34 protein-coding genes and 1 pseudogene (1 of these 35 running past the window's edge) are annotated in these 57,671 nt (G+C 71.7%); 10 read left to right on the top strand and 25 right to left on the bottom strand.

The window, feature by feature from the left end; translation table 11 throughout:
- Together MXD95_RS18105 and MXD95_RS28580 are read right to left on the bottom strand one after the other, a co-directional pair.
- On the bottom strand, positions 1 to 560 hold the 5' portion of the coding sequence (locus MXD95_RS18105) for an electron transfer flavoprotein subunit alpha/FixB family protein (RefSeq protein WP_250641834.1). It extends 403 nt beyond the left edge of the window; 560 of the gene's 963 nt are visible here — the first part of the coding sequence; its start codon is at positions 558 to 560; its stop codon lies beyond the left edge, outside the window.
- A 12-nt stretch (positions 561 to 572) separates the two neighbouring features.
- Complete coding sequence (locus MXD95_RS28580) at positions 573 to 1,358, bottom strand: electron transfer flavoprotein subunit beta/FixA family protein (protein WP_250641833.1); 786 nt, start codon at positions 1,356 to 1,358, stop codon at positions 573 to 575.
- 602 nt (positions 1,359 to 1,960) lie between these two features.
- Between MXD95_RS28580 and MXD95_RS18095 the strand changes: the two genes are divergently transcribed.
- Positions 1,961 to 3,361, top strand: a complete 1,401-nt coding sequence (locus tag MXD95_RS18095; RefSeq protein ID WP_250641832.1) for an NsdA family TPR-like regulatory protein — start codon at positions 1,961 to 1,963, stop codon at positions 3,359 to 3,361.
- Between the two features lie 174 nt (positions 3,362 to 3,535).
- A complete protein-coding gene (locus MXD95_RS18090; RefSeq protein WP_250641831.1) occupies positions 3,536 to 4,615 on the top strand; it encodes an endonuclease/exonuclease/phosphatase family protein in 1,080 nt (359 codons plus the stop codon).
- 3 nt (positions 4,616 to 4,618) lie between these two features.
- Here the strand turns inward: MXD95_RS18090 and MXD95_RS18085 are convergent, their stop codons facing one another.
- Positions 4,619 to 5,395, bottom strand: coding sequence for an enoyl-CoA hydratase/isomerase family protein (locus tag MXD95_RS18085; protein ID WP_250641830.1), 777 nt, complete (start codon positions 5,393 to 5,395; stop codon positions 4,619 to 4,621).
- A gap of 221 nt (positions 5,396 to 5,616) precedes the next feature.
- Between MXD95_RS18085 and glgX the strand changes: the two genes are divergently transcribed.
- Positions 5,617 to 8,055, top strand: a complete 2,439-nt coding sequence (gene glgX, locus MXD95_RS18080; protein ID WP_250641829.1) for a glycogen debranching protein GlgX — start codon at positions 5,617 to 5,619, stop codon at positions 8,053 to 8,055.
- Positions 8,056 to 8,221: 166 nt separating this feature from the next.
- Here the strand turns inward: glgX and glgP are convergent, their stop codons facing one another.
- From glgP to MXD95_RS18015, 13 genes and pseudogenes are all read right to left on the bottom strand, one after another.
- Positions 8,222 to 10,780, bottom strand: coding sequence for an alpha-glucan family phosphorylase (gene glgP, locus MXD95_RS18075; RefSeq protein WP_250641828.1), 2,559 nt, complete (start codon positions 10,778 to 10,780; stop codon positions 8,222 to 8,224).
- A 229-nt stretch (positions 10,781 to 11,009) separates the two neighbouring features.
- Positions 11,010 to 13,043, bottom strand: a complete 2,034-nt coding sequence (locus tag MXD95_RS18070) for an acetate--CoA ligase (protein ID WP_250641843.1) — start codon at positions 13,041 to 13,043, stop codon at positions 11,010 to 11,012.
- Between the two features lie 192 nt (positions 13,044 to 13,235).
- Positions 13,236 to 14,069: an HAD family hydrolase gene (locus MXD95_RS18065; RefSeq protein WP_250641842.1), complete on the bottom strand. Its 834-nt coding sequence runs from the start codon at positions 14,067 to 14,069 to the stop codon at positions 13,236 to 13,238.
- Positions 14,070 to 14,146: 77 nt separating this feature from the next.
- On the bottom strand, positions 14,147 to 15,289 hold the full coding sequence (locus MXD95_RS29710; protein ID WP_250641841.1) for a cysteine protease StiP family protein: 1,143 nt from the start codon (positions 15,287 to 15,289) through the stop codon (positions 14,147 to 14,149).
- Between the two features lie 66 nt (positions 15,290 to 15,355).
- Positions 15,356 to 16,714, bottom strand: a pseudogene (locus MXD95_RS29705) (phosphoribosyltransferase family protein); the annotation flags it as partial.
- A gap of 5 nt (positions 16,715 to 16,719) precedes the next feature.
- On the bottom strand, positions 16,720 to 18,042 hold the full coding sequence (locus MXD95_RS18050) for an HpcH/HpaI aldolase/citrate lyase family protein (protein ID WP_250641827.1): 1,323 nt from the start codon (positions 18,040 to 18,042) through the stop codon (positions 16,720 to 16,722).
- 369 nt (positions 18,043 to 18,411) lie between these two features.
- Complete coding sequence (locus MXD95_RS18045; protein ID WP_308301520.1) at positions 18,412 to 20,073, bottom strand: glycoside hydrolase family 26 protein; 1,662 nt, start codon at positions 20,071 to 20,073, stop codon at positions 18,412 to 18,414.
- 1,375 nt (positions 20,074 to 21,448) lie between these two features.
- Positions 21,449 to 26,011, bottom strand: coding sequence for a zinc ribbon domain-containing protein (locus tag MXD95_RS18040; protein ID WP_250641825.1), 4,563 nt, complete (start codon positions 26,009 to 26,011; stop codon positions 21,449 to 21,451).
- A gap of 384 nt (positions 26,012 to 26,395) precedes the next feature.
- Positions 26,396 to 28,069, bottom strand: coding sequence for an Hsp70 family protein (locus MXD95_RS18035; protein ID WP_250641824.1), 1,674 nt, complete (start codon positions 28,067 to 28,069; stop codon positions 26,396 to 26,398).
- Positions 28,070 to 28,203: 134 nt separating this feature from the next.
- Entirely contained in the window at positions 28,204 to 31,107 is a 2,904-nt protein-coding gene (locus tag MXD95_RS18030; protein ID WP_250641823.1) for a hypothetical protein, read from the bottom strand.
- A gap of 397 nt (positions 31,108 to 31,504) precedes the next feature.
- Positions 31,505 to 32,182, bottom strand: coding sequence for a TerD family protein (locus MXD95_RS18025; RefSeq protein WP_250641822.1), 678 nt, complete (start codon positions 32,180 to 32,182; stop codon positions 31,505 to 31,507).
- A gap of 242 nt (positions 32,183 to 32,424) precedes the next feature.
- On the bottom strand, positions 32,425 to 33,624 hold the full coding sequence (locus MXD95_RS18020; RefSeq protein ID WP_250641821.1) for a DUF475 domain-containing protein: 1,200 nt from the start codon (positions 33,622 to 33,624) through the stop codon (positions 32,425 to 32,427).
- Positions 33,625 to 33,943: 319 nt separating this feature from the next.
- Positions 33,944 to 34,519 (bottom strand): TerD family protein, encoded by a 576-nt coding sequence (locus MXD95_RS18015; protein WP_250641820.1) that lies wholly within the window; start codon positions 34,517 to 34,519, stop codon positions 33,944 to 33,946.
- A 774-nt stretch (positions 34,520 to 35,293) separates the two neighbouring features.
- Between MXD95_RS18015 and MXD95_RS18010 the strand changes: the two genes are divergently transcribed.
- From MXD95_RS18010 to glgB, 4 genes are all read left to right on the top strand, one after another.
- Positions 35,294 to 37,444: an alpha-1,4-glucan--maltose-1-phosphate maltosyltransferase gene (locus tag MXD95_RS18010; protein ID WP_250641840.1), complete on the top strand. Its 2,151-nt coding sequence runs from the start codon at positions 35,294 to 35,296 to the stop codon at positions 37,442 to 37,444.
- Positions 37,441 to 39,219 carry a maltose alpha-D-glucosyltransferase gene (treS, locus tag MXD95_RS18005; RefSeq protein WP_250641819.1) on the top strand — a complete coding sequence of 593 codons (1,779 nt, stop codon included), beginning with the start codon at positions 37,441 to 37,443 and terminating at the stop codon, positions 39,217 to 39,219. Before MXD95_RS18010 ends, treS begins: the two co-directional genes overlap by 4 nt.
- A gap of 199 nt (positions 39,220 to 39,418) precedes the next feature.
- Positions 39,419 to 40,843: a maltokinase N-terminal cap-like domain-containing protein gene (locus MXD95_RS18000; RefSeq protein ID WP_250641818.1), complete on the top strand. Its 1,425-nt coding sequence runs from the start codon at positions 39,419 to 39,421 to the stop codon at positions 40,841 to 40,843.
- Between the two features lie 104 nt (positions 40,844 to 40,947).
- Positions 40,948 to 43,542: a 1,4-alpha-glucan branching protein GlgB gene (glgB, locus tag MXD95_RS17995; RefSeq protein ID WP_250641817.1), complete on the top strand. Its 2,595-nt coding sequence runs from the start codon at positions 40,948 to 40,950 to the stop codon at positions 43,540 to 43,542.
- 117 nt (positions 43,543 to 43,659) lie between these two features.
- Here the strand turns inward: glgB and MXD95_RS17990 are convergent, their stop codons facing one another.
- Both MXD95_RS17990 and MXD95_RS17985 read right to left on the bottom strand, forming a co-directional pair.
- Complete coding sequence (locus tag MXD95_RS17990) at positions 43,660 to 44,682, bottom strand: tetratricopeptide repeat protein (RefSeq protein WP_250641816.1); 1,023 nt, start codon at positions 44,680 to 44,682, stop codon at positions 43,660 to 43,662.
- Between the two features lie 133 nt (positions 44,683 to 44,815).
- Entirely contained in the window at positions 44,816 to 45,142 is a 327-nt protein-coding gene (locus MXD95_RS17985; protein ID WP_250641815.1) for an MTH1187 family thiamine-binding protein, read from the bottom strand.
- A gap of 278 nt (positions 45,143 to 45,420) precedes the next feature.
- Between MXD95_RS17985 and MXD95_RS17980 the strand changes: the two genes are divergently transcribed.
- Positions 45,421 to 47,256, top strand: a complete 1,836-nt coding sequence (locus tag MXD95_RS17980; RefSeq protein ID WP_250641814.1) for a hybrid sensor histidine kinase/response regulator — start codon at positions 45,421 to 45,423, stop codon at positions 47,254 to 47,256.
- 342 nt (positions 47,257 to 47,598) lie between these two features.
- On the opposite strand, the gene meaB is transcribed toward MXD95_RS17980, so the two are convergent.
- The 4 genes from meaB to MXD95_RS17960 form a co-directional block, all read right to left on the bottom strand.
- A complete protein-coding gene (meaB, locus tag MXD95_RS17975) occupies positions 47,599 to 48,666 on the bottom strand; it encodes a methylmalonyl Co-A mutase-associated GTPase MeaB (protein ID WP_250641813.1) in 1,068 nt (355 codons plus the stop codon).
- A gap of 68 nt (positions 48,667 to 48,734) precedes the next feature.
- Complete coding sequence (locus tag MXD95_RS17970; protein WP_250641812.1) at positions 48,735 to 49,931, bottom strand: acetyl-CoA C-acetyltransferase; 1,197 nt, start codon at positions 49,929 to 49,931, stop codon at positions 48,735 to 48,737.
- A 215-nt stretch (positions 49,932 to 50,146) separates the two neighbouring features.
- Positions 50,147 to 51,154 carry an FG-GAP repeat domain-containing protein gene (locus MXD95_RS17965; RefSeq protein WP_250641811.1) on the bottom strand — a complete coding sequence of 336 codons (1,008 nt, stop codon included), beginning with the start codon at positions 51,152 to 51,154 and terminating at the stop codon, positions 50,147 to 50,149.
- A complete protein-coding gene (locus MXD95_RS17960) occupies positions 51,151 to 51,708 on the bottom strand; it encodes a SigE family RNA polymerase sigma factor (protein WP_251078570.1) in 558 nt (185 codons plus the stop codon). The genes MXD95_RS17965 and MXD95_RS17960 overlap by 4 nt, the downstream gene beginning before the upstream one ends.
- A gap of 244 nt (positions 51,709 to 51,952) precedes the next feature.
- On the opposite strand from MXD95_RS17960, the gene ccrA reads away from it, so the two are divergent.
- Positions 51,953 to 53,302, top strand: a complete 1,350-nt coding sequence (gene ccrA / locus MXD95_RS17955; RefSeq protein WP_250641809.1) for a crotonyl-CoA carboxylase/reductase — start codon at positions 51,953 to 51,955, stop codon at positions 53,300 to 53,302.
- A 74-nt stretch (positions 53,303 to 53,376) separates the two neighbouring features.
- A complete protein-coding gene (locus tag MXD95_RS17950) occupies positions 53,377 to 54,099 on the top strand; it encodes a sugar-binding protein (RefSeq protein WP_250641808.1) in 723 nt (240 codons plus the stop codon).
- Between the two features lie 35 nt (positions 54,100 to 54,134).
- Here the strand turns inward: MXD95_RS17950 and MXD95_RS29350 are convergent, their stop codons facing one another.
- The 3 genes from MXD95_RS29350 to MXD95_RS17935 all read right to left on the bottom strand — a co-directional run bounded on the left by MXD95_RS29350 (position 54,135) and on the right by MXD95_RS17935 (position 57,238).
- Positions 54,135 to 54,299, bottom strand: coding sequence for an Rv1322 family protein (locus MXD95_RS29350; protein ID WP_518455867.1), 165 nt, complete (start codon positions 54,297 to 54,299; stop codon positions 54,135 to 54,137).
- A gap of 260 nt (positions 54,300 to 54,559) precedes the next feature.
- On the bottom strand, positions 54,560 to 55,183 hold the full coding sequence (locus MXD95_RS17940) for a YkvA family protein (RefSeq protein WP_250641838.1): 624 nt from the start codon (positions 55,181 to 55,183) through the stop codon (positions 54,560 to 54,562).
- Between the two features lie 225 nt (positions 55,184 to 55,408).
- Complete coding sequence (locus tag MXD95_RS17935) at positions 55,409 to 57,238, bottom strand: 3-hydroxyacyl-CoA dehydrogenase NAD-binding domain-containing protein (protein WP_250641837.1); 1,830 nt, start codon at positions 57,236 to 57,238, stop codon at positions 55,409 to 55,411.
- Positions 57,239 to 57,671: the final 433 nt, after the last annotated feature.

Genomic DNA, 57,671 nt, shown 5'->3' with positions numbered 1-57,671 from the left:
ACCACCCGGTCGACGACCTTCGCGCCCTTGGCGGCGTCGGAGATCGCGACGTCCAGGACCTGCTCCGCCGGGGTGGACGGAGCGGCCTCGGGCGCCGTGGCGTTCGGCCGCACGACGACGACCGGCACGCCCTTGGTGACCTTGGAGGTGACGATCGTCGAACCACCGAAGATGCCCTGGGTGGCGACCAGGTCGGGGCTGAGCGCGGTGGCGTCCCAGATGAGGCCGGAGTCGAGCTTGGCGGCGACGCGGGCGGCGACCTCACGGGAGTCCGCCGTGGCGGCCACCAGGACGGCGACGGGCGAGGCGTCCCCGGCGACCTTCGCGAGCAGCTCGGCGGCCGGGCCGCCGATGTAGCCGGCGATGTCGTCGGACTCCGCGACATACACCTTGGCGGCGCCGTACTGGGCCAGGTAGTCCTTCGCCTTCGCGTAGGTTCCGGGCGCGCCGAGAAACACCGCGGCGGGCTCGCCGAACGTGCGGGCGAGGGTCAGCAGCTCGGCGGTGACCTTCTTCGGCTCTCCGTCGGCGTGCTCGACGAGTACGAGTACTTCAGCCATCGAACAAACCTCTCAGATGAGCTTCTGCGCGGCGAGGAACCCGGCGACCTTTGTCCCGCCGTCGCCCTCGTCCTTGACGATCGTGCCGCTGGAACGCGGCGGCGCGGACTCGGAGGTGACGACCTGCGAGGCGGCACCGGCGAGGCCGACGGAGGCGGCGTCCAGGCCCGTGTCCGCGACGGAAAGCGTGGTCAGCGGCTTCTTCTTGGCCGCCATGATCCCCTTGAACGAGGGGTAGCGCGGCTGGTTGATCTTCTCGACCACGCCGACGACGACGGGCAGGCTCGCCTCGACCAGCGCGTAGCCGTTGTCGGCGAGACGCTCGACCGTGACGGTGCTCGCGCCGGGATCGACCGTGACCTTGCGGGCCTGGGTGAGCTGCGGCAGGCCGAGCCGCTCCGCCAGCAGGGCACCGATGACACCGCCACGGGCGTCGGACGCCTCGGACGAGGTGATGACGATGTCGGGTGACAGGGTCGAGATCACCTTGGCGAGCGCGGCGGAAGTTGACAGCGCGTCGGAGCCGTGCAGCGAGTCGTCCGTGAGATGCACAGCCTTGTCGGCACCCATCGAGAGGGCCTTGCGGATCGTCTCGACCGCCTTGGCTGGCCCCATGGTGACGACGGTGACCTCGCCACCGTGCGCTTCCTTGATCTTCAGGGCCTCTTCGACCCCGTACTCGTCCATCTCGTTCATGACGTTGTCGACGCTCTGGCGGTCAACCGTCTTGTCCGCCGCGTCGAGCTTCTTCTCCGCCCAGGTATCGGGAACCTGCTTGACGGTAACGACGATGTTCACGCCTTGGGGCCTCCGTAGCCAACTTCCGATGTCAGTGCTCTTGACATCGTCGCATCTGGGGCGCTCCCGCGCTCGATGATCGGTTGCAGGGTGCGGGCCACACCAAGCCCCTGACCTGGACGGCCGCCCCGCGAACCGATCACGGCTACACGCCGTCACCGAGGTTAGTCCGTGCACCCCGACGGGGCCATCCCTAGTGACGGGACTATCACGGCGCCGCGGCGCCGGTGACCGAATGCCACTACGTCGATCCATTACAGCTACAGGCACCCATCGGCGCAACCACAGCCGCCGGACACCCGTCCCAGTGCCGCCCAGTGCCGGCCACCATCACACATCGGCGACCTCGCGATGACACACCGGTACCACGCGGAGGCCACGACCAGCCCATCTCAGGCGCACGACCTGCGGATCCCGCCGGAACAGGCAGCCGAGCGTGGCGTGTTCGCCAGAGGCTTCCGTCCTGAAACGGCGTGCATTTCGGCCATCTTCTGCACACCCCCTTCCCCAGCACGTGAACGATCAACTACTTTCTGCCCCGTGGGATGCGCGCAGCGCAACCGACTTGGACGACGGTCGCCCACAACATCGACGGGGGAACAATGTCGAAAACACCATCAGACGATTCGACGGATACCTCGGCTTTCGCCCGCCTGCTGCGCGAGGCCGGGGTATCCGACACCAGGTTCGCCGCCCAGGTCAACGCCCGCGCCCGGCAGCAGCGGCAGATCGATCTGGGGTTGGCCCGCACCACGGTCGGTCACTGGCGGCGTGGCATGCGCCCGCGGGACCCGATGGTCGCCGAGCTCGCCGCGGCCGAGCTCTCGGCCGGGCTCGGCTATCCCGTCCTGCCCAACGACCTGGGCTGGCGGGGCGAGTCCTACCGCCGCGACGACCTCGGCCTGACCGGCGCGGGTGCTCCCGTGGAGACCCTGCGCACGCTTGCTGGACTTTCGGGACGTGACATGCATCGACGCGAGCTGCTGCAGGAAAGCACAGCCTTCATAGCCTCCGCCTTCGCCGATCCGGTCCTGTCCAGCCTCACCGGCGTGATCGACCGCATCACCGACGCCCACCGACCGAGCGCGGGCGGCGGCGCCCTCATCCGCGACGTGACCGAGACCTTCCGCCGACTCGATGCCAAGTTCGGCAGCGGCGAGATCCGCCCCCAGGTCATCAGCTTCCTGCACGACCAGACCCGGGCTGCCCGCGACCGACGGCCCGACCCCGACCTGTTCAGCGCCCTGGCCGAACTCACCCAGTTCACCGGCTGGCTCGCTCAGGACAGCCAACGCCACGGTCTGGCCCAGCGCTACTACATCCAGGCCCTGAGCCTCGCCGAACACGCCGACGACGCCATGCTCGCCGGGCGCGTGCTGTCCGGAATGAGCGACCAGGCCGCGCAGCTCAGCCACATGCGGCAGAGCCTGGCCCTGGCCCGGGCCGCGCTGAACCGCTCGGCCGACTACTCGACGCCGACCGTCCGCGCGATGCTGTTCGACAAGCACGCCTGGGCGCTGGCCCGCAACGGCGACGAGAACGGCTGCCGGGACGCCCTGGACAAGATGGACCACGCGATCTCCCAGGCGGATAGCGAGGAGTCGCCGCCGTGGGCCGGCCACTACAACGGCGGAGACGCGTTGGAATGCCGCGGGCACTGCCTGCTGCTGCTCAACCGGGCGAAGGAAGCCGAACGGATGCTGCTGCAGGCCCGCGAGCTGCAGGGTGCCGCCCGCGCCCGCACCCGCAGCTACGCCGAGGCGGATCTGGCGCTGACCCGCCTGCGGCGCAGCTCGCCGGACCTGGAGGGCGCACTCGAAGCCGGCGGACGGGCCCTCGACGTTGCCGGCCAGGTCACCTCACTGCGCATCACCACCAAGCTCTCCGAGCTCAACCAGGCCCTCGACACCCACGCCACTGTGGCCGTGCGGGAATGGCAGGCACGAGCCCGGCCGCTGCTGCGGCACGGTCGCCACGCCAGCGGCGGTCCCTGCGCCGCCTGACGCTCCTCACCTGTTACTCCCACCGCCTGCCTCCAGCGCGCTTCCCCTCCACCGCCACACCGGGCTCTGGCCCGCCGCGCGTCGCCTCAGGCTCGCGCCCGGCCGCAGGGTAGCGGCGCCCTTGCCGGGTACCCTGCGCGCTGCCGGGCGAGCCGGGCGGGCACTCTAGGAATCGTGAGTTCCACCCAGGAATCCGGGCCGACCCCGCCGGACACACCACCCCCGCCCCCGCCCTCCTCGCCCGGCGACATACCGGTCGCCGCCCCGGAGCCCAGAACCTGGACGGTCCCGGGCGTACCCGAGCAGATCACCATCGTGGCCTGGGTGGTGACGGTGGTTCTCGCGTTGCTCGCGCTCGGCCGCCTGGTGCGTCTCGATGATGCGATCGACTGGCCGTACACCGTCGTCAACGCGCTCACGCCGCTGCTCTATCTGCCGGCCTACGCCAGCGTCGCGGTGGCCTTCGCCCGGCGGCGCAACCTCCTGCTGATCCTCTCGGTGGCTCTCGTCGCCGTCCACGCGTTCTGGACCGTGCCCGAACTGCTGCCCGGGCACGCCGAAAACGCCGCATCCGGCTCGGCCCGGCTGCGGGTGATGTCGGCCAACCTGCGCTACGACAACGTGCACGCCGACCGGCTGGGCGCGCAGATCCGTTCCGCCAATCCCGACGTGCTCGTCCTCGTCGAGCTGACGCCGCTGACGCTGTCCCGGGTGAGCTCCACCGGCGCGCTGCGGCCCTATGCCTACCACGAGGTCCATCCGCACCTGGGCGCGTCCGGCGCGGCGATCTACTCGAGGTTTCCGCTGCGGGACGCGTCCGCGCCGGTCATCGGCGGGTCGACGTCGCTGCGGGCCACCGTCGAGGTCGACGAGAACCGGCGCTTCGTGCTGTACGCCGTGCACACCATCTCGCCGACGTCCAGCGCCTTCACCAGCCGCTGGCGCACCCAGCTCACCGACCTGCGCCACGAGGCGGGGGCAGCCACCCTCCCGGTGGTCATGGCCGGTGACTTCAACGCCACCCGGGACCACCGCCCGTTCCGCCAGCTCGTCGACGCCGGTGTCCGCGACGCCCACGACGTCGTCGGCGGCGGATGGGAGCCGACGTGGAGCGCCACCGCGGTGATCGTGCCGCCGGTGCTGCGCATCGACCACGTGCTGGCCTCACCCGCGTTCGCCGTCACCGGCTTCCAGGTCGGCCGCGAGTTCGGCAGCGACCATCTCCCGATCATCGCCGATCTGGCCATGCGGTAGCGGTCAGCGGCCGGAGAACTTCGCCTTGCCGGGGCCGTCGGCGACGAACGACTCCATGCCGATCCGCCGGTCCTCGCTGCCCCAGAGGCCCACGAACAGCGCCGTCTCCAGCCGCAACGCCTCCGACAGGGCCAGCTCCCCGCCCTCGTCGATGGCCTGCTTCGCCGCCGCCAGCGCCAGCGCCGGACCATGCACGTACCGTTCGGCGATCTCGCGGGCCTGGTCGAAAACCTCCGCGGCGGGCACGACGACGTCGGCCAGGCCGATCCGCGCGGCCTCGTCCGCGCGCACCTGTCGGCCGCTGAAGATCAGGTCCTTCGCCCGGGCCGGCCCGATCAGCCGGGGCAGCCGCTGCGTACCGCCCGCGCCGGGGATGACGCCGAGCAGGATCTCCGGCACGCCCACCTTCGCGTTCTCGGCGAACACCCGGAAGTCCGCGCACAGCGCCAGCTCCAGTCCCCCGCCAAGCGCGTAGCCGGTGATCGCGGCGACCACCGGCTTCGGGATCCGGGCGATCTGCTCGAACGTGGTGGACAGGTCACGATCCCAGGCGGACGCCTCGGCGAAGTCCATCGACACCATCTTCTTGATGTCGGCTCCCGCGGCGAACACCTTCTCCCCGCCGTAGAGAACGACCGCGCGGATCGCCGGGTCCCGGGTGACCTCGAGGGCGATCTCCCGTAGCTGCGCGGCCACCTCGGCGTCCAGGGCGTTCATCGGCGGCCGATCGAGCCGGATCGTGCCGATTCCCCCGTCGACCTCAAGCCGCACGATACTCATCTGCGTGGTCCTTCCACCGTGGGTCAATCCGCCGCAGGCCACGATAGGACGACCGACGCTGATCTTCATCGCTCTCGCGAGCGGGGCGGCGTGCGCGCGACCCCTACCGAAAGGTCCCACCGGTTGCGCTGCGTGGGACGAACCGTGCTCGGCGTCGCTTACTGTGACGTATGTGGTTGTTCGGCCGGCAGCAAGGTCCGACGTCGGCTAGCGTCAGCCGAATGTCCGACGTCCGAGGTATCACTGTTGCCCCGGGCGCGCCGGAGCCGCTCGGGGTGACGTTCGACGGGGCCGGGGTGAACATCGCCGTCGTCGCCCCGGGGGCTGACACGGTCGAATACTGCCGGTTCGACGCGTCCGGGGCCGAGACCCGGCACCGACTGCCCGAGCGGGATGGCGGGGTCTGGCACGGCTACCTGCCCGGGGTCCAGCCCGGGGAGCACTACGGGCTGCGGGCCCACGGGCCGTATGACCCGGACCGCGGCCAGCGGTACAACCCGGCGAAACTCCTGGTCGACCCGTATGCCCGGCTGCTGTCCGGCGCCCTGCGCACCGATCCGGCGATCTACGGCTTCGGCGGCGGTGATCCCTACGGACGTGACCCGGACCAGCGCGATTCGGCGCCGTATGTCCCTCGCTGCGTCGTCACCGGCGCGGGTGGACGGCTCGGCCCCGCCGTCAGACCGCTCCGGCCGGCCCGGCGGCGCAGGGCGGACACCGGCCGGTTCGGTCCGGCCGAACCCCAGGGCTCGGTCTGGACGGGTCCGTTCTCTCATCCGGCCGAGAACCGTCCCGCCACCCCCTGGTCACGTACGGTCGTGTATGAGGCGCATGTGCGTGGCCTGACCCGGCGGCATCCCGGGCTGCCGGCGCAGCTGCGGGGCACCTACGCGGGCCTGGGTCATCCGGTGGTCGTGGACCGCCTGGCGCGGCTCGGGATCACCGCCGTCGAGCTGCTGCCGGTGCACGCCTCGGTCACCGAACCGTTCCTGCTCGAGGCCTCGAAGACCAACTACTGGGGGTACAACACCCTGGCGTTCTTCGCGCCGCACGCCGCCTACGCCGCCACCGAGGACCCGGCGCACGAGTTCCAGACGATGGTGTCCGCGCTGCACGCCGCCGGCATCGAGGTCCTGCTCGACGTCGTCTACAACCACAGCGCCGAGGGCAGCGAGCGGGGGCCGACGCTGTCGCTGCGCGGCCTGGACAACACGACCTACTACCGGGTCGAGCCCGCTGACTCCCGTCGCTACCGGGACGTCACCGGCTGCGGCAACACGCTCAACGTGACGAATCCGCACGTGGTGCGGCTGATCTGCGACTCGCTGCGGTACTGGGTCACCGAGATGGGCGTGGACGGGTTCCGCTTCGACCTGGCCACGGCGCTCGCGCGCAACCCGGACGGCTTCGACCCGGCGGCGCCGCTGCTCACCGCGATCCACGCCGATCCGTTGCTCTCGTCGGTCAAACTGATCGCCGAACCCTGGGACGTGGGCTCCGACGGCTACCAGGTCGGGGCGTTCCCCGCGCCGTGGGCCGAGTGGAACGGTCGTTACCGGGACACGGTGCGCGATGTCTGGAACGGGCGCACCAGCAGCGTCGCCGACCTCGGCTACCGGCTCACCGGCTCCTCCGACCTGTTCGAGCATGGCGGACGCCGGCCATGGGCGTCGGTCAACTTCGTGACCGCGCACGACGGGTTCCCGCTGGCCGACCTCGTCTCGTATGCCGGCAAGCACAACGAGGCCAACGGTGAGGGCAACCGGGACGGCGAGTCGGACAACCGCTCGGCGAACTACGGCGCCGAGGGCCCGACCGACGATCCGGGCATTCTCGCCACCCGCCGCCGGGTACGCCGGGGGCTGCTCACCACGCTGCTGCTGTCCGCCGGGGTCCCGATGCTGCTCGCCGGGGACGAGCTCGGCCGCACCCAGAGCGGCAACAACAACGCTTACTGCCAGGACAACGAGACATCCTGGCTGGCCTGGCCCGAGCCGGAGGCGGGCGTTCCCGCGAGGCCCGACGGTCGCGCTCGCGGTCGCGGTCGCGCCGGGGCAGCCGCGGGAACGGGAGAGCCCGGGCAGGCTGATGCCGCCGTCGGGGCCGATGATCCCGCGGGGCCCGATCCCCTGCTGGCGTCGCTGGTCGCGGGCCTGCTGTCCATGCGGGGTGAGCTGGCGTCGCTGCACCGGGACCGGTTCTTCCACGGCGGCGAGTCGGAGCCGGGACGGCTGGCCGACATCACCTGGCTGCGCGAGGACGGAAAGGTGATGTCCCAGGCGGACTGGTGGGCCGCCCACCTGGTCACTCTCGTCGCCCACATCGCCGGCGCCGCGGACGGACCGGATGGCGAGCGGGTGGGCGAACTCGGCGGCTCCGGAGTCGACGGCGCGGCGCGGGCCGGGGGCCTGGGCACGTCGACGGTCGGTGACCAGACGGGGCTGCTGTGCATCCTGCATCCGGACGGCACCGACACCAGCGTCACGCTGCCCGGCGCGCCCTGGGCCGAACGACTCGACCTGCTGCTGGACACCGCCGAGGAGGATCTCGGCGGCTTTCCGGCGACGCGGTCGGCGCCCCGACGGGTGCTGGCGGCGGGGGCGGAGCTGGCGGTGGCCGCCCGCAGCGTCGTCCTGCTGCGGACGCATCCACCGGCCTGAGCCACCAGCGCTCTCCCCCGGGCCGCCACACTCCCCAGGGCCGCCAGACTCCCCAGGGCTGCCAGACTTCCCGGGGGTGCGAAGCTCCCCAACTGCCAAGGCCCGGTACGCGGATGTCGTCGTACCGGGCCATGGTGCGGGAGTCGCGTCGAAGGGGACCGGAGACCTACGGGTTCGCGACCAGGCCGAGCTCGGCGACGCTAGCGGCCAGCGGGTGGCGCGGCAGGACCCGCACGGTGTACCCGAACGGCCCGGTGCGACCGAGCTCGATGACACCCTCGTAGCGATGGGAGCCGTCGCCGTCCTCAACGTGACTCAGTGAGAGGGCGCCCGGTGCGGCGATCCGGTCGGCGAGGTCCACCCGGCCATAGGAGGCGATGACGTCGACGTCGTCCGGGCCGAGGCCGCCGAGATCGATCGTCGCCCGCACCACCAGCGACTGGCCCACCTGGGGGGTGTCGCCGAGACCGGCGGAATCGACGTTGAGCACCCGCACCCCCGGCCAGGCGGCGCGCACCCGCGCCTTCCACGCCGACAGGTCGCGGGCACCGGCGAGGCCGTCCGCGGCCACCGTGCGGGCCGAGACCCCAGCCGGGACGTAGTACCGCTCGACGTACTCCTGCACCATCCGGCTGGCCAGCACCTGCGGGCCGAGGGTGGACAGGGTGTGCTTGACCATCGCCGTCCAGCGCCGCGGCGGGGAGCCGGCGGTCTCCCGGTCGTAGAACCGGGTGGCGACGGTGTTCTCCAGCAGGTCGTAGAGCGCGACGGACTCGATGTCGTCGCGGCGGTCAGGGTCCTCGACGCCGTCGGCGGTGGGGATCGCCCAGCCGTTCTGGCCGTCGTACAGCTCGTCCCACCAGCCGTCCCGGATGGACAGGTTGAGGCAGCCGTTGAGCGCCGCCTTCATCCCGGACGTGCCACAGGCCTCCAGCGGGCGCAGCGGGTTGTTCAGCCAGACATCGGAGCCGGAGTAGAGAAACCGGGCCATGCCGATGTCGTAGTCGGGCAGGAACACGATCCGGGCACGGACGGCCGGGTCGTCGGCGAACTGCACGATCTGTTGGACAAGCTGCTTGCCACCGTCGTCGGCGGGATGGGCCTTGCCGGCGATGACCATCTGCACCGGCCGCTCGGGGTGCAGCAGCAGGCGGCGCAGCCGGTCGCGGTCACGCAGCATCAGCGTGAGGCGCTTGTAGGACGGCACCCGGCGGGCGAAGCCGATGGTCAGGACGTCCGGATCGAACACCGACTCGATCCAGTCGAGCTCGCCGGGGGCGGCGCCCCGCTCCAGCCAGGACGCCCGCAACCGGCGGCGGACCTCGGCGACGAGCCGTTCCCGCAGCGCCCGGCGCGCGGTCCAGATGACCTCGTCGTCCAGCGTGGCGAACGCGCCGAAGCCGGCCGCGTCGTCGGCGAGCAGGCCGGGGCCGAGCTCGCGGTCGGCGAGTTCCAGCACGGTACGCGAGACCCAGGTCGGGGCATGCACACCGTTGGTGACCGAGCCGATCGGCACCTCGGCGGCGTCGAACCCGGGCCACAGGCCCGCGAACATCTCCCGGCTGACGATGCCGTGCAGCTTGCTGACGCCGTTGGAACGCTGGGCCAGCCGCAGCCCCATGTGGGCCATGTTGAACACGTTCGGGTCGGCCTCGACGCCGAGATCGAGGATCCGCTCGACCGGCACGCCCGGCCAGGAGTTGTCCCCGCCGAAGTGACGGGCGACGAGGTCGCGGGGGAAGCGGTCGATGCCGGCGGGCACCGGGGTGTGCGTGGTGAACAGGGTTCCTGCGCGCGCGGCCTCCAGCGCCTCGTCGAAGCTCAGGCCGGTCTCGGTGAGTTCCCGGATGCGCTCCAGGCCGAGGAAGCCCGCATGCCCCTCGTTGGTGTGGTAGACCTCGGGCGCGGGCGTTCCGGTGACCGTCGCGTAGGCGCGCAGAGCTCGCACCCCGCCGATGCCGAGCAGCATCTCCTGCAGCAGCCGGTGGTCGGTGCCGCCGCCGTAGAGCCGGTCGGTGACCCCGCGCTCGGCCGGCTGGTTGTCCTCGACGTCCGAGTCGAGCAGCAGCAGCGGCACCCGGCCGACCTGCGCCTTCCAGATCTGCGCGTGCAGGGTGCGACCCTCGGGCAGGCCGACGGCGACCTTCACCGGACGGCCGCCCGCGTCGGTGAGCTGGGTCAGCGGCAGGCCGTGCGGGTCGATGCCCGGGTAGCGCTCCTGCTGCCAGCCGTCACGGGACAGCGACTGGACGAAGTATCCCGCCCGGTACAGCAGACCCACGCCGACGATCGGCACGCCGAGGTCACTCGCGGTCTTCAGGTGGTCTCCGGCGAGGATGCCGAGGCCGCCGGAGTACTGCGGCAGCACCTCGGTGATGCCGAACTCGGGTGAGAAGTACGCGATCGCCGCGGGCGTGTCCGCCAGGTTCTGCCGCTGGTACCACAGATCCGTGCTCAGATAGTCCTGCAGGTCATCGTTGATGTCGGTCAGCCGGCGCACGAACCGGCGGTCGGCGGCGAGCGCGACGAGCCGGTCGTGGTCGACCTCGCCGAGCAGCCGGACCGGATCTCCCTTCGTGGCCCGCCACAGCTCCGGATCGACCGACTCGAACAGATCGAGGGTCTCCGGGTGCCAGGACCAGCGGAGATTCAGGACTAGTTCCCCCAGCGGAGCGAGCTGCTCCGGGAGCTGGGCACGGACGGTGAACCGTCGTAGGGCTCTCACGAAGTGGTGAGCCTAGACAGTCCTGGTGGCGTCGGCGCACGCGGGTTCGACCTGCGGGTTACGTTCCCCGAACAACTCGCCGACGGGCAGGGCGATCAGTGGCGTTCCTCCACCATTCGCCCGCCCGGACCCCCACTCCTCGCCCGCATCCCCTTCTCGCCCGCACCCCACACCCCACCCCACCCCACCGCTGCCCGCTGCCCGCTGCCCGCTGCCCGCTGCCCGCGATCTACTCCTCGTCGTCGCGGGCGGTGCGGACCCGGTCGGTGATGACGGCCATCACGGCCGGGTCGCGCAGGGTCGTGACATCGCCGAGTTCCCGACCGGCGGCGACGTCCCGCAGCAGCCGGCGCATGATCTTGCCGGAACGGGTCTTGGGCAGGTCGTCCGCCCAGATGATCCGGCGCGGCCGGGCCAGCTTGCCGATGCGGTGCGCCACGTGCTCGCGCAGCCGCGCCTCCATCGCGGCATCGCCGGTCTGCTCGCCGGCCAGCGTCACGAACGCCACGATGGCCTGCCCGGTCTGCTCGTCGGGCTCGGCGACGACCGCGGCCTCGGCCACCGCCTCGTGGGCGACGATCGCCGACTCGACCTCCGCGGTGGACAGCCGGTGCCCCGACACGTTGATCACGTCGTCGATCCGGCCGATGATCCAGTAGTAGCCGTCCGCGTCGAGCCTCGCCGCGTCGCCGACCACGTACGTCGTCGGGCCGAACCGGGAGAAGTAGGTCTCGACGAAGCGCTTGTCATCCTTGTAGAGGGTGCGCAGCATGGACGGCCACGGCTTCGTGATCACCAGGACGCCGGTGCCCTCGGTGACCGGCTCGCCATCCTCGCTGCGCAGCGCCGGGCTGATGCCGGGCAGCGGCTGGGTCGCCGAGCCGGGCTTGGTCGAGGTCACCCCGGCCAGCGGCGAGATCAGCACCGAGCCGGTCTCGGTCTGCCACCAGGTGTCGACGATCGGGCAACGACCGCCGCCGATGACCAGGTGGTACCAGAGCCAGGCCTTCGGGTTGATCGGTTCACCAACGGTGCCGAGCACCCGCAGCGAGGACAGGTCATGCCGGCCGGGATACTCCGGGCCCCACTTGATGCAGGTCCGGATCGCCGTGGGCGCCGTGTAGAACACGGTGACCTGGAATTCCTCGATGATCTGCCACCAGATGTCCCGGTCCGGATAGTCCGGGGCACCCTCGTACATGACGGACGTCGCGCCGTTCGAGAGCGGGCCGTACACGATGTAGGAATGCCCGGTGATCCAGCCGACGTCGGCCGAGCACCAGTAGACGTCGGTGTCCGGGTTGATGTCGAACACCATGCGGTGGGTGTACGTCGCGCCGAGCAGGTAGCCGGCGGTGGTGTGCAGAATGCCCTTCGGCTTCGCCGTCGACCCGGAGCTGTACAGGATGAACAGCGGATGCTCGGCGGGCAGCGGGATCGCCGGGCAGTCCGGGTCGGCCCCGGCGAGCAGCGCGTCGTACCAGACATCCCGCCCCGGCGTCATCGGCGCCTCGCTGGCGCCCGTCCCCACTCCCGCGGCCAGCCCCGTCCCGCTCGCCGCCGGCTCCTTTCCGCTCCCGCTCGCAGCCGGCTCCGATGCGCCACCGTCGCCGCCCGTCCTCGGGCCGCGCACGACCACGATGTGCTCGAGGGCCGGCAGATCACCGAGCTCGGCGTCGACGGCGGCCTTCACCTCGGCGCGCCTGCCCTTGCGGCGCGCCCCGTCGACGGTAATGAGCACCTTCGCCGCGGAGACCTCCATCCGCTCCCGGACAGCGGACGGCGCGAAACCACCGAACACCACGTTGTGCACGGCGCCGATCCGGGCACAGGCCAGCATCGCGACGGCCACCTCGGGGATCATCGGCAGGAAGATGCCGACGACGTCTCCCGCGGCCACTCCCAGCGAGCGCAGGCCGTTCGCCAGGCGCTGGGTGTCGGCGAGCAACTGCGCGTAGGTGACGTCGCGCCGTTCCCCCTCCTCGCCGCGCCAGTGGAAGGCGACCCGCTCGCCCCGGCCGGCGGACACATGGCGGTCCAGACAGTTCGCCGAGAGGTTCAGCTCCCCGTCGGCGAACCAGGTGTAGAAGGGCGGGTTCGTGTCGTCGAGCACCTGGGTAAACGGCTTGTCCCAGGTCAGCAGGTCGCGGGCGGCGTCAGCCCAGAACCGCTCGGCGTCGAGGTCCGCCGCAGCCCGATCGGCCTCGACCGGTCGCCGACGGGTGAACCCGGCCGGCGGGTCGAACCGCTCCACCGCCAGCATGTCCTCGAGCGTGGCCTCGAGCTCGGTCACGGTTCCTCCCACATCAGGGTGTCTGGGACCGGTACGCCCGGGACCCGATGCGCCCAGGACCGGATCACCGGTTTACCACGAACGGACACGGCTGAGCAGTATGCGGCGAAACCTCGCCTCGACAGCACCCGCCCGGCAGGCATCATGATCCGATCCTGACGATCAGGGGGTTCGAGGGCGCCCGCCGCGGATGAGGGTCAGGATGGTGGTGAGTAGCTGCTCGCCGGCCAGGCCGCCGGCATCCGCGGTGACGGTGACCTGCGGGGCCGTCCAGCCGAGTTCGTGCAGCTCGCCGTGGGCCGGGCGCACGGCGGCGTCGGCTGCGAGCAGCATCGGCATGTCCAGCACAGAATCACCGGCGGCGAGCTGGATGGAGGTGCCGGTGCGGCGGCGCACCTCGTCGACAGCTCGCTGCTTGGTCAGCGCCGTGGGCACCAGGTAGACCTTGCGTCCCTGCTGGGACACCGCCCAGCCGCCCGCCACGGCGTCCGCCGCGAGCTCGGTGAGGTCCGGGATGTCGGCCCGGGCGTGCGCGACGACATAGACGAACAGGTCGTCGGCCGAGCGCACGGTCCGCGCCCAGCCGGCGGCGAACCGTTTGGCGCGGGCGAGCATCTCCGCGAGCGGCTCGCAGGCGGCGAGGTCCGCGGCGACGGTCTCGGCCCAGGCCGGATCGGGCTCACCGCCGACGAGCAGGTGCCCGCCGTTCGCGGCGACCGCGTACGGCGGCCGGATGCGCAGGTCCACCCGGCGGTACTGGGCCAACGTCCGAGTCGTCACGGGGACGACGACGGCGACGCGCGCCAGTTCGGCGAGCAGCTCGAGTTCCCGCGCGGTCGCGTACGACAGCGGCGCGCCATCCAGCCGCTCCACCTCCACCACGGACGGGTTGGAGGGGATGGGCAGCAGCAACGAGCGGGCCGAGAAGATCAGCGTCTTGTCCAGGTCGAGCGCGGCGAGATACGTGTGGCTCCCGCCGTTCGTCGACGCGCTGATATCAGCCGAGCAGGTGGCGCCGACGGATGCCGCGCCGGCTGACCTCCCGGCGGCGGACGTCACGCGACCGGCGGACGTCACGGGACCTGGGGGCGCCAGCGGGCGCCGGGGGTGTGGAAGGTCGGCGCGTCGCCGAGCGGACGGACCAGACCGACGCAGGAGAACGGCAGGTCGGCCCGCTGTTCGACCACAACCCCGCGGTCAGCGGCCAGCGCGAGCACGTGGGCGAGTTCGGTCAGGCGGTCGGGGGCGACGAGGATGCGCCACGGCACCCGGCGCAGCAGCACCCGGGTCGTCTCCCCCACGCCGGGCTTGACCATGACGACGTCGGGGATCTCGTAGTCCGCGGCGATGCGCTCGACCGCCGCCCATCCCTCCCAGGTCGGGGCGCGATCGGCTGCCCACAGCGCCGGCCAGGCGGCGTCGATCTCGTCCGCGACCGCATCGAACTGGGCCACGATCGTCTCGATGAAGTGGCGGGACAGGTCGTGCGGCGCGAGCTCGCGGTAGAACTTCGCGCCGTGGAAGTCGTCCGGGCCGATGTGCTCGGCGTTGAGCACCGTACGGCTCACCAGGCCGCTGACCGTGGAGTTCAGGCAGGCGCTGGGGATGAGGAAGTCATCGCGGGTGCCGTACAGCGGCACACAGCGGGCGGGGTCGGCGAGCACGGCGAGGGTGTCGTCGAGACCGAGTCCGGCCAGCGCCTCGGCGAGCACCCGGGTCATCACGCCCTTGCCGGTCCAGCCGTCAACGAACTGGATCGCCGCCCGGTCGAACCGGTCGGTCAGATGGCGCACGGCGTTCATGTCCACCCCGCGATCCTTGATCACCGAGATGGCGTGGTGCGGGACGTCCAGACCGTGCCGGAAGCCGTACCAGCGGCGCATCAGAATGCCGATCGGGGTACCGGCGCGGGCGATGGAGACGAGCACCGGATGCGGCTTGGTGACCCGCACGAGCTCGGCGACGACGCCCGTGGCCAGCGCCACGCGGCGAGCCGAGCGTTCCAGCGCCTGATGGTAGAGGCGCAGGTAGCTGTCATCGGGTTGGTATTCGACCGGCAGATCCTCGGAGTAGTGCCGCCCGGACTGCATCGCCTCCTCCCGGTCCTCGGTGGGGCGCTCCAGGTCGACTCCGGACAGGTCGGTGAGCAGGAACGTGACGTCCGCCGGGTCGTAGGACCCCGAGCCGATCGTGCGCGCCGCCGCGGGTGTGCTCATGGGTGCGGCCTGTCCTCTCGGGTCGTCCTGTGCGGGGTCGGCAGGGCTGCTCGCGCGGCTGCTCGTGCCGCCGTCGGCCGAGCGGGAAGCTGGGCGGTAGGACGGCACGGACAGGACGGTGACGGGGGCGCAGGCACACAACCGCGTGACGAGGCCACCCGGGTCGGCCGAGGGGGTCGGCGAGGCGCTGTCCACACCCGAGTCGACGATCACGACGATGTCGTCGTAACGGCCGGGACCGACGTTGTAGACGTGGCTGGCCCGGCTCGGGTCGTCCGGGGCGGGGAAGGTCAGCGCACTGCGGATCGCGCAACCGTCGACGTCGAGGGGATGGACCGGGGAGCGGGTCGTCGACTGATAACGGACCTCTCCCTGGCCGCCGCGGGCGAGTGCGGCGGCGATCCGCATCGGGACGTACATGAACTCCTCGGTGCCGAGCACCAGGGTCCGCCCACGGGGTGCGGTCAGCGCCGCGCGCACGGTCGCGGCGAGCGGGTCGAGCAGCGCGTCGAGCCGGCGGGCGTCATCCGGCGACCAGCCGAACCGCCCGCCCTCGGGCAGCTCCTTCGGCCAGGACGCGCTCAGCCACCGCACCGGGACGACCGGCGGCCCGGCCGCGCTGGCGGTCGGCAGGTCGTTCGCACCGGCCGGCAGACCGTTACCGGGTGGGTCGAAACGGGCGCGAATGTCCGCCGCCCGCTCGGCGATGTCCGCCGGGACGGTGACGGTCGCGGCCACCAGTGAGACGACGTCGATGCGCACCCCGAGCTCGTCCGCGAGCTCCGCGAACGCCACCCTGGCAGGTGCCGGCCGGGCGTCCACCAGGGCGGCCACGACGTAGTGGGCGCGCGGAGCGTGGGCGTGCAGGATCCGGATAGTGCCCAGTGCGGTGCGCCCGGTGGACAGCTCGTCGTCGACAAGCACGATCGGGCGGCTCTCGCGCAGGATCGCCGGGTCGCGCGGGACCAGCCAGTGGAACGAGGCGTGGGAGTGCGACTCGGTGAACTCCAACACCGGCGGCACGCCCGGGGTGTCGCGGCGGGTGGTGTGCAGGTAATGGCTGCCGGGCAGGCCGTCGGCGACCGTATGGCCGAGCGCCGTCGCCGTCTCGCAGTAGCCGATGACCAGGGCTCCCCCACGAGCCGGGAGGCCCCGACCCTCGGGGGCGCCCTCGACGCCGAGACCGGGCAGCTGGCGGATCTGGGCGGCGAGCCGGGCTCCGGCGGCCAGCGCCACGGTCGGTTCGACCGGCAGATGCTTGCCGAGCACCCGGCTGACCAGCAGGTGCGCGCGACGGGGGTTACGCCGCAGGGCGAGGCCGACCAGGTCGTCCAGATCACCACCGCCCGCCTGCGCGGTCACGTCGGCCACAAGCCCGAGCTCCGACCAGAGCCAGCCCGCGCCCGTCGCCGGCGGATCCGCCATGGTGGTCATCGGCCGGTTCCCACGGGTGCCGTCGCGGTGGGAGTGGCGACCATGGGCGCCGCCGCGGCGGGCACGATGACGGTGGGTGCCGTTGGGGCCGGCGCGAGGGTGGCGGGCGCGGCGGCGGGTTCGGCCGCGCCGGCGGCGGCGAGGACCTCGACGAACGTCTCGCCCTCCCGCAGCACGCCGAACGCCCGGGCCCGGCGCAGCACCGCCTCAGCCCAGGCCCGGTGCGGGCCGAGCTCGTTCATCTTGTTCGCGTAGCTCGAGCGGCGCACCCCGCCGGCGTTCCCGGACGCGGCGTTGCCGGTGAGGATCGACTCGGCGTCGGCGTACTCCTCCTGACTGACGACATGCAGGGCGTGCACGGCCAGGATATGGCTGGGGTGGATGACCGTCTTGCCGCACAGGCCGTTCGCCCGGTCCAGGACGACCTCCCGAATGAGCCGGTCGAGGTCAGCGGAGACCAGGGCGCTGCGCATCCGGACGGCCTGCTCGCCGTCGACCCGCTCGGCCTGCGCGAACGGAGTGACCCGCAGCGAGCTCACGAACAGCCGCTCGGGCGCGGCGAAGTACTCCCACACCGGTCCGGTGACGACATGGTCACCGCCGCGGGCGCAGATGTTCACGATGTCGGCGATGCAGTCGCGCACCACGGCGATGTCGTAGATCGTGAGATCCCGGTCGCGGCGCAGGCCGAACAGGCCGCACAGGTCGGTGGCACCGAGCCGGATGGCCAGCACCTGCTCCACGTGCTTGTCCACCAGGCGGCGCACGGCGCCGAGTGCCTCCACCCGGGTCTCCCGGTAGATCACCGGCGGACTCTCCAGCACCGGCATCGCCCACAGCGGCCGGCCGATCGAGTCGGAGGCCCGCAGCACCGCCTCGAGCGCCATCTGTCCGCCGTCCTCGGCGAACTTCGGCAGGACGAACCCGGCCAGGCAGCGCGCGCCGCCCACGCCCAGGCGGCCGACGAGGTCGGGGATCTGGCTCACCGCGCGGACCCGGACGAACAGCAGTGGCATCCCGTCGCCGGAACGGGGCGGGTCGTCGGCCAGCTCCCGCAGCGCGGCGACGACGTTGGCCTCGGCGTCGGCGACCTCAGTGTCGGCGATCGCGTCCTCCAGGCAGAGCACCATGGACGTCACGCCGGACGCCGTCTGGCGGCGCACGTCATCGGCGAGCCGTGATCGGGTGCCAGGCGCGTAGAGGGTGGCGCCGAGCGCCGTGGCAAGCAGCCGGCGGTCGCCGTCGACCGGAATCTCCTCCGGCGGCCGGTGGAACAGCGCCTCGACCACCAAAGGGTCGAGGAAGGCGAAGTGGCGCACCCGGCGATCTCCTCGTCTCCCGCGGCAACGTCGCTCGACCCCGGTCCCGACGGGCCCGACGGTCATCCCGCCGGCGCCCGGTGTCCCATAGCCGGGCGTCGGCCAAAGCCGACAAGATCGCCAGACGTCACCTGTCGGGCTGACCGTACCCGGCCGGGGATGTCTTGCGACAGACCATGACAGGCGTCAGGCTGACGACACTACGTAGTCACCTCCCGGTCATTTTCAGGCTGCCGACCAGCGCCTCGAGCCCGCCCCGAGCCCGCGGCGCCCTGCGGCCCGGCGCTCCTGGAAACGACGCGGCGTGCCACCCCCCAGCCGGGAACGTGGCACGCCGTCGGGATGCGCGGCCCGTGGGCCGCGGACGGATCAGGTTCCGCCGGTGCCGAAGTACTTCTTGTACTCGGCGGAGGCCTTCGGGTTCTGACCACCGTTCATGATCGTCGAACAGACGTTGCCAGGGGCCGCGTCGGCGAAGTAGGCGTCGTAGCCCATCGTCGCCCCGGCCGACTTGAACGTCTGGTACATCTTCTGGATGTAGAACGCGTTGTCGCCGCCGCCGTCTCCGGAACAGGAGGCGACACCCCACTCGCCGACGCCGACCTTCTTACCGTGCTGCTGCGCGAACCGGATCACGTAGCACAGGCCGTTGACGTCCTCGCACTGCTTGTTCCACGTCGCCTCGTCCTTGGACGGCGGGAAGTGGTCATACGAGTCGATGCCGACGTAGTCGACGTACTGGTCGCCAGGGTAGGCGCCCCACGGGCTGTTGCCCGAGGGCACTGGCGAGGCGTGCGCGTTGAACGTCCAGTCGATCTTGACCTGCGGGTCGGTGGAGCGAATCGCCGTGGCGATCTTCTGGAAGCAGGTCCTGAAGTTCGTCGGGTCGGAGTCGGTGTGCCAGTACATGAACGTGCCGTTGAACTCCCAGCCGATCCGGATGATCGAGTCGGCCCGGTTGTGCGCGACCAGGAAGGTACCGAGCTTCTTCCACTGGCCGTCATAGGAGCCCTTGGCGCACTCGGCGTTGCTGCCCTGGCCCTGCGGGTAGGTCGGCTCGCTGATGAGCAGCTTGCCACCGAATCCCTTGAACGTGTCGACCGGCCAGCTGGGCTCGACCAGACCGCCCCACCCGGAGGTGCGGTCGGTGTAGACGTGCACGAGATCATCGGAGCGGCCCCGCCAGTTGGCGAACGCGGTGAGCGTCGACATCTCGTGCGTCTGATATCCAGACATCCAGGGCAGGCCGGACAGAGTGCCACCCGCGACCGCGGCCGCGGCGCCACCCTGGGCCGGGCTGGCCGGCGACACCGCCGGTGCCGTGGCCGGCGGCACGGCCGGGCTGGCGGCCGGGACCGCCGGGGTGACGGTCGGCGGGCCTGCCTGCGTCGAGGGATGGGGCCTCGAACCGGGCCTGGCCGTTGGAGTGGGCGCCAACGTCACCGATGGGGTGGCGGCGGTCGGGCGCGGGACGTCCGCCGTGCTCCCGTCCGCGCTCGGCGACACCGCTGGGGAGGCGGTGGGACTCGGGGTGCTGCTGGTGCCGGTATCGGCGCCAGCTGTGGTGCCGGAGCTACCGACCGGGAGGTCAGGCAGGGCCGGCGCGGCGGTGAACTCCTTGGCGGCGGCCTCCGGACCCGTCACGTCGAGGGAGCCCTCGGCGCTCGAGCCGCTCTGGGTCGCCTTGACGTTGACGGCGCCCTTGAAGTCAGCCGGGACACGGAAGCCCAGGATGAACCGCCCGTCGGTGTCCGCCCGGATCAGGGCGCTGCCGCCGAGCCTGGTGGTCTGGGCGGCGACGGAGACATCGTTACCGGGGGCGAAGCCGCGGCCGCCGACGAGCACGATGTCCTCGTCGAACAGCACCAACGCGATCCGGGTGGTGGTGCTGGGCGTCATCGTCGTCAGCGGGACCTCGAGGCCCTTGGCGCCGGTGGCGGGTGAGGCGGAGGCATCCGGCGAGGTGGTGGCGTCCGGGGTCGAGGCCGGCGCCGGAGTAGCCGTCGGTGTCGGCGTTGCCGCGTTGGCCAACGGAGAGGTTGCCTGGAGAAGCCCGACGATGAAGACCGTGACGAGCCCGAATCGGGCGCCGACACCAGCCGGTCGCCGGGGACGTCTGGGCCGATGATGGGCGGCACGGGAACGACCCGGCCCGCCTCGGGACACAAGAAAGACCGGACGGCCGACCAGAGGGGTAGGTCGGCCACAAGAGGTCGAGGCCATGCTCGCGCGCTGCCTTTCGGTGAGGGCGTGAGTCGACGCACCCACCGGCCACGCCACCGATCGACCACCGGATCCGGCCGCATCACGACGACCCGTGGAACGTCCCCTCCGCGCTGGTCGCAGCCGGCGACCGCTCAGCGTTCCCTCAGGTCCGACGGCACCGCACCGGGCCGCCGAACGGGCTGCCAGGGCGGCCCGATCGTGATGCCGGCCGACCCTGACCACACGACCGGGACGGACCGACAGGTGCCCCGGCCCGATGGCAGATACCCATCAGACCGGTACTGGAACTACACGTGATGGGACCAATCGTAAACGCAGCTCAGGCATCGAGGAACGGCGCCAGGGTGAATACTTTGCGTGGTAGTGCCGCCATTGATGATTGAGCGCAACACCTCAGCCGATAAGCGACATACAGCCAACGTATCAGCCATATACCCATGTGGAATAGCCGATCCACCCGAACGGGTAGGGGCGCGACACCCGCCGCCACGGCGTCCGAGGCGGCATCCGACGCGGGCACTACGCCGTGTCGGCGCCGCGCGTGGCGTGTTTCGCCGGATCCGCGCGCCCCTCGTCACGCGCACCGCGGACGCGACGGCTACCCCGCCCGTGACCGCCCGAATTGCCGAGACGTCCCCCCGCGCGGGGAGCCCTCAGTGACCGCCGAGACCCGGAGACGGCGACTGCGGGGATGATCCCCGCAACCTGGCCGTCACCCAACGCCAGCTTTGTCGGGATGAATCGGACATAAGGCGTCGAAAAACCCTACAGAGAGACCACGGCCATCACCTCGAGGCCCTTAAAAGCAACAAGACAGATAAAAGCGACAGCCACGATGTGTGACCATCATCCGCAATCCCGTGATCGGGGTGCGCGAGCCCATGCTCTGATTCCCGGACCCGACCCGGAGCGCGGAAGCCCGGAGTGCCGAAGCCCGGAGCGCCGAAGCCCGGAGTGCCGAAGCCCGGGCCCGGCCGCGATTGTCGCGGGCGCGGTCGTAGCCGCGGAAGTGCCAACGCCCGAAGTGCCGAAGCCCGGGCGTCGGAAGGTCGACGTCCGGGCGCGCAAGGTTCAGGGTGGCTCCGGCTCGCGGACTCGCGGTCCGCAGGACCGGCGACGCTGCGCCGTCAGCCCTGCCCCAGCCCCTCCGAAACCGACGCGGCCTGAGAGTGTCCGCTGGTCAGCGTACGACGAGGTCCTCGTCTGCCGGGTGGGTGACCGTCCAGCCGGTCGGGCGCAGCGCGGGCAGCAGGCGTACGCCCCATGGCAGTTGGGCGCCGTCCAGGGTGACGTCGATGGTCCGGGTGACCGCCTGATCCACTGCCGCAAGTCGAGACAGCTCGTGTGCCTCGACCGCGGCCCGAGGTGGTGCGGTGCCCGGCCGGGCGAACAGGATCAGCTCGCCGACCGGTCCCGAGGTGTGCACCTGCACCCGCATGGTCCGTCGACGCCAGCCAGATCGGCTCACCGTGTAGGTGACGGTGGGCAGCACCTGCCCAAGCTGGGGAGCATCTCCCATCGGCCCGGCGCTCGGCCTGGTCGCGCCGTCCAAGGCCGCGCCGGGGCCCAACGCCCGGGCGATCCCGAGCTCGTCCGCACCGCCCGGACCTGATCCGGCCCCCCCGTACCCACCGCCCGCGGCCGCTGGGCCGCCCGGATGGGTGGGGTCGGCATAGCCGCCGCTCACCGCCGGTATCGACGGTATCGACGAGGTCGACGGACCGACCGGAAACTCCGTGGCGACCGGGATCGCCGCGCCCCCCGCGGCCGACAGAGAGCCCGAGTGCGACGGCCCGCCGGCAACGGGCGGCCCGCCGGCAGGAACCGACGCCAGGATGGGCAACGCTCCGGTAGCGGACACCACCCCACCGGCCGGCAGCGTCCCATCGGCCGGCAGCCCCCCACCCGCCGGCAGCGTCCCATCGGTCGGCAGCGTCCCATCGGCCGGCGGTCTCCCATCGGCCGACGGCACCCCCGCGGCCAGCGGCACCCCACCGGCTACAAGCGCCCCATCGGCCAGCAGCCCCCCACCAACCCGCAACGTCTCATCAGCCGACACAGCACCATCAGCCGACACAGCACCATCGACCGGCAGTGCGCCGCTTGTCGGCAGTGCGCCGGTCACGGGCATCCACCCGGTCACGGGCGTCAAGGGGTGGCCGGGCGGGAAGGACGCCGCCGCGGTGGGCGGGAGGAGCGGCATCGCCCCGGTGGCAGGGGAGCCAGATGAATGCGGTCCGCCATGGCTCGGCAGCGGACCAGTATGTGCGTCGGAGAGCGGGTATCCACTGGCAGGGCGGCGCGGAAGGGCACCGCCAGGCGGCGTGTCGGCCGACCCGGCACCGGCCGGTCCCGCGGATGCGGTGCCACCACCAGGAGGGCCGCCACGAGGAGTTCCGCCGTACGCCGTGCCGCCAGACGCAGGGCCGCCAGATACAGGGCCACCAGACGCAGGGCCACCAGACGCAGGGCCACGGAGTGGGGTGCCATCAGATGGGGCGCCGTCGGCCGGCATACCGCCGTAGGAGGGGACAGGCGGCAACGGACCTGGGCGGGGCGCCGTCGGCCGCTGGAACCGATGGGTCGGCGCCGTCGGGAGGACGGCATAGCCGATCGGCCGTGCCCCGACCCCACCGCCAGGCCAGGCCGGGTGGGCGACCGGCTGCGGGTACACCACACCACGCGACGGCTGTCCCTGAACATCGGCAGGCTGGGCGCCACCCCCCGGTGCCAGCCCGGCGCCCGGCGGCAGGCTGCCGAGGGGATGCGGCGCGGTGATCGACTCGGCGTCACGCGGATGCCCACCGATGGTCGGGCCGGTCGGCATCGCCGCCGGGGGTGGGTCGGCGCGGCTGGCGGCCCGGGCGAGGACACTGACGCCGGCACCCGCGACTCGTACGATCCCACCCGCCCGGTACATCGGGTAAGCGGCGACGTGGTAGGCCCATCCGTCGGCGGGTGCGGCCAGGTGCCAACCGCCCTTGACCTCCAGGCTGGTGTTGGTGACCCGGGCGCTGGCCGCACGCGGATCGTCCGGGCCGGTCGGCGGACGGTCACGCCGCCACAGCACCCTGGCCTCGGTGACGCCCGGCGGCATCTGGAAGGACAGCACGATCGCGTCACCGCGGTCGTCGGCCCGCAGGTCGCGTACGGGTTCGATGACGACGTGCCGCAGTGCTCGGCCGACGACGGCCACCGCGCCGTGCACCGTCACCGGGGTGTAGACGACCTCGCCGACGGGCGCCGACTCGACCGCCTGCCCGCCACGGCCCGCGGCGACGAGCCGCACTGGCCCGGTGATCGCCTCCAGCACGACCTCGTCCCCCTCGGCGCCGAGGCCCCCCAGCGGCAAGGGGCCGGAGCCCGGGAGCGTCAGGCCGGGCGAGCCGGGCAGGCCGCCGGCAACCGATGACACCGGTGGGACCGAGGCTGCGTAGATCCGCACCTCCAGGCCCGGCGGCGGTGTCCAGCGCAGTGTCGTACGCCCGCCCGCGGTGACGGCGCTGAGATCCTGCACCGGACGGGGCCGTGCGGTCACCTCGATCTCCACATCGGCGCCCGCGGTGTGCGCGAGCTCCCCGGTGACGTCGGGATATTCGATGAACACGTGGTAGCGATAGGTGACGCCGGCGGAGGCGTCGGTGTCGTGAAAGGAGTTGCCGGCCACCCGGGCCCTGCGGGTCGGCTCGTGGCCGGCCGGGCCCGACACGGCAGCGCCAGGCCCCGTCGTCCGCTCGACGGGAGCCGGCATCACTGTCCGCTCGACGGTGACGGGTCGGGTCCCGCCGTCCAGGCGCCACTGCAGGCGCACGCCCGCCGCGGTCCGCTCGGCGCGCAGCTCGCGGACCTCCCGGGTGCAGACGACGAGGGCGGTGACGACAGGTTCGGATCGGCGCTCGCCGCAGATGGCGGTGACCTCGTAGCGCACCGGTGTCCAGGCCGGCGCGCCCGCGTCGGACAGCTCGGTCGCCCGGGTCGTGCCCAGGCCCCGACGGGCCAGCGCCGCGCCGCCGCCGTCGACCAGCAGCAGTCGCTCCACCCGGTAGGACACCGGCGTGCAGACCGACGGAGAAGCCCGCCAGCGCAGCGCCACCGTGCCGTCCGACCCGGGCAGTGCGACCAGATCGCTCGGCGGCGGCAGCGGCAGCGCGGCGAGCGCGGCCAGCGCGTCCCGGTTGTCCGCCGCGCTCGCGAGCACGGCGACGAGCGCCGCCTCCTGATCCTGCGGGGGCAGGGCGCGGGCGGCTTCCACCCGGCGTCGGATCACGGCGGCTGCGGCGACGAGCTCGCCGAGCACCTCGGCGGGATTGCGGCCATCGGGACCGGGCACGTCGGCGGCCTGGGCGGCAAGCCAGCGGGCGTCGTCGAGAGCGGCGTCGGCGCGGCTGGCGGCGCGGGCCTGCGCGAGTGCCCGCCAGCCGGCGTCGGCGGCACCGAGCGCGGCGGAGACCCTGGCACCGAGCTCCTCGGCGGTGCCGGCGACCGGCCCCCCGACGGCGGCCAGGACCGGATGGGCGGCGGCGAGCAGCTCACCCGCGGTCCGCGGCTGGCCACCCTCCAGAGCGCGGCGCACCGCGGTCAGGGCCTCGGCGGCCTCCTTCGCCTGGCGCAGGCTGTGCCCGCAGTGCCGGCAGACCACCGCGGCGGCCTCGGTGAGCGCACCGCACGACGGGCAGGTGGTGTAGAGGTCGATGTCGCAGTAGCGGCAGTGCTGGGCCGCGCCGGCCACCTCAGGACGCCCACAGCCGGGGCAGACCACGTAGTTGACGACGCCGCCGACGTTCACCGCCGCGCCAAGCTCCCGGGCGACGCCGAGAAGGACGGATTTCGCCTGTGCGGCGGTCAGGCCGCGCCCGGTGGCCAGGGCCGCGCGCACCAGGCCCTCGAAGGCGACGGCGGTGAGCTCGCCGTCGAGCACGACGTGCTCTTCCACCGCGGGACGCAGCTCGTCGGCGGCGTCGGCCATCAGGCCCGCGGTGTAGGCGGCCGGGTCGCTCTCGATCAGCCGGGCCGAGACGAGGGCCAACAGGTCGGCGGCGACCGTCTTCTCCCGGTCGTGTGGGCGGCGGCTGTTGGCGGCCGCCGCCGCGTTGTAGGCGGCCCGCAGCCGCTCGGGCGAGGCATCCGGGGTCAGGCCGAGGAACGCCCAGAGGGAGGCGCTGGAGACCCGATCGCCGCCGCGCAGCGCGCGCAGCTCCCCCAGCCGGTCGGCGATCTGGCGGCGCACCTCGCTGGGTAGCGGCTCGATCCCACCGCCGACGCCGTCGACGATGATCTGCTCCCGGCCGAGGCGGGCGTCGAACTCGGCAGCGGACACGCCCGCCGCGGCGGCGAGCCGCCGCAGCCCCTCGACCCGGGAGGCCGGGATTCCGCCGAACCGCTCCCGCACCGTGGCCAGATAGCCGTCCACCTTGGCCAGCCGCTCCGCATCGCCACTGCGCCGCGCGGCCAGCACCCGGGAGCGCACCTGCTCACGCGAGTGCGCGTCGCGCAGCGGCTCCTCCCACTCGGCACGGCGGCGCACCAGCTCCGTGGCGAGCGTCGCGTACTTGGCCGAGTTGCGCTCGCGCTGCAGGAACGCAACCACCCGGATCAGATGCGCGCCGACCTCTGAGTCGGCATGGCTGACGGTGGGATCGAGGCCGGCGATCAGAAAAGGATCGGCCGTCTCCACCGAGGAGCTCGCCCGCAACGGCGCCAGCACGCGCTGGCGGTACCCGCTGCCATCGAACGCCGCGCTCAACGCTCCACCTTCGTCCCACCTGCCCGTCGGACCGGTCGGTAACCCGCCCGGCCCCCAGGGCGCCGAACGCGGGACGCGGAACGGCAGCTCAACCGTTCCACACCCGCAGGCCCACACCCGAGAGTAGTTAGCGACGCCGGGCCACGGGACCAGACGTCGCGGACGTCGCGGCCGGGACCCAGCGCGAGCGGTGTCGGCATGACCGTTCCCGCTCGTTCCCGGTCCCGACCGGGTGTCCGGGCCAGAACCTTACTGACTTCCCGAGCGATGCCCGTAAGCGCGGGTGAAGGGGGATAAATACGATTTCGTAACAGTTAGCGAACCGCTATTTCCACTATTATGTTAAGAAGTGCAGGTAATCGACCTAAGGGACGATCCAAGGGATCAGTCCCGCCGCTTCAACAGACTCACCTTCGCCGATTCCGCCACCCGCATCTCCTCCGATCCGACCCCGGCCCGCACCTGGAGGACCAGTGCGGTGGCGGCACCCTCGTGCGACGCGGTAACCCGGATGGTCTGGTCCGCCGCCATCGCGAACGTCACCTCGACCTGCGTCCCACGCTGGTGGCCGGGCGGAATTCCGGTGATCGCGCCGGCGACGATCACCTTGTTGTCCTCGATCTCCTTGGATTCCGCGGTGGTGCCCTGCTCAAAGACGCGGATGTCGACCTCAGCCTGGTCGTCGGTGACGGTGTAGAACGTGCGGACCACCGAGATCGGCAACGGATCGTTCTGGTGCGCGAGGAAGGCCGCGACCGGGGCACCCCGGTCCTCCGCGAAGATCCCGAAACCACGCGATGTGACATTGGTCACCTTGGTCCGCACCAGGTCGACGACGGATGCCGTCGCGAGGCCCGCCTCGTCGGCGCTGGCCGCGGCCGCCTTCTCGACGTCCGCGTCATCGGCGGCCGCGAGGTCCTGATCCGGGCGCAACGCACCGCTGGCCACCAGATCCGAGTGGACGGCCCGCTCGAGCGCCTTCTTCTGCCCATAGACCGCGGCGCCCTTGGCCACCGCCAGGTCCGGGTCTGCCAGCCGGGAGGCCAGCCCGAAGGAGTCCTGCAGGCTGCGGGCGACCATCGGGGTCTTGCTCATGCCGCCGACCAGCAGGCACAGGTCGATCTTCTCGACGCCCTTCTCCCGGGCCCGGTTCAGCACCGAGCCAGTGAGCTCCAGCGTGCGACGCAACAGCGGGCCGGTGATCTCCTCGAACGTCGCCCGGGTGACCGGCACACTCACCCGGTGACCCTTGTGCACGACCAGGACGTCGACGCTGTCCCGTCCGGACAAGGCGAGCTTGGCGTCCTCGGCGGCGCTCAGCAGCTCCTGCTCGTCGTAGACGTCGTCCAACGGGTCGCCTGCCTCGGGCTCGGCCTCGGTGAACTTCTGCGCCAGGTAGCGGACGAGCTCGTTGTCCCAGTCCGCACCGCCGAGCTCATGGTCGCCGTCGGTGGCGACGACCGTGATCGCGCCCTCGCTCAGCCGGATGACGGTGGTGTCGAACGTGCCGCCGCCGAGGTCGTAGACCAGCACGGTCGACTCCTCGGCGCCCTCCTGACCGAACCCGTAGGCGAACGCCGCGGCGGTCGGCTCGTTGATGATGTCGACGACGTTCAGCCCGGCGAGCTCGCCGGCGAGCTTGGTCGCCTTGCGCTCCTCGTCACCGAAGTAGGCCGGAACGGTGATGACGACGTCCGTCACCGGGACGCCGGCCGCCCGCTCAGCGTCCGCCGCGAGCGCCTTGAGCACCAGGCTCGACACGGCCGCGGCGCTGTACTCGACGTCGTAGGCGACGAAACGCCAGTCGGACGTGCCCATGTGCCGTTTGACCAGCCGGGCGACGTCGTCGGGGCGGATGCGTGCCTGCCGCTTCGCCTGGGTTCCGACCACGAACGTCGTGTCGCTGCCCTGGGAGCCCTCGTCGAAGAGCACCACGGACGGCGTCGTCGGCTGCGACTCGATGTTGCGGATCACGTCAGGCCGACCGTATTCGTCGACCTGGGCGATGCAGGAGTAGGTCGTGCCCAGGTCAATCCCGAACACCTTGGTACCCGCCACCTTCTGGACTCTCCCTTTCACACAAGGTCAACATCTCGCGCGTTGCCGGCGCGTTGAGCCGGCCTGGTGGCCGGTACGCCGACGCTGGAACGGTGCAGCGCAGTGCCGGTGGTCACGCCGTGTGCGGGAACCCGTCAGCGGGCGCGGTAGACCTCGGTCTCCGCGGGCCGCACCACGGTCGCCTCGCCGCGGACGAATCCGGGCCGGACCGTCCGCGCGATCGTCCCGTCCCGCCCGGCGTCGTCGGTGGGCACACGCCGCACCCCCAGGTGCCGCGCCGGATCAAATGTCCCGCCGGGAACGGCCGTGTAGGGGCGGACATCCACGGCGAAGTCGAGCACCTGCAGCAGCTGTTTGCGTAGGATCCCGGCGACGCTCTGTGGATCGTCCGCCCCCAGGCTACCCATCTGGTCGTGCAGTCTGATCAGCCCACGCAGCAGGGGGGCCATCGCCTCGGTCAGCTCGCCCGAGCGCAGCCGGCTGTTCTCCGCGTGGAGCCGGTCCACCAGCTCGGCGTCGTGCCGGCGCAGCCGGGCAAGTTCGTCGACCCGGCTGGCGAGCCGTTCCAGCGCCACCGCCTGAACCGCGCCGACCGAGCCCGCCAGCAGATCGGACGCCGCTGACAGATCAGCCACCGGAACCCCGGCCGCCGGAGCCTGCGCCGCCGGCCCCTCAGTCACCTGTACTTCAGCTACTTCAGCTACTTCAGCCGCCAGTACTTCAGCCGCACGGCTGTCGGGCGCGATGTGGCCGTCGGCCTGGGTGTAGCCGCCGGGGCCGACGTGGTCGGCATGGGGCTCCCCCTCCGATGCCTCGTCATCGGGGCCCCCGCGCAGCCCGCCGTCGGCGTAGCCCGCGGGGGGTGGCGCCGCCGCGCCGTCGGGGATGCCCTCCATGGCCTCACCCGGGACGCCCTCGCCGATGCGCTCGGCGCGAACACTCGAGGCTCCACGCCCGAACCGTGACCCAAACCCACCGGAGACGGCCCGCCGCCAAGCGGACGCGACCCCGCCGTCCTGGTCATCGTCGACCGGACCGTCGGGCGCTGTGTCCCGGCTGGCCTCGCCTCCCCGGCTAGCCTCGCCTTCCCGGACGGGCTCAGCTTCCGATCCGGGCTCGGCTTCCCAGGCAGGCACGGCAGCATGATCACGGTTGAGGCCAGGGTCATGGCCGGCGCCACGGTCACGACCGGACTCGCGGTCACGATCGACACCGCGCTCCAGCCCTCCTGCTGTGACGTGGCCGCTGGAGTCCGGGTAGCCGTCGACGTCGGCGTACCGCTGGTCTGCCGCGGCATAACGATCCGCTTCGTCATAAGGACCGGCCTCGCCAGAACGGCCGGTCCCGACGAAACGACCGGACTCGGCAAAACGGTCAGACTCTGCAAAACGGTCGGCCTCGGCGTAGTGGCCGGACTCGACATAGCCGTCCGGGCCGACACGGTCATCCGAACCGACAGGACCATCCGAACCGACACGGTCATCCGAACCGACATAGCTCTCCGGGTTCGCGTAGCCGCCCGGGCCGGCACTGTCACCGACACCGGTGTAGTCGGAACCGGTGTAGTCATCGGCCTCGACGTATCCGGCACCAGACTGATGCGAGGCGCCATAGTCGGACGAGTTGGCGATGCCGGCACCATCCGCATATCTCTCGTCACCGCGATAGTCACCGACATCGACCGACCCGGCCCGCTCGCCATACCGGTCGGGCTCGCCGCCAGACACACCACGCTCGACATAGGCCTCGGGGTCCGCGTGGGAGCCCGTCTCGTTGTAGGCGCCCGTGCCGTCGAAGGAGCCTGGGCCGTCGTTGGGGTTCGGCGCGGCGTGGGCGTCCGACTCGGTGTAGCTGGTCGAGCCGGCGGGGTGGCGTGGATCGGCCTGGACGGCGAAGCGGCCGTAGCTCGCAGGGTCGGTGCCGCTCGCCGACTCCCGGAAGTTCGTCGACTCCCGGAAGTTCGCAGGATCACCGAAGTTCGCGCGATCACCGAGGTTCGCGGGATCGGTGTAGCGGCTCGCCGGGTCGTCCTGGTTCGCGGGATCAGCGTGGTAGCGGTGGTCGTCCGACGGGCGCGTCGAGCGTGTGCCGAAGCCGCGCACGCCCACCGGCACGGAGGGCACATCCCATTCCGGCGTACGGGCCGGGCCGCCGTTGCCACCGTCCCCGGAGCGGTCATCCGATCCGCTGCCCGCCACACCACCATGCGCCGAGGCATGGTCGGCCGGATCCGACGGATCAGGCACCCGGTCGACGGCGAGCTGGGCGAAGTCCATCGCCGCGTATCGCCGGCTCAGCGCGGGAGCGGGCGTGGATGGGTCGGTGGGATCATCGGCATAGTCCACGGCATCGCGGCCGGCCGCACCACGATCGGCGGCACCACGATCGGCGGCACCACGATCGGCGGCACCACGATCGGCGAGGTCGTCATCGGCGACGTCGTGATCGGCAGCACCGCGATCGACCGCGGGATAGTTGGCCCCGGTAGGACGCCGCTGCTCCTCGGACCGGCCGAAGAAGGTGCTGAGGCTCGCCGGCCGGCCGATCGGGCTCCAAGGACGGGCCGGCTCGTTTCCAACGGGCTCGTTCCTGGCCGGCTCGTTCCTGGCCGGCTCGTTCCTGGCCGGCACAGACTGGCCGACGGAGTCCGCGTACTGGCCCGCTTCCGGATAGCCGACTCCACCGGCATAGCCCACCGAGCCCTCCGGCGGGGAGACCTCCGGATAGCGGGTACCCGCGGGAGGCACCGAGCCCGGCGGTCCCGTCACACCGGGCGTCTCGGCGGACGTGTGGCGGGCCGGGGACCAGACCGCGTCGGCATCCCAGTGCAGTGTCTCCCGCCGCGTCGGGTCCCGGTCACGCTCGGCGGGAGGCGTCCCCTCACGTCCCAGCGGGTCGGGCTCCAACGGATCGCGCCGGCGGGGCGCCGATCGGCGCCGATCCGACGAGTGCCGGCCGGGTGCGCGGGGATCGCCGGCGCCCGGACCGGACGGGAAGGCATCCGCCGCATGCCGGTCAGCCGCGTGGCGGCCGGACACGCGTGGATCCACAGCCCGCGGATCGGCTCCCAGCGGGTCCGCACGGAGCAGACCGGCCCCCGAGCCCGCTTCCCGCGGACCGGCGTCCGGCGAACCGGCCTCCGGCACAGCGGCATAAAGCGGATCGACGTCGAACGGATCGACGTTCCGTGGAGCGCCGTCGCGCGTCCCGGGGTCCCGGGCATTGACGTCCCGAGGGTCCCCGCTGCGCGGATCCGAGTACGCGACGGGCCCGTCGCGGTCGTCCGGCGACTCCGGGCGTGTCGGCCCGGCAGGGAACCAGCTCGTCCGCTCCGTGCGTGGGGCGGGGTCGCGACGTGGCTGGAACATCGGGTATCGATCCTCCTCGCCGCCGGGCGGCGGGACCGGGGGGGTCATCGCGAGGTACCGGCGTGTCTCACTTACGGCCGGCGCTCCAGTTCAGCCCCCATCCGTATGCCTGGTCGAGCTCGCGATGCCCGCTGACGTAACGAATCTCGCGGCTCACGCTGAAGTCGTTGCCAGTATTCGTCAGCAGCGCGATCGCGCACATCCGGGCACCACCCGCCTGCTCGTCCAGGCGTACTTCAATCGGGGCTCCCTGGGCGGGGGTCAGGGTGACGACCGCGTCTGCCTGGTCGAAGGACGCGACACCCTCGTAGATGAAGGCGAAGACCAGCACCCGGCGGATCTGGGCGATCTGGTTGAGGTTGATGTAGAGGTTCTCCCCGCCGACGGCGGCTCCGGTCCGGTCGTCCGCGTCGAGGTTGAGGAACGGCGGCGCGTCGAACGAGCCGAACGCGTTACCCAGCGCCTGGACGACGCCGGAGCGGCCGTCGGCCAGCTCGAACAGGGCGGCCAGGTCGAGGTCGATGCCGCCCGAGGCCGCGCCGAGGACGCGCTTGAGGAACCCGCCCTTCTGGGCGCTGCCCGCGGAGTTCTGGTTCCAGTTCAGGTTGACGTGCAGCCGCCCGCCGCCGCCCTGCTTGCTCAGCGACACGGTCGGGGTGGACTTGGTCAGCGTCACCTTGCTCAGAGACACACCACCGGTACCGGCCGGTGGTGTGTCGGGACGCTTGGAGTAATCGATGCCCATGGGTCCGCTCCCTCGCGGTTGCCGGGTGCCTGCGCGGTCGCCGGACGTCTGCGCGGGTTCCGGATACGTGTGTCGGTCAGATCACTGGATGTTCCCGACGATGTCACATCCGCCGTGCGCCGCTCCATACCCCGCCCGATACCCCGCCCGCGGCGTCGGCGGGCCCTGTCCGCAGCGCTGTCCGCCGACGTCGATCCCGCCCGGAGGATGCCGCGCGGGATCGACGTCGTACCGCGATCGCACTACAACGGCGCCGCGGCCGGCTCTCGGGGCTGTCCCTGCCCGTCGCCGTGCCCCGCGTCGTCGTCGGCGAAGGCCTCATTGCGCCGGTGTCGGATGGACGACACCAGCGCCAGGCCGATGAAGGCCACGCCTACCAGGCCGGTAATGATCTCCGGAACCTCGGTCTCGATGGAGATGGCCAGAATGATCGCCAGCGCGCCGATCGCGTAGTGCGCCCCGTGCTCGAGATAGATGTACTCGGACAGCGTCCCACGCCGAACCAGGTACACCGTCAGCGACCGGATGTACATGGCTCCGATCCCGAGACCGGCGGCGATGACGAAGATGTTCTGAGAGATCGCGAATGCCCCGACGACGCCGTCGAAGGAGAACGACGCGTCGATGACCTCGAGGTAGAGAAACAGGAACGCGGCGGCCCGGCCGGTGGCGAGCACCAGCTTCGGAGTGCCGCCGGCACGGGGGGCCGGCGGGGCGGTGTCCCTGGCCGCCACACCAGCCGCGGCGTCCGCACCAGCGGTGCTGTCGTTGTCAGCGCCGGTGGCATCCTCGTCGTCCTCCTCGCCGACGCCCTGGGCCTCGAAGAACTCCCCGAGCCCGCGCACCCCGAGATAGGTGGCCATGCCCGCGACGCCCGCGGTGAGCACCTGCTGGGTGTGGTCACCCGAGAACGCCTCGCCGACGACGAGCAGCGCGACGAGGGCCACCACGATCGGAATCACGTCAAGCTGGCCCGCCCGGCGCAGTGGCTCCTCCAGTTTCTTGATCCACTGGATCTCCCGCTCGCTGTCGAAGAGGAAGTCCAGAAAGATCATAAAGAGGAAGATCCCGCCGAACGCGGCGATCGCCGGATGCGCGTTGCCGAGCTTCTCGGCGTACTGGCTGCTGTCGTTGAGTGCCAGGTCGAACACGTGCACCGGGCCAAGATGCGCGGTCAGCGCCACGATCACGATCGGGAAGAGCAGCCGCATACCGAACACGGCGATGACGACACCGAGCGTCAGGAAGATCTTCTGCCACCACGGGCTCATGCGACGAAGGATCGTCGCGTTGATCACCGCGTTGTCGAAGGAAAGGCTGATCTCGAGGATCGCGAGAATAGCCACGAGGGCCGCATCCCGGGGACCGCCGAGCACTCCTGCCGCGGCCACCCCCAGGGCAGTGATCGCAAAGGACCACCCAAAGATCCGCAAGGCGTGCACGCCTATCAACACCTCTCCGGACCGATTGCCAGACTCCGGTCACCCGGCCAGTCCGCGCGGGCGGATCCGCGGTCCGTCGGATCACGCCAGGTCGCTCGAACGTGCCGGCGACCGCGTCGATCCCACGGCCGGGGCCCCGGTCGGCGGTCGACGGCATCGTAGCCGCTCACGGCTGGTGCGCGGCCCGACAAATTACTTACACCGGGCGACCAGCACCCCGGCCCGCGGCCGGGCACCGGGTCCCGGTCAGACGTCGAACCCCGGTCGGACGTCGAGCCCTCAGTCGGACACCGGGTCCCGGTCAGACGTCGAACCCCGGTCAGACGTTGACGCCGAAGTCCCGGGCGATGCCGGCAAGGCCCGCGGCGTAGCCCTGGCCGACGGCGCGGAACTTCCAGTCGCTGCCGTGCCGGTAGACCTCGCCGAAGACCATCGCGGTCTCGGTGGAGGCGTCCTCGGTGAGGTCGTAGCGGGCGATCTCGGTGTTGCCGGTGCCGTTGACGACCCGGATGAAGGCGTTGCGGACCTGACCGAAATTCTGCTGGCGCGAGTCCGCGTCGTAGATCGACACCGGAAAGACGATCTTGTCGATCTCGGTGGGCAGCGAGGCGAGGTTCACGGTGATCGCCTCGTCGTCGCCCTCGCCCTCGCCGGTGAGGTTGTCGCCCTGGTGCTGGATCGCGTCGTCCGGGCTCTTGAGGTTGTTGAAGAAGACGAAGTACCCGTCCGAGACGACCTTGCCGTCGGCCCGGCACGCGATGGCGCTGGCGTCCAGGTCGAAGTCGGCGCCGGTCGTGCTACGCACGTCCCAGCCGAGACCGACCAGGATGCTGGTCAGGCCGGGTGCCTCCTTGGTCAGCGAGACGTTGCCGCCCTTGCTGAGGCTCACTCCCACGTTTCTCTCTCCCCTTACGGTGCGTTGACGGCTACCGGCTCGACTGCGGTCGGTATGCGTACAACTTCGGTGTCGGTCAACTGCGGTTACGCTCACCCGCGGTGCGGTCACCGAGGTGGCGCGCTGTGCCACGGTGCGATCCGGGCGCCGGCAGCGTACTGCTGACCATGGCGGTCAGAGATGTGGCTCCGCCCGGGCAGGCCACGCGCCGGCAGTGCCAGCGCGCCGCGTTGTGGGCGCGACGTCACGGGTGCGCCGCCCCGCCCGACCTGACGTCCATGTCCTCGGCCGCCCCTGTTCCCTGCCGATCTGTGTGTCCTGCCGATCCGTGTGTCCTGCCGCTCTCTCTGCACTGCGGGACGAACGAAGGATGCGGCAGGTTCCCAGGCGTTCCCCAGAGAGATGCGTCACGCGGCCGTAACAGAGGGCCGCGTCGTAACGTCACTGGAAACTGCGCCCTGCACCGGCGTGGACGGATCCTCACCGCAGTCCCAACTGTTACCGGGCTGATCGTCGGCCGTCCGGGCACCAGGTGGCACCGATATGGCCACGAAAGCCCACGCCGGACCGCACAACGGACGCGGTTCGGACGTTCGTCGGCACGGCAACCGGGGAACATCGGCTCCAGTGCAGACCATCCGGACGGTGCCAACGGGCCCACCCCGACCTCAACTATCACCCACGCGATGGTCGCGGGCAGTTCACACAGAGGTGTCGCTATTCGCCACGTGCAGGGCGGACCATTGAGGCGTGGTTCGTCTGGATAAGGTCGCCATGATGATCGGACGTTCAGTAGGCCGGGTTGTCATCTCCGACGTGACCCCGGTCGTGTCGTGCGGCCAGTGGCCAGCGCGCGCGGTCGTGGGCGAGAAAATTACCGTGGGCGCGACCGTCTTTCGGGAGGGTCACGATCTCATCGGTGCGAACGTCGTGTTGTCCGGGCCGGATGGCCAGGGCACGCCGTTCGTTCCGATGCGCGTCGGCGCCGCGGGCACCGACCGCTTCGAGGCGGATATCACCGTGGGCGACTCCGGCCTGTGGGGGTACCGCGTCGAGGCGTGGGCGGATCCCGTGGCCACCTGGCGCCATGGCATCGAACTGAAGGTCGGCGCGGGCCAGACCGTCGACGAGCTCGCGGTCGACTTCGAGGACGGCGCACGGCTGCTGCTGCGGGCGCTGCCAGGCGTGCCGGAGGGCCGGCGGGCGGAGATCGCCCGCGCGGTCGCCTTCCTGCGCGACGACGCCCAGGAGGATCCGCACGCCCGGATCGCCGCCGCCCTCGACGCGCGTCTGGCCAGCCTGCTGGACGCGTTCCCGCTGCGTGAACTGGTCACCCGCTCGCAGTTGTACCGGGTGTGGGTGGACCGGCCCAGGGCCCTCTACGGCAGCTGGTACGAGATGTTTCCCCGCTCGGAGGGGGCCACTTTGGACCCCCCGCGCTCGGGCACCTTCCTCAGCGCCACCGAGCGGCTGGCCGAGGTCGCCGCGATGGGCTTCGACGTGGTGTACCTGCCGCCGATCCACCCGATCGGCGAGATCAACCGCAAGGGCCCGAACAACACCCTCACGCCCGGCCCGGACGACCCGGGCTCGCCCTGGGCGATCGGCAGCGAGCAGGGCGGCCACGACGCGGTGCACCCCGACCTGGGCACGATCGAGGACTTCGATCTGTTCGTCGCCCGGGCCCGGTCACTCGGCCTGGAGATCGCCCTCGATCTGGCCCTGCAGTGCGCGCCGGACCATCCGTGGGCCAAGCATCACCCGGAATGGTTCATCGTGCGCAGTGACGGCTCGATCGCCTACGCCGAGAACCCGCCGAAGAAGTACCAGGACATCTACCCGCTGAACTTCGACACGGACCCGAACGGGCTTTACCAGGAGATCCTGCGGGTCGTCCGGCACTGGACCGCTCACGGAGTGCGCATCTTCCGGGTGGACAACCCGCACACGAAGCCGGTCGAGTTCTGGGAATGGCTCATCGCCCAGGTGAAGGCGACCGAGCCGGACGTGCTGTTCCTCGCCGAGGCGTTCACCCGGCCGGCGATGATGCACACCCTGGCCAAGGTCGGATTCACGCAGTCATACACGTACTTCACCTGGCGTAACGAGAAGTGGGAGCTGGAGGAGTACGCCGCCGAGCTGCTTGCCGCCGCGCACTACATGCGGCCGAACTTCTTCGTGAACACGCCGGACATCCTGCCGGGTTATCTGCAGGACGGCGGGCAGGCGGCGTTCCGGATCCGGGCGGTGCTCGCGGCGACGCTGTCACCGACCTGGGGGGTGTACGCCGGCTACGAGCTGTACGAGAACGTGCCGGTCCGCCCGGGCAGCGAGGAGTACCTGGACTCCGAGAAGTACCAGTACCGCCCCCGGGACTGGGCGGCGGCCGAACGTGCCGGCCGCTCGCTCGCCCCGTACCTGGCCCGGCTCAACCAGATCCGCCGCGCCCACCCCGCTCTGCACTGGCTGCGCAACCTGCACCTGCACCACGCCGACAGCGACCAGATCATGGTCTACTCGAAGCGCCTCGAGCCAGCCGACGCCCCCCGCGCCGAGTTCGTTCCCGCCCTGCCCGGCACCGCACCGGCGGCGGTCGTGCGCGCGGGGTCCACCGCCGACGCCGCGACCCCCGCCTCGGCCGCCCACGCGGCGACCACGGCCCCGTATCCGACGACCGACGACCGTACGGCCGCCGGCCCGACGGCCAGCGACACCGTGATCGTCATCGTCAACCTGGACCCGCACCACGCGCACGAGACCACGGTGCGGCTCGACCTGCCCGCCCTCGGCCTCGAGTGGCACGACACCTTCGAGGTCATGGACGAGATCACCGGGGCCACCTACCAGTGGGGACGGGACAACTACGTCCGGCTGGACCCGGCGGCCGAGCCCGCGCACGTCCTCACCGTGCGGCCCCGGCCATGACGGACGTGTTCGACGGCGTCGGGCCGGACGTGGGCGAGATCATCATCAACAACGATCCGGAGCCGCTGAGCGAGCCGATCGGCGCCGACACGCCGGGGCCTGCGCCCACCGGCCCCGGCGGCGAGTCCGCCCGCGACCCGCACTGGTACAAGCGGGCCGTGTTCTACGAGGTCCTGATCCGTGGCTTCGCGGACTCCAACGGCGACGGCACCGGGGACATCCGGGGCCTGATCTCCAAGCTCGACTACCTGGAGTGGCTCGGCGTCGACTGCCTCTGGTTGCTGCCGATCTACTCCTCGCCGCTGCGCGACGGCGGCTACGACATCGCCGACTACTTTCAGATCCTGCCCGAGTTCGGTGATCTGGGGGACTTCGTCTCGCTCGTCGACGAGGCCCACCGGCGCGGCATCCGGATCATCGCCGACCTGGTGATGAACCACACCTCGGACGCCCACCCGTGGTTCCAGGCCTCCCGCTCGGACCCGGACGGCCCGTACGGGGACTTCTACGTCTGGTCCGACACCGACGAGCGCTACCCGGACGCCCGGATCATCTTCGTCGACACCGAGAGGTCGAACTGGTCCTGGGACCCGGTGCGCGGCCAGTACTACTGGCACCGTTTCTTTTCCCACCAGCCCGACCTCAACTATGACAACCCGGACGTCCAGGAGGCGATGCTCGAAGTCCTGCGCTTCTGGCTGGACCTCGGCATCGACGGGTTCCGGCTCGACGCCGTCCCGTACCTGTACGTGCGGGACAACACCAACGGCGAGAACCTGCCGGAAACACACGAGTACCTGCGGCGGGTACGCAAGGAGGTCGACGCGAAGTACGCCGACCGGGTGCTGCTCGCCGAGGCCAACCAGTGGCCCTCCGACGTCGTCGAATACTTCGGCAACGACGACGAGTGCCACATGGCGTTCCACTTCCCGCTGATGCCGCGCATCTTCATGGCGGTGCGGCGCGAGTCACGCTACCCCATCTCGGAAATTCTTGCCCAGACGCCGCACATTCCACAGAACTGCCAATGGGGCATCTTTCTCCGCAACCACGACGAGCTGACCCTCGAGATGGTCGCGGACGACGAACGCGACTACATGTGGGCGGAGTACGCCAAGGACCCCCGCATGAAGGCGAACATCGGTATCCGCCGCCGGCTCGCGCCGCTGCTCGACAACAGTCGTGACCAGATGGAGCTGTTCACCGCGCTGCTGCTGTCGCTGCCCGGATCCCCGGTGCTGTACTACGGCGACGAGATCGGCATGGGCGACAACATCTACCTCGGCGACCGCGACAGCGTCCGCACCCCGATGCAGTGGTCGCCCGATCGCAACGCGGGTTTCTCCACCTCCGACCCCGCCCAGCTGTACCTGCCGCTGATCATGGATCCGGTCTACGGGTATCAGGGGCTCAACGTCGAGGCGGGCCAGCGGACGCAGACCTCGTTCCTGTCCTGGACCCGGCGGATGATCGAGGTACGCAAGCGGCACCCCGTCTTCGGCCTGGGCAGCTTCGAGGAGCTGGCCGCGTCCAACCCGTCAGTGTTCGCCTACGTGCGCGAGTTCGGCGATGACAGCGTGCTGTGCGTGGCGAACCTGTCCCGCTTCGCGCAGCCGGTGGAGCTCGACCTGCGGCGGTTCGAGGGAATGGTGCCCGTCGAACTCCTCGGCCGGGTGCATTTCCCGCCGATCGGCGAGCTGCCGTACCTGCTGACCCTGCCAGGACATGGACATTACTGGTTCGCGCTGACCAGACAGGGGGAATTCACCCCCTAGCAGGTCCTCGCCGTCCAGCCGGCTGCCGTCGTCCCAGGTGATCCGCCGCCGCCCGACCGACCAGGGCCAACCGGCCAGGACGGTGAGGGGCCGGCGCGGATGCCAACACCGGCGGAGCACGACCCATGAAAGGTACTTTCAGGATATTCGACGTTAGGTGCAATAATGATCGTCGACTGCGGGCAGTGGGAGGCCGAGGATGGGTGACCACCATGGCGAACTGACCGGCCTGTTGACGGACTGGTTGCCTCGCCAGCGCTGGTTCGCCGGGAAGGGCCGCAGCGGCGGCCGGCTGCGGATCCATCGCGATGCCGCGCTGGGCGGGCTGCGCCTGCTGGTCGTCGAGGTCGCCTATGACCGAGGCCCGGCCGACTACTACCAGGTCCCGCTGGTTCTGCGCGCCGACGCCCCGCACGGCCACGAGGGCTTCCTGCTCGGGGAGTGTGCCGGCGGTCTGGTCTACGACGGGCTGTCCGACCCGGCCGGCACCGCCGCCCTGCTGGAGTTCCTCGCCCGCGCCGCACACCACGGCGACCTCGTCGCCGAGCGGCAGCCGGCACCAGCGCCGGACGACGGCTTTCGGGTGCCGCTGGCGGACCTGCCCGCCGCCCCGGTCGGAGTCGAGCAGTCCAACTCGTCGATCATCTATGGGGACGCGTACATCCTCAAGGTGTTCCGCCGGCTGTGGCCCGGGCAGAACCCTGACCTGGAGGTCACCCGGGCGCTGGCCACGGCCGGCAGCTCCCACATCGCCGCCCCCGTCGCGTGGTACTCGGGCACGGTGCAGGGCGTCCCCACCACCTTCGGATTCCTGCAGGAGTTCCTGCGCAGCGGCAGTGAGGGCTGGCGCCTCGCCCTGGCCAGCGTTCGCGACCTGTACGCCGAGGCGGACCTGCACCCCGACGAGGTGGGCGGCGACTTCGCGGCCGAGTCCGAGCGCCTCGGCGCCGCCACCGCCGAGGTGCACGCCGACCTCGCCCGGGTACTGCCGACCCGCCCCGCGACCACGGACGACCTGCGCGACCTGGTCGCCTACCTGCACGGCCGGCTCCACGCCGCGCTCGACGGCGTCGAGCGGCTGCACCCCTATGCGGACGCCGTACGGGCCGCCTACGACGAGCTTGCCGGCACGGCGCCGAATGCCCTCCATCCCCGTCCATTCCAACGACTTCACGGCGACCTGCATCTCGGCCAGGTGCTCCGGGTCGACTCCGGCTGGGTGCTGTTCGACTTCGAGGGTGAACCGGCCCGTCCCGTCGCCGACCGGACCGGGCTCGAGTCGCCGCTACGCGACGTCGCCGGGATGCTGCGCTCGTTCGACTACGCCGCCCGTTCCCTGCAGCTCGAGCGGGCCGACGAGCCAGCGCTGGCCTACCGGGCCCAGGAGTGGGCGCAGCGCAACCAGAACGCCTTCCTCCAGGGCTACGCGGGCGCGGCTGGGCGCGACCCTCGTGACGATGCGGCGTTGCTACGCGCGTTCGAGCTCGACAAGGCCGTCTACGAGGTGCTCTACGAGGCACGTCATCGTCCCGGCTGGGTGCAGATTCCCCTGGCCGCGGTCACTCGCCTCACCGAGACCACCGAGTCAGCCGCAGCCACCACTCCGGCGGCCCCCGCCGGCTAGGCCGTCGTGCCGCCGGGCCCGCGGCCATGCCCGTTCGCCCGGATCGACCGACCTGACTGAATCGACCACCCGACCCCCAAGCGGAGAGAGGCAGGGGTGTCCCAGTGAACAACGGCAGTGTCACCAACGGCAGTGTCACCGGCGGCAGTGTCACCAGCGGCGATGTCACCAGCGGCACGGCGCGGTCGGGACGCCGCGGCGCCGAGGTCGCAGCCGGCCGACCGTCCCCGGCCGGCCCCGATGCGCCGATCCGCGACTGGGAGGGTCGAGTGGCCCTGGCCGACCGTGCACCCGTGGCCGCGACCGAGGCTGGGCCCGCCAGTGCGGCTGGGCCCGCTGGTGAGACTGGGTCCGCTGGTGAGGCTGGGTCCGCTGGTGAGGCTGCGCTCGCTGGTGAGGCTGCGCTCGCTGGTGAGACTGGGTCCGCCGACGCGCCGGTGCTCGGTCCGAAACCGGAGCTGGGCCTGCCGCACGGCACGCTCGAGCGACTGGTCGCCGGCACGTTCCATGATCCGCATGCTCTGCTCGGCGCGCACCCGGCCGGCGACTGGACAATCGTGCGGGTGCTGCGCCCGGATGCCAGCGCCATCAGCCTGCTCATCGGCGAGCAGCGGCATCCGGCCAGCCGGCTGCACAGCGGCGGGGTGTTCGCCGCAGCCCTGCCCGGCTACCTGCCTGACTACCGGATCGAGGTGGTCTACCCGCACGCCACGGCCCTCGTCGACGACCCGTACCGCCACCTCCCGACCGTCGGCGAGATCGACCGTCACCTGATCAGCGAGGGGCGCCACGAGCAGCTGTGGAAGGTGCTCGGCGCCCATATCCGGACGCTGCGCACACACGGCGGGTTGGCCGTCACCGGCGTCAGTTTCGCGGTGTGGGCCCCGTCGGCGCGGGGAGTGCGACTCGTCGGCGACTTCGACTTCTGGGACGGCCGGGCCTTCCCGATGCGTTCGCTGGGCGGCTGCGGGGTGTGGGAGCTGTTCGTCCCCGGCGCCGGCGCGGGGCTGCGCTACAAGTACGAGATTCTCGGCTTCGACGGGGTCTGGCGGCAGAAGGCCGACCCGATGGCTTTCCGCACCGAGGTCCCGCCGGCCACCGCGAGCGTCGTCACCCGATCGGTCTACAGCTGGGAGGACGAGGCCTGGCTCGCTCGCCGTGCCCAGACCGCCTGGCACGCCGAGCCGATCAGCGTCTACGAGGTGCATCTCGGCTCGTGGCGGCGCGGGCTGTCCTACCGTGAGCTGGCCGAGCAGCTCACCGCCTACGTCCGGGACAACGGCTTCACCCACGTCGAGATGCTGCCCGTCGCCGAGCACCCCTTCGGCGGCTCGTGGGGATACCAGGTCTCCGCGTACTACGCCCCGTCGGCACGCTTCGGCACTCCGGACGAGTTCCGCCACCTTGTCGACGCGCTGCACCAGGCGGGCATCGGCGTGATAGTCGACTGGGTTCCCGCGCACTTCCCGCGGGACGCCTGGGCGCTGGGGCGCTTCGACGGCACTCCCCTGTACGAGCACCCCGACCCGCGCCGCGGCGAGCAGCCCGACTGGGGCACCTATGTGTTCGACGTCGGCCGTCCCGAGGTGCGCAACTTCCTCGTCGCCAACGCCCTGTACTGGTTCGAGGAGTTCCACGTCGACGGACTGCGGGTCGACGCCGTCGCCTCGATGCTCTACCTCGACTACTCCCGCGCCGAGGGCCAGTGGCTGCCCAACGAGCATGGCGGACGGGAGAACCTCGACGCGGTCGCCTTCCTGCAGGAGACCAACGCGATGGTCTACCGCCATTTCCCCGGCGCCATGATGATCGCCGAGGAGTCGACCGCCTGGCCAGGCGTCACTCGGCCCACCCACCTGGGCGGGCTCGGCTTCGGCTTCAAATGGAACATGGGCTGGATGCACGACACGCTGGAATACACCTCCCACCAGCCGGTGCACCGCAGCTTCCACCATCACCAGATGACGTTCTCGATGGTCTACGCCTACTCCGAGAACTACATCCTCCCGTACAGCCACGACGAGGTCGTCCACGGCAAGGGGTCGATGCTGCGCCGGATGCCCGGCAACCGCTGGGAGCAGCTGGCGAACCTGCGCGCACTCTACGCTTACATGTGGTCGCATCCTGGCAAGAAGCTGCTGTTCATGGGCAGCGAGTTCGGCCAGGACAACGAGTGGAACGAGGCGACCTCCCTCGACTGGCCGCTGCTCGACGAGCCGGGTCACCACGGCGTCGCCACCCTCATCCGCGACCTCAACGCGCTGTACCGCGGCTTCCCGGAGCTCTACCGCCGCGACGTCGACCCGACCGGCTTCTCCTGGATCGACGCGAACGACACCGGCAACAACGTGATCTCGTTCCTGCGCTGGTCCGGCCCGGTCGACCCCGGCTCGTCCGGCGCTGGCTCGTCCGGCGCTGGCTCGGTGGGCGCTGGTTCGTCCGGCTCGGGGACGCTTGCCTGCATCACGAACTTCGCCGGCGTCGCGCACCACCACCACCGGATCGGCCTGCCGTTCCCGGGACGTTGGCGGGAGGTGCTCAACACCGACAGCCAGCGTTACGGCGGCACCAACCTCGGCAACCTGGGCGGCGTCATCGCCACCGACGAGCCGCGCCACGGCCTGCCCGCGTCCGCATCGGTGACCCTGCCCGTCCTCGGTGCCATCTGGCTGCGCCACGACCCCGACGGCACCGCCTGACCGACTCCGCACCGCCTGACCGACTCCACCACACGGGGCGGCCGGCCAGCGTCCGGCGCCGGGCCACCCGGGGTGACGTCGGGTGGCCCGGACGCGGGCAGCTCAGACGCGGACTGGTCAGAACAGGGCAGCGGCCAGCGCGCGGCGGGCCGGGGCGACCGCGGGATCCTCCTCGCCCAGAGCCTGGAAGAGGCCGACCAGGTGGGCGCGGACCTGCTCACGCTCGGGACCGGAGGTGCCGCGCACCAAGGCGACGAGATCCGCGAGGGCGCCGGGGGTGTCGCCCTCGGCCAGACGCAGGTCGGAGGCAGCGATCGCGGCGTCGACGTCGTCCGGGTTGGCGGCGAGGCGGGCGCGTATCTCGGCCGGGTTGTGGTCGCGCACCCGGCGCAGGAGCTCGGCGCGGGCAAGACCGATGGCGGCCTCCGGGTCTCCGGGCGCCTCCTGGAGGCGGACCCGGTAGGACGCGATCGCCGTGTCGAGGTCGCCGTGGGTCAGGGCCTCCTCGGCGGCGGCGAGACGCGGGTCCCGCGCGGGCTCCTGCGCATCCCCTCCCGGTACGCCGCCCTGCGCCCCGCCGGTGGCCTCGGCGACGAAGGACAGAAGCTGGTCGAGCCAGGTTCGGACCTCGCGCTCGGGCACGGCGCCGGTGAACTCGCCGATGATCCGCCCACCGATGACCGCCTTCACGGCCGGGATGCCCTGCACACCGGCCGCCTGCGCCAGCTGCGGGTTGGCGTCGACATCGACCTTCGCCAGGATCCAGCGGCCGCCGTCAGCCTCGGCGAGCTTCTCCAGCACCGGACTGAGCTGTTTACACGGCCCGCACCACGAGGCCCAGAAGTCGAGCACGACCGGCACCTGCATGGAACGGTTGATCACGTCGGTCTGGAAGGTCGCCTCGGTGACGTCGATCACCACCGGGCCGGGCGGAGCGCCGGCCGGGGCAGTGCCGCCGGGCCCGGCCGCGGCGGGGGCGGGAGCGGGGTTTGCCGGCGGGGGCGGGGCAGCCGGCTTGGGATCAAGCGGGACGGCGCCGGCGAGGCGCAGGCCGCCGAGGCTGTCGGGTAGTCGCCCGGGTCGTCCCGGGCCTCCCGCGCCCCGCGGCGATCCGGATGGAACTGGTGGCCTACGTTGCATGCCTCCATCGTGACATCCGAGGCGCGTCCACGGAGGTGCCGGCGGACGCCAGTTCGGGCCCCGATGTCGCCCCGCGGCGCCTGTTCGTCCGCGGGGACGCGCTTTGCCGCCGAATCCGGGCGGCTCCCGGCCCTCAGCCGGCCGGTTGCTGGCGGGGTTCGCCGTCGTCCTCGGCGAGGATGCGCTCGATGCTCGCCACCTTGGCGTGCAGGGCGTCGTCGACGCCGGCGCGCAGGTCCGCCTTGAGGACCAGACTCACCCGGCCCGCGCGGGCGCCGACGGCCGCGGTCGCGCGGCGCACCACGTCCATGACCTCGTCCCAGTCACCCTCGACCGTCGTGAACATCGCGTTCGTCTCGTGCGGCAGGCCGCTGGCGCGCACGACCCGGACCGCCTCGGCGACAAGCTCCGCGACACCCTCGCCGACTCCGATGGGCGTGACACTGAAGGCTACGAGCATGAGGCCAGAGGTACCACGAGTCGCCCGGCCCGGGCCATCGGCCCGCCCGGACCAGCGGCCGCATCGGTGCCGTGCCCGCCCGTGAACGAGCGGCCAGCGGCCCGACACCCGCCTGCTACCGTGACAAATCTGGTCGGCCGGTAAGCTGTGGACATGTCACCAGAAGTCACGGGTGGCACACCGAACGGGCGATTGCGCAAACCCGGGACAACGGGCCCTGACAACACGCCCTACCATTGCCCGCCGTGGGGTGGACGAAGACGGATAACGAGGCGTAGGTGGGGCCACGCACGCTGCTCGATGCACTGACGGACCTAGCCGTGGTCGTCGGTGCGGACGGCCGCGTCATCGACATGGGGGCGGCAACCGAGGTTTTCCTGGCCGAACGCGTGCCTCGTGATCCCCAGGCGCGTGACCTGGTCGAGGTGGTGGACCCGGCGTTTCGGGTCGCGCTGATCGAGGCGGTCACCGCCGGACTCGCGCACAGCGGCCAATGGCGCGGCTCGGTCGGTCTGATCACCAGCGCCGGAGTGACGGTGCCGCATCACGTGACCGTCCGTCGGGATCCGGACGGCGGCCTGGTCATCGTCGCCCGGGACACCAGCGACCAGCGGGCTCGCGAGGTCGCCGAGAACGAGTCGCGGGCCAAGGATGAGCTGATCGCCAGACTCGGCCACGAACTACGCACCCCGCTCAACGCGATGCTCGGCTTCGCCCAGCTCCTCGAGCTCGAGCCGCTCACCCCGGACCTGCACGACGACGTCGAGCGCATCATCACCGGCGGCCGACACATGCAGGCCCTCATCGACGACGTGCTCGACCTCGCCCGGCTGCGCGCCGGCCGCGGCGACATCACCAACGGCCCGGTGAACGTCCTTGACATCGTCAAGGGCGTGGTGGAACTCGTCGAGCCGCTGGCCGCGCAGCGCAGTATTCGCCGGGCGATCCATCCGGCGGAGCCGCTCGTCGCCGACGCGGACCGGCGCCGGCTGTGGCAGGTACTGCTGAACCTGGTCGGCAACGCGCTGAAATACGGCCGGGAGGGTGGCTGCGTCCGGGTCGGGATCGTGCCGATCACCGGCTCTCGGATTCGCATCGAGGTCGAGGACGATGGGGTGGGTCTTTCGCCCCGCGCGATCGACCGTCTGTTCCGGCCGTTCGAGCGCCTCGGAGCCGAACGCAGCGGCATCGAGGGAAGCGGGCTGGGGCTCGCTCTCTCGCACGCCCTGGTGACCGCGATGGGCGGCGTACTGACCGTCGCCAGCCGGCATGGCGTCGGCAGCGTGTTCGCCGTCGTCCTGGATGCCGTCGACATGCGGTTCGAGGATCCCGACGCCGACGACGACGGCTTCGGCGACGCCTATCGCGGGTCGGGATCCGGCGGCTACGCCACGTACGGCGGGGCGGGCCACGGCGGGTCAGTCGGTCACGGCGCGTCGGCGCATGGCAGATCGGGCTATGGCGGGTCGGGCTATGGCGGGTCGCCGTACGGCGGGGCGGGCTACGAGGACTCGGGCAGCGCGGGCGGGTCCGGCGGCGCGTGGAACGGCCGCCCGGCCACCGGTACCGTCTCTTCGGCCCAGGGCCCGCCGGGCAACGGCACGGCCCGCACGGGCTCGGCAGGCATGGGCCCAGTGGGCAGGGCCACACCCGGATACGGCACGCCGGCCCATGGAAGCGCACCGGCGGCGCTGGCGCCCGGATCGGCGGGGTGGCGTGCCGCGCCGGACGGCCTGCGGGTGGTGCACGTCAGCGGCGATCCCGCCGTACGTTCCGCGGTCGCGCAGGCTCTCGCCGAGACGCTCGGCGCCGATACCGTGACGGTCCCCCGCGCCGGGCTCGCGCTCGACGCGGTGCGCCGCGCCCGCCCGGCGTTCGTGCTGATGGACCAGAATCTGCCCGACGCGTCCACCGCGGAGCTGCTTGCGCAGCTCGCCTCCGACCCGATTGTCGGGGCGGTCCCCGCCTTCGTCCTCGCCGAGGACGTCGACTCCCAGGAGCGCGCCCAGTTACGCCGCGACGGCGCCGTCGACGTGCTCGACCTCCCCCTGACTCCCGCCAGCCTGACCTCCGCCGCCTCGGCCCTGACCGCCACCGTCCCCGCCCACCGCTGAACCCGCCCCACCGCGAGCCCGCCCACCGACGAGCCCGGCCACCCCGCTGGATTGCCGCGACGCTCTGTATAGCCCGCGGTGCAAGATCCGGCTACACAGGTCGCCATGGGGGGCAAATCGGACACGAACACCCCCTCAACGACCTACTTGGATCTTAGGGCCGCGCAGGCTCGGGATTATCGTCACAGAGCGTGATCTAGGCTGGTTCGGTGGCGCTGTGCCACGCCACCATCGATCGACAGGGGCATCGGGCAGTCAGCGCCGGAGTGCGGCCCACGACCAGCGGCGGTGTGGGCTGAAAGGCGGAGGGCGGAGGCTGGGGGTAGTAGGGGGTGGAGGTCTCTAGGCCAGGGCTGCGAGCAGGCGATGGGCGGCCGAGACGGGGTCGGCCGTGCCTGCGGCGACGGCGTTCGCGAGCTCCCGCAGGCAGGCTTCGGATTGCGCGGTCTCGAGTCGCGTCCGGAGGATGGCCAGGGCGAGGGTGCGAACCTCGGCCGCCGCTCGGGTGACCCGCCGGCGGTCGAGCTCACCGGTCACGGCCAGATCGCGGTAGTGGGCAGTGATCCGCTCGACCAGCGAGTCGATCCCCTCGCCGCGCGCGGCAGCCAGCCGGACCACGCCCGAACCGGCCTCGGTGAAACCAGCCCCGGTGGAACGAGCCCCGGCCGAACCGGCTCCGGACGGGCCAGCCCCGGACGAGCCAGCCCGGGGCGAGCCAGTCGTCGAAGAAGTCGAAGAACCGGCCAGGCCCGGAGCAGCCCGCAGCCGAAGCATGGCGGTCAGGTCGGCGACGGTGCGCGCGGCTCCCGGCTGGTCGGTCTTGTTGACGACGAGGATGTCGGCGACCTCGAGCAGCCCGGCCTTGACGGCCTGCACGCCGTCGCCGGCGCCGGGCGCGAGCAGCAGGCAGGTGGTGTCGGCGATGGAGGCGATGTCGACCTCGGCCTGGCCGACTCCGACTGTCTCGACGAGCAGCAGGTCGTAGCCGGCGGCGTCCAGGATCCGCAGCGCCTGCGCCGTGACGGTGGCGAGGCCACCGAGATGGCCCCGGCTGGCGAGCGAACGCACGAAGATCGACTGATCGCCGGCAAGCTCTGACATCCGGATCCGGTCACCGAGCAGCGCGCCACCGGTGACGGGGGACGAGGGGTCGACGGCGAGCACTCCCACCCGGCGTCCGGCGTCGCGGAAGGCCCGGGCGAGGGCGGCGGTGGTCGTCGACTTGCCGACGCCGGGTGGCCCGGTGAGACCGACGATCTGGGCGCCGCCGGTGTGCGGGGCGAGGGCGACCCCGAGAGCCGGCCAGCTGGACGGGTCGTTCTCCGCCAGCGAGAGCAGCCGCGCCACCGATCGCCGGTCACCTCCGAGCGCGGCGGTCACCAGCCGCGCCACCTCGGCATCCGCTGTCACGGGCTCACGTCTCGGGGCTCACGTCTCGGCGTTCATGTCCAGGGTGCCCAGGCCTGGCCTCGTGCCGCTCAGGCCGCCGGGACGCGCAGGACAAGGGCATCGCCCTGGCCACCGCCGCCACACAGCCCAGCCGCGCCGATGCCGCCGCCGCGGCGAGCGAGCTCCTTGACCAGGGTGAGCGCGATGCGGGTGCCGGAGGCGCCGAGCGGATGGCCGATCGCGATCGCGCCGCCGTTGACGTTGACGATGTCCGGGCTCAGGCCGAGTTCACGCATCGACTGGATGGAGACGGCGGCGAACGCCTCGTTGATCTCGACGAGGTCGAGGTCGGCCGGGGTGAGGCCCTCCTTGGCGAGCGCGACGGAGATCGCGTTCGACGGCTGGGAGTGCAGCGTCGCGTCGGGGCCGGCGACGAAGCCGTGGTGGCCGACCTCGGCGAGGATCGGCAGGCCGAGCTCCTCCGCCTTGGCCCGGCTGGCGACGATGACGGCCGCGGCGCCGTCGGAGAGCTGCGAGGCGGAGCCGGCGGTCACCGTGCCCTCAGTGCCGGGCGCGCTGAACGCCGGGCGCAGCCGGGCGAGCGACTCGGGCGTCGTGTCGGCACGGATCCCCTCGTCGGCGCTGATCACGATCGGCTCTCCGCGCCGCTGCGGCACGGTCACCGGGACGATCTCGTCGTCGAACAGTCCGTTCTTGGCCGCCGCGGCGGCGCGCTGGTGCGACCGGGCGGCGATCTCGTCCTGCTCGGCGCGGCCGATGGAGAGCCGGCCGTTGTCCCGGTCGGTGCTCGCGCCCATGGAGATCTGGTCGAACGCGCAGATCAGCGCGTCGGCGTCGATGGCGTCGACCAGGCCCGCGTCGCCGTACTTCACGCCGGCGCGCAGCGAGCGGACCAGATGCGGCGCGGCGGTCATCGACTCCATCCCGCCGGCGACGACCAGGTCGAACTCGCCGGCGGCGATGTAGGTGTCGGCCAGGGCGATCGCGTCGAGGCCGGACAGGCAGAGCTTGTTGATCGTGAGCGCGGGGACCTTCATCGGGATCCCCGCCTCGGCGGCGGCCTTGCGGGAGGCCATCGGGCCGGCACCGGCCTGGATGGCATGCCCCAGGATCACGTAGTCGATCTGGTCACCGGTGAGCCCGGCGCGCTCCAGTGCCCCGCGGATCGCGATGCTGCCGAGCTGTGCAGCGGTGAAGCTTTTGAGCGCTCCGGACAGCTTCCCGATCGGTGTCCGCGCACCGGCCACGATCACGGAACCCGGCATGCCCGCCTCCTCGTCGTCCCACTCGACCCGTCGCCCGCACCGGGACATCGCCCCGACGCGTCCGCGGCCACGCCAGAACCGCCGTCCCACCGGGACATCGCCCGGATGGGTCCGTGGTCCTGCCGAACACCGCGGCCATCCCCGTGACCACCACAATAACGTGATCTTGCTCCGGGCGCCCGCGTCTCGCGATCGCGCTCACGTCCCCAGCGCGGTCAGGACAGGGTGCCGCAGGAGGCGGCGAACGGCGACGAGTCCGACGGCAGGCGCACCGTGCTCGTGGCCGGGGCGCCGGAGGCGGCGGTCAGGCCGTCCCGGCTCAGGGTCAGCACCGTGGTGGTGACGGCGAACTGGGTGCCATCGGTGGACGTTCCGGAGCTGATCTCCAGGTGCTGGTCGACGCACCGGAGCCCGGAGGCGGAGTTGCCGTGCACGCCCGCGGTGAGGGTGAGCCCGGTCGGCGGTGCGACGACAACAACATCATCGAGGCCGATGTAGTGCACCAGCGCGTAGGACTTCGTGCCGTTGCTGTCATCGGTCTGCACCAGCAGTTCACCGAAACCGTCGCCGTCGATGTCGACGACGGCGCTGTTGAACGGCAGGGAGATCCCCTGCAGGCTGACCCGCCTGACCACGGAATCCCGGGTGAACTGGACCTTGAGGGTGTTCCCGTCGGTGGAGACGTCGTCCGGACGGCCATCGCCGTCGATGTCGTTCGCCGCCGCGGGCTTCGCCACCGGCGTGGGCAACGGCGGGCTGTTCACGCTGGATCCGGGGGGCGACGAGGAGGACGGGCTGGCGGTCACCGCCGGCGAGGCGATCGCCGAGGACGTCGGGCGGGTCGACGAGGTGCCGGACGAGGTGGCGGTACCGGAGCTGGCTCCCGTGCCGGGGCCCGACGCATGGCCACCGGTGCTCGTGCGCCCCGAGCCGCCGGAGCCGGGGCCCGTACTGGCCCGGGTCGGATCGGTGAAGGTGGTGGGCATCACCGGCGGCGCCGCGGGCTCGACGAGCTGGTTGGGCGGGCTCGGCCGGATCGCGACCACGGCGAGCGCGATCAGCGCGGCCATGACCATCCCGCCGGCTGTGAGCAGCGGTAGGCGCCAGCGGCGCCGACGGTCGATACCGGCCCGGATCTGCCGGTAGGCATCCGGAGTCGACCGGATCGGCTCGACCGCCTCGGTCAGCAGGCGGGTGAGCTCGTCCGGTTCCAGCGCGCTCACCGCAGACCCTCCAGCTTGCCGCTCAGCGCGGACAGTCCCCGGGAGGTGTACGCCTTCACCGAGCCGACGCTGCAGCCCATCACCGCCGCCGCGTCCGCCTCGGACATGTCGGCGTAGTAGCGCAGGACGACCGCCTCTCGCTGGCGCCGAGGCAGCTCGCGCAGTGCCTGGATGACGGCGGCCCGCTCGACCAGAGAGTAGGCCCCCTCCTCCGCGCTCGCGGCATCGGGCATCGGCTTCGGCGCGTGCTTGAGGGCGACAAGTCGACGACGCAGCGTGGAACGTGCGAGATTGACGACCGTCTGCCGCAGGTAGGCCAGGGCCTTGTCCCGGTCCTGCAGCCGGCCCCAGGCCCCATGCACCCGGATGTAGGCGTCCTGGACGACCTCCTCGCAGAGGCCGATGTCATCCAGCAGCAGCGCGGCGAGACGCACCAGTGACCTGTAGTGCTCCTGGTACAGGGCGGTCAGGGCGGCGTCCGCGTCCCGCGCGACATCGCTACGGGCGGCGTCGCTCCGCGCAGGCACGGGCCGCCACCCTTCCACCACAGTCATGGGCGCGGTCACGCCACGTTGGACGCCGACCTGGCCCTCGAAGTTGCCCCGAGGTCTTCACGGGTTGTCCGGAAAGTTCTATCGCGTCGCGCCGCAAACAGACAGCCCCCACCTCCCGCCACCGCTCCCCGCTCCGCCCGGCCCGCCGCACGCGTCGCCCGCCCGTCATCCGTTCCCCACCCGCCAGCTCCCGGGCCCCGCCGCCGGGTGCCCGGGACCGCAGAGCCATCGTCGGAGGCCAAACGTGAAGGACATCGTCGAAGCGATCATCACCGCACTCCCACCGTCCGACGCCCGTCGGGCCGAGTTTGCCCAGTTCGAGATCCCGGAGTCGTACCGCGGCACGGTCGTGCGCCGCGACGAGACGGCGATGTTCGAGGGTTTGCCCTCCCGGGAGAAGGACCCCCGCCGCTCGCTGCACCTCGACGAGGTGCCCACCCCCGCGCTCGGCCCCGGGGAGGCACTGGTGGCGGTCATGGCCTCCTCCGTGAACTACAACACGGTCTGGACATCGATCTTCGAACCCGTGCCGACCTTCGATTTTCTCTCCCGCTACGGACGTACGTCCCCGCTCGCCGCCCGCCATGACCAGCCTTACCACGTCGTGGGTTCCGATCTGGCCGGAGTTGTGCTGCGGACAGGGCCCGGAGTGCACGTCTGGTCCCCGGGGGACGAGGTGGTGGCGCACTGCCTGTCGGTCGAGCTCGAAAGCGCGGATGGTCACAACGACACGATGCTGGATCCGGAGCAGCGGATCTGGGGTTTCGAGACGAACTTCGGTGGCCTGGCCGAGCTTGCCCTCGTGAAGGCCAACCAGCTCATGCCCAAACCCGCCCATCTCGCCTGGGAGGAGGCGGCCGCGCCCGGCCTGGTGAACTCGACGGCCTATCGGCAGCTGGTCTCCGCCAACGGGGCCGCGATGAAGCAGGGCGATGTCGTACTGATCTGGGGCGCCTCGGGCGGCCTGGGCTCCTTCGCCACCCAGCTCGCGCTGCGTGGCGGCGCAATTCCGGTGTGTGTGGTCTCCTCGCCGGACAGGGCACGGTTGTGTCGCGCGCTCGGCGCGGAGCTGGTCATCGACCGGGCCGCCGAGGGATACCGGTTCTGGCGGGACGAGCACACCCAGGACCCGAAGGAATGGCAGCGGTTTGGCCGCCGCATCCGCGAACTCACCGGAGGAGACGACCCGGACATCGTGTTCGAGCATCCCGGCCGAGAAACGTTCGGGGCCTCCGTCTACGTGGCGCGCCGCGGCGGGACGATCGTCACGTGCGCGTCCACGACCGGCTTTCAGCACGAGTTCGACAACCGCTACCTCTGGATGAATCTTAAGCGGATCATCGGCACACACTTTGCGAACTACCGCGAGGCCTGGCAGGCCAACCGGCTCCTCGAGCGGGCAATGATCCATCCCACGCTGTCCCGGGTGTACCCGCTCGCCGAAACCGGCCAGGCCGCCTGGGACGTGCATCGCAACGTCCATCAGGGCAAGGTGGGCGTGCTGTGCCTCGCGCCGTCGGAAGGGCTTGGCGTTCGGGATCAACAGCTGCGGGCCCGCCACCTGACCGCAATCAACCGGTTCCGCGGCGTGTAGCCGAGGAATTCGCGACGAGCCCAAACGAGAGCTGGCCTCACGCTCGCCTCGACGGTCTGAGATGCTGGGGCCCTATGACCGAGCACACCGATCTCATCCCGATGGCCGGCGAGTCCGGCGGGACCCCCGCGTTCGACCTGGTGCGTCGTGGCTACGACCCCAACCAGGTCACCCACCACGTGAACTGGCTCACCGAGCAGCTCCACGAGGCCGAGGCGCACCGGGCGGCAGCCGAGGCCGCGGCGTCGGAGGCGGCGAGTGAGGCAGCCCGGGTGCGAGACGACCTGGCCGCCAACCGTCCCGCCTGGGAGGAGTTCGGCGGCCGAGTCACCCAGATCCTCCAGCTTGCCGAGGAGGAGGCCGCCACCGTCCGCGCCGAGCGGACCCGGGAGGCCGAGGACCGGCTCGAGGAGGCCCGGCGCATCGTCACCGAGGCCGAGGCCGCGCGGGAGAAGACCCTGCGCGACGCCGACGAGCAGGCCGCCTCGATCGTCTCCACGGCCCGCGGCGAGGCCGAGCGGATCGTGGAGATCGCCCGCTCGACCGCGCAGGCGGCCGAGGACGAGTCCAGGCGCCGCCTGGGCGAGCTCGAGCGCCAGCGCGAGCAGGTCACCACCCAGCTCGCCGCCCTGCGCGACCAGGTGACGACCCAGCTCGGCGCGCTGCGCGACAAGCTGACCGCCGCCAGCGCCTCGATCGCCTCGATCGAGGCCGCCCCGATGGATGACCGCAAGGCGATCGGCGCCGAGACGCCGGCCCTCCCGGCTCCGGCCGGTGCCGCCGGCCGCGGCGTCTGAGCCACCCCGCCACGAGCCGGCCCCAGGTCACGGCGTCAGCCGGCCCTGTCCGGCTTTGGGCGGGATGCGCGGCAGCGCCGTTCCCAACAGCCCTTGTGCCAGTGCCGACGGTCCTCGACCCGCTCCGCCTGCCACACCACCAGATGGGGTGTGCCTGGCCGGATCTCGTGGTCACAGCCCGGGCATCGGTAGACCTTCACCGACGCCGCGCCGCTGAGCGGGCGAACGGTCCATTCGCCGTCCCGCAGCCGCACCACCGGGTCGGGGAACCACCACGGGCGCCCCTGCTGCCCGTCTGACCGGGACGTGGCCGCACGCCGGCCCGCGCCGTCCGCGCCGCGCCCGCCGTCCGCGCCGCGTCCGCCGTCCAGGTCGCGATCCGGTTCCCGCCTGCGCCCGCGCGCCCCGCCCCGAGCGGAGCCCCGCCGCTGCGCGCCCCCGCCGCGCCGGGCCCCGCGCGTCACCCGCGAGTGGTTCCATCCGACGGACCGGACTGGTTCCGCCGTGCCCGGCGGCCGCCGTCCCGCCCGCCGTCCAAGCGCCTGGACGGCTCAGGCCCGTCCACCCACTCGGCCCGCCCCACGACCTCGCCGTCGACGATGCGCTGCGGATCCCCCGCCGCGTCATGCCCGCCGCCGGAACCCGAGCCCGAGCCGCCCCGACCCGTGCTGCCCGGACGCACCCGCTCGATGCCGGCGGTCACGAGCGAGCGGGCCACCTTAGCCTTGCGCAACGCGCCCGCGGGGCTCGCCAGCGCCGCGGAGGCGCCGATGAGCACCTGGAAACCGCGGTCGCCGCCACGCCAGTGCTCCCGCAGGATCGGCTCGCCCGCGCCCACGACCAGCCGGCGGAACGCAAACGCCACGATCGCGACATCGTCGAGCTGGCCGACCACGGGGATCATGTTCGTCAGCCGGTTCTTGGGCGACGCGAGATACGCCAGCGCCGCCGCGGCCTCCACCTTCGCCGACTGGGGCACCCTCGGATCGGCTACCACCCGACGCAACATGACGATGAGGTCGGGCAGGAACGTCACGACCTCCCGGCCGAACGCCCGCAGGGCATCCTTGTCGAGCGTGACCATCCCCGCCGTGCCACCTCCTGGATCAGCCCGTCCGCGCTGGTCCGGCGGCACAGGGCCGGGCACGTCGGTTCGTCTGCGTCGGATCCCGCGGGCACAGGTCCGTGCGGACAGGCCCGTGTCCACACGTTCGTGTGCCTCGGACCGGCCTGCCCTCGAACCGGGATTTCCCGCCGACCGGCGACATTCTAATGCGCCGCGGCTGACCTCCCCGACGCACCGGGCTACTCAATGACGGGGATGCGCCCGAAAGCCACGGCCGGTCTTGCGGCCGAGGAAGCCCGCCCGGACCAGCTGCTCGAGCAGGCCCGCCGGCGCGAGGCCCGGCTCGTGGAACTGCTCGTACAACGACCTGGTGATGGCGAGGGTGACGTCCAGCCCGACCACGTCGGCGAGCGCGAACGGGCCCATCGGATGGCCGCAGCCGAGCGTCATCACCGTGTCGATGTCGTCGATCGTGGCGTGGTGCGCCGCGACCATCCGCACCGCGTCGTTGAGGTACGGGAACAGCAGCGCGTTGACGATGAACCCGGCCCGGTCGGCGCAGCGCACCGGATGCCGCCCGGCCGCGCGCGCCAGCGCCAGCACCGTCGCGGTCGCGGTCGCGCCGGTCAGCACGGTCGGCACCACCTCGACCAGGCGCATCGCCGGCGCCGGATTGAACCAGTGCATGCCGACGACGTCCTCGGGACGGCTGGTCGCCGTCGCGCACTCGATGACCGGCAGCGACGAGGTGGTCGTCGCCAGCACCGCGCCCGGCCGGGCCACCTTGTCCAGATCGGTGAACAGTGCGCGTTTGACCGCCAGATCCTCGACCACGGCCTCGAGCACGACGTCGCAGTCGCCGAGCTCGCCGAGGTCGGTGGTGGTCCGCAACCGGCCCAGCGCCTGCGCCCGCTGCGCCGGTGAGCACCGTCCCCGGGCGACGGCCGCGCTCAGCGCGGCATCCAGGCGTCCCCGCACCCCGTCCGCCGCATCGGGGTCGGCAGCATCCGGACGCCGGACCCGCACGACGACATCCAGCCCGCTGCGCACCAGGACCTGCGTGATCCCCAACGCCATCGTCCCGCCGCCGACCACCCCGCACACCCGCACCGCCGAAGGCTCCCCCGCCACACGCCCTCCCGCCGGACGATCGGTGCCGGTGGGCGGGCCGCCGAGCGCCGGCTGATCACCGGTCGGGAGGTAGCGGTGGAAGCCCCGACCGGACTTGCGTCCCAGCAGGCCGGCGGCCACGAGCTGGCCGAGTAGCGGCGCCGGGGCGTGCCGCCGGTCGCCGGTCCGCGCGTGCATCGAGGCCAGGATCTCCTGCGCGGCGTCCAGACCGATGAGGTCGAGCAGGGCGAGCGGTCCCATCGGATGCCCACAGCCCAGCCGCATCGCGGCGTCGATGTCCTGGGGGGTGGCGAACCGTGCCTCCGCCATCCGGACCGCGTCGTTGAGGTAGCCGAACAGCAGGGCGTTCGCGATGAACCCGGCCCGGTCGGCTGCCACCACCGTGGTCTTGCCGGCTGCCCGCGCCACCTCGACGACCATGGCCAGGGCATCAGGATCGGTCACGACCGTGCGCACCACCTCGACCAGGCGCATCGCCGGCGCCGGGTTGAACCAGTGCATGCCGAGGACCCGCTGCGGCCGTCCGGAGCCCGCGGCGAGCTCCAGGACCGACAGCGAGCTGGTGTTGGTCGCCAGCACCACGTCCGGCGGGCAGATCCCGTCGAGGCGGGCGAGCAGCGCCGCCTTGGCGTCCATCCGTTCCTCGACGGCCTCAATGACCAGCCCACACCCCGCCGCCACGACCGCCGCGGGATCAACGCCGAGACGCAGGCGCCGCGCCATGGTCTCCCGCCCGGGCCTGTCCCGCCCGGACCCATCGGGTGCGGCGACAGCCTGGCCGGCGGCATGGTGGCTGGCGGCATCGAGCGGCCCACGGTCCGCGGCGCGCTCCAGGGACCGTTCCAGTCGTTCTCGGGCGCGCACCAGGGCGTCGGCGTCCCGCTCAACGCCGATCACCGTGAAGCCGGCCCGAGCCAGCGTCACGGCGATGCCCGCCCCCATCGTGCCCAGCCCCACGACGCCGATCGGCCGTCTGGTCGCCACCGCGCCTGCCCGTGGCGAACCGGTCCCGGACGCGTCCGTCCCCAGCGCATCGGGTGCTGGTCTGCCGGGCGCCGGCGCGTGCGGCGCTGGCGTGCCTGCCCCTGCCACGCTCGCACCGCCGGCCTGCTCCGGGCGCCTGCCGCTGGTTGGCGACGTCGACGACATCTCGCCCATGCCACACTCCCCGCTACCGAGGGTGAACCGCGGACCCGCCGATCCTCCCAGCCCGGCCGCGGCCCGTCCCGACGATCAGCCGAGGTTGACATCCTCCCCGGCCTGAAGGCCGGGGATTCCCTTCCTCACGGTCGGGTTTCCCTGTTTCACTGACAGATGCCTCCCCGCTCTAGGAGCGGGGCGGTCTCACTCCGTCTCCGCAGGCGATCACGGCGAG

Source organism: Frankia sp. AiPa1, assembly GCF_023243075.1.
GTDB lineage: Bacteria > Actinomycetota > Actinomycetes > Frankiales > Frankiaceae > Frankia.
The sequence above is the reverse complement of the archived record's forward strand: the minus strand, read 5'-3'. Positions and strand labels throughout refer to the sequence as shown.

Bases quoted from the DNA above. Each gene is read 5' to 3' on its own strand.
- MXD95_RS18095 (WP_250641832.1), top strand. From the start codon at position 1,961: ATGTCGAAAACACCATCAGACGATTCGACGGATACCTCGGCTTTCGCC.
- MXD95_RS18085 (WP_250641830.1), bottom strand. From the start codon at position 5,395: ATGAGTATCGTGCGGCTTGAGGTCGACGGGGGAATCGGCACGATCCGG.
- glgX (WP_250641829.1), top strand. From the start codon at position 5,617: ATGTCCGACGTCCGAGGTATCACTGTTGCCCCGGGCGCGCCGGAGCCG.
- MXD95_RS18070 (WP_250641843.1), bottom strand. From the start codon at position 13,043: ATGCTGGCGGTGGAGCGGTTCGACCCGCCGGCCGGGTTCACCCGTCGG.
- MXD95_RS29710 (WP_250641841.1), bottom strand. From the start codon at position 15,289: ATGAGCACACCCGCGGCGGCGCGCACGATCGGCTCGGGGTCCTACGAC.
- MXD95_RS18025 (WP_250641822.1), bottom strand. From the start codon at position 32,182: ATGGGCATCGATTACTCCAAGCGTCCCGACACACCACCGGCCGGTACC.
- MXD95_RS18010 (WP_250641840.1), top strand. From the start codon at position 35,294: ATGATGATCGGACGTTCAGTAGGCCGGGTTGTCATCTCCGACGTGACC.
- treS (WP_250641819.1), top strand. From the start codon at position 37,441: ATGACGGACGTGTTCGACGGCGTCGGGCCGGACGTGGGCGAGATCATC.
- MXD95_RS18000 (WP_250641818.1), top strand. From the start codon at position 39,419: ATGGGTGACCACCATGGCGAACTGACCGGCCTGTTGACGGACTGGTTG.
- MXD95_RS17990 (WP_250641816.1), bottom strand. From the start codon at position 44,682: ATGCAACGTAGGCCACCAGTTCCATCCGGATCGCCGCGGGGCGCGGGA.
- MXD95_RS17985 (WP_250641815.1), bottom strand. From the start codon at position 45,142: ATGCTCGTAGCCTTCAGTGTCACGCCCATCGGAGTCGGCGAGGGTGTC.
- MXD95_RS17970 (WP_250641812.1), bottom strand. From the start codon at position 49,931: ATGCCGGGTTCCGTGATCGTGGCCGGTGCGCGGACACCGATCGGGAAG.
- MXD95_RS17960 (WP_251078570.1), bottom strand. From the start codon at position 51,708: ATGACTGTGGTGGAAGGGTGGCGGCCCGTGCCTGCGCGGAGCGACGCC.
- MXD95_RS17950 (WP_250641808.1), top strand. From the start codon at position 53,377: ATGACCGAGCACACCGATCTCATCCCGATGGCCGGCGAGTCCGGCGGG.
- MXD95_RS17940 (WP_250641838.1), bottom strand. From the start codon at position 55,183: ATGGTCACGCTCGACAAGGATGCCCTGCGGGCGTTCGGCCGGGAGGTC.
- MXD95_RS17935 (WP_250641837.1), bottom strand. From the start codon at position 57,238: ATGGGGGCGGGCATCGCCGTGACGCTGGCTCGGGCCGGCTTCACGGTG.